Raw genomic sequence first — 50,082 nt, 5'->3', positions numbered from 1 at the left:
ACCCGCTCGCCCAGCTGGGCACCAGCCCCAACACCCCAGGTCACCGTCGCCGCTCCCACTCTCTCTGATGACCACGACCCCCAAGACCCGAGGCCACCGTCCTCGCCGTCACTCATCACTCATTGCCCGCACCAGACAGCCCCAAACACAAACCGGCACCCAAATTAATCACGCAATAAAATCAGCCATTTGCACAGGTTGCAAATGCGTCGGCCCCTATTGTATTTTTATAGTTATTTATAACCCTTATAATTTTTATAATTACGCTATAAGGAGGCGGCCCAAAAATCGGCTCCCTCCACCATTTATTGCGTGAAAATTCGCCAGTTTATTACCCATTTACTGCTCCTATTACCCGCTTAACACTTTCAGCCACCCGGGATTTGTTATCCTGTATTTATTTACGGTTTTAAGGCCAGCCAGTGGATGAGTGAAAAAGGCAAAAGTTCTAATGCGTTGCGCTCCGTCATGGAAGAGGCCGATGCCCGTAGCAATAAGTTAGCTGAACGCTCAGCACAAACGGGCGGCGCATTGTTTGGGGATCTGGCACCGGTTCGCCGAGGAGTGGATTCCTATCGGTCGCTCGCCAATCTCATGCTTGCATTGGCCGTGGTGACAGGGCTCAGTTCGATCGTCACCACCTGCTCTGTCCTCACTCAACGTGAAGGCGGCGCCTATACCAGCAGCCTCGACGGGGACGTTCAGGTAGCAGAAACATTCGACGAAGAGCAGGCTGCACGACTGGTGCAGCAACGCCGCCGGCAACAAAGCCAAGGTACAGATCAACAACCAACATCGGAATAACGAAGAACTCTAAGATGCCCAATAATAATAAAAAAGCATCACCCAAACCCAGGGTTAGTAAGGCCGCAGCAGACGACAAAGGCATTAAGATGGCGTTGCTTCGTAATCGCTTCTTCAATGACTCGACTAAGAAGCTCTATGTGGCGGCCACCATCACTGTCATTGCGGCAGTGATTTCTGCGGTTTCGGCTTTTTACAACGCGACTAAGAAGGCTGAACCCAGATTCTTCGCTATCGACAACGACGGGTCCATCGTCGAAATGACACCGCTGGAGTACCCCAACCAAAGCGACGCTGTGGTTGCCGGGTGGATCGAGAAGGCACTGATCGACACCTTCGACTTTCACTACTTCAACATCAACCAGCACATCAACGAAGCGACCATGAAGTGGTTTACCGCCAAGGGCGCGACCCAGTTCGTGGCGATGCTCAAAGACAACCGCTTTGATGCCGCGGTGGTGGAAAACAAGTTGCTGGTTGGCCTGACACTGGAGCACACCCCGCTGTTGCTGCAGAAGGTGGAACGGGCCTCCACCGGCACCCCCTATTCCTGGACCTTTGCGGCCACCGGCAAGATCACCTACCGGACGGCTACCGAGAGCTATAGCGACTCCTACAACTTCCGGGTCACCGTAGACCGGCGCTCGCTGTTTGAGAACGCCATGGGGCTGGGGATTGCCCAGCTGATTATGACCGAGCGGAGGCAGCGATGAGCCCGTTGACTAAGAAGACCCTGGCCCTTGCTGTTGCCCCTACCCTGCTGGCCAGCACGTTTGCTATCGCCGAGGGGCTTACCCTTGAGGAAGCCCTAGCTAAGCACAGTGCCGATAAAGAAGCTGCCAGGCAGCGTGAGATGCTCTCTGGCAACCAAAGCAGCTCAAGCCGTGGCAACGGCCAGGCCAACCCGGTTGATGTTGGAGGGCCCAGCATTCACGATGCCGCTCCCCCCTCCGGTGATGAACCCCAAGGCCTTCTCAAAGGCTATGTGCAGATCACGCTGGCGGACGGGCAGACCGTCTACATGACCGAGAAGGAACTGCTTGCCCTCCAGGCTAAGCAGGACAAGGTGCTCAAGCATATCCACCAGCAGAACGAGCTGCGGCCAGTGCTGGACGCCTTGGATCGCCAAACCCAAGAGGCAGCCTTCGACAACGCCCAGAAGGAGAAGTACCCGCTAACCCCCGAGCAGATCATCGAACTGCGCAAACTGGAGCAGCGGAACAACCAAGCTCGCAATGCCCCGGTAAAGGACATCCGACAGGAGATCTCGACCGTGGCCATCGACGTGGACGCTGCCGATCCCATCGATATCCGGGTTAAGAACGGCTACAGCGCCTCCATCGTGTTCTTCGATCAGGCCGGCGCACCCTGGCCCATTGACGGCGATCTCATAGGCAACCAGGAAGCCTTTACCAAGCAGGTCACCGGGCAGAACCTCAACGTGGCCTCCTTCAACATCCGCAACGATTTCGCCGAGTCCAATGTGCTGCTGCACCTGCTGGATTTCGACATGCCCCTGGTACTGCGCTTGGTTGGCAGCGGCGACGTGGTCGACGCTCGAAAGTCTGTCCGTATCCCCAAGCTTGGGCCCCAGAGCAAGGCCAACGAGGGCAACACCATGTCATCCGGCGGCGGTACGGAGCACATCACCGATGACATGCTGGCGGTCCTAAACGGTGACCGCCTCCCCGGCTCCAAGCGCTACCGAGTCAACGGCATTGCCAACACCACCGTGCTGGTCAAGGACGGCTTCATGTACGTCCGCACGACCGCTGACCTGTTGTTGCCCCACCACATCGAAGACGCTCACAGCATCAGCGGTTTTAGTGCCTACAAGACCTATCCCAACACAAGCCTGCTGTTCAGCGTGAACGGTGAGCGGGTACAGGCGACGGTCTCTGAGCAGTTCGAGTCCGAAATCAAATACAAGAAGTCCATTTTTAATTAAGAAGTTGCCCATGAAAGCGATGAAAAACCTCAGCAAGGGGATCTCCACCCGACAACGGGTCATCCTCATAGCGGTCTCAGTAATCCTGGTGGGTGGCGGGGCCTATGTCCTGAAATCGGCTACCAACAGCGCAGACACTAGCCGGACCTTCAGCGAAGGCCTGGCCGTGGGTAACTTGTCCGGTGCCCGTGACGCTAAAGCGGCACTGCCCGGCCAGCAGATCTCCGATCAGAACCAGTCCGACATCCTGCAGCAGACCTTTAAGGAGATTGCTGATCAGAAACTGAGTGACGCCAAGCAATCCGGAGACAGCTACATGGATCCCCTGCAGTTCGCCAAGCAAAGCGATCTGGAGAAGTTCGCCAACTGGGCCGACCAAAGCAACGCCAACGGGCAACCGGTGTCGTTTGAGGATTGCCTGGAGTGGATGGCGCCCACGAACCCTAAGGACTACCACGCCTTCATGGCCTGGATGCTCAAGACCGATCCAGACAAGTTCAAATCGCCGACCTTCGAGCATTACTTCAACTGGCTCAAGACGGAGCGACCCCAGGTCCACACAGGCTACTCAGAATGGCTTCTGGCCAATAAGCTCACCGTTGCCTTCGATAGCTACCTGAAATGGCTTAGCGCCGTGTTTGCGCGCTCTCAGTACGAAGATCTGCAGAGCTTTTTGACCTGGGCCACCCGCGACGGCCGTCAAGCCACGTATGAGGACTACGCTCAGTGGCTAGAAGTGGCCAAGCCTGAGGCGAATCAGGCGTACCAGCAATGGCTGGCGAAAAATGGGCTGGAGGATACCTACCAGAACCACCTGCGGTGGCTGGAGCAAACCCAACCGGAAACTGTTGCTGCCTATCGCAAGTGGCTGGCGGACAACGGTCTGGCTGACAACTTCGACAACTTCCTGGCCTTTCAAAAAGCCATCAATGACCGTGAGCACGGGCGCACGACCGGCGACTATGCCCGCTGGCTGGAACAGAACAACCTTGAACCCAGCCATGAGGCGTATATCCGCTGGATGGAGAAAACCAACCCCTCCGCTGCAGAGGCCTACCAGCAATGGCTAGAAAGCAAAGGGCTGGAAGACAACTTCGATAACTATCTGCAGTACCTGGAGCAAACTGACCCCACCCGGGCGCAGCGCTTTAGGCGCTGGGCCGCGGCCAATGGTCTGGAGCCCTCAGCAGAAGCGTTTCAGGCCTGGCTGTCCAGTGAAGAGGCAGCGATCGACAAGGCGCTGCATGAAACCGGCATTGCCCTGCTGGATCCCGACTACCAAGCCTGGTTAAAACGCAATGGGCTTGAGGACAGCTTCGAGAACCACCTCGAGTACATCAAGGAGACCACGCCGGCGCTCTATGCCGAGTTTGCCCAATGGGCTAAAGACCATGGCCTGCCGATGTCCGAAGAAGCGTTCGAGGCCTGGAAGGCGACCCTATCACCGGAAAAGCTGGCCGCTCTGCCTACCCGGTTCTTTGACCCGGGCGTGCTGGGGGCCCGCCGGTACCTGTCCGACATGCACAACCAAGGGCTGGCGGTCACGGCAAAGACGTTCACCCACTGGCTGAACCTCAACAACAGCCCAATCCTGGCGGAAATCGAGCGACACGCGTTCAACACCAACCAGATCATCTCTGCGGACTCCATTGTTGAGTGGATTGAGTCCAGTCACCCGCAGACCCACAAGCGATTCGCAGACTGGGCCGACCTCCAGTGCGCGGCTGGGTCCTTCCCGGTATTCCTGGGGTGGGAAAGTGGATTGCCTAGCCACCCGACCATCAGCTCACCGGTGTTTGCCTACCTTGATGACGCCTTCGCCAGCGGCGCCAAGATCTCTCAAGTGCATTACACCAATTGGCTGAACATTCACGACTACCCAAGCTATGAGGCGCTGAAGCGTTCATCAGGCCAAACCGACATCGATCTCGAAGCCATCAAAGAAGGCTTGGGTATCGCCGATGAAAATGGGTACACGGCGTTCATCATCGGTCGTAACTTCCCTGATGACATCAACGGTGTACTGGCGTGGGCGGCCTACAATACACCGACCGGAGCCTGCCACCCTGCCCTGCTCGGTGAGCGGACCAAACGCGCCGATCTCTACCAAGCGATCAGCAATGGTGAAGTTGATGCCAGCTACGAAGCCATCCGTGAATGGATCAGGCGATTTGACCCGGCGACCGAGTCTGCTTACCAGCAGTGGCTAACCGACAACAACCTCGCGGATACTCCAGAAAACCTGGCCAAGTTCCTTGCCAGCCAGGACGATGACCTGTCTGCTTACGAGCAGTGGCTGAAGCAACGTGGCCTCGTAGACTCGCCCCAAGCCCGTTTGCTTTGGGAAGGCCAAAAGATGGGTATCGATCCCTCCTCGGCCGGCATGAGGGAGTTGGCGAAAGAGGCCTACCGGATCACCGATGAGGCAAGGCGGCAATCCGCTGGTACCGAACATGCCCCGTTGCCTGATGAACTTCAGGCCGCACTGGATGCCCTCCCTCCTGAGGCCAGGGCCGCCTATGAGCGCTACCTGGTGGAGAATGGCCTCGCCCCCTCTATGGCGACCCTGCAGGCCTGGAAGGACTCCCTGAGCCCGTTCAGCCGAAGCCTGCTGGAATCCGGTGGCAGCATTCACCACGAGGGCGTCGACTACAAGCGCCTGAACCGCGAGCTGGAATACAAGCGGATGATCGGCCCGGCGGTAATGATTGATGACATCCTGGCTGCCTCTACTGCCCGGTCTGTCCGAGTCATGGAAGCTGCCATGGCGGTACAGGACAAGCCAGTGAGCGGATCCGGATACGCTGCGACTGGCCTGAGCCTGCAGGACGTAGATGGCGCTAGTCGCTATGAAGTGTTCGAACGCGACCGCTCGATTGACCGAGGATCCATTCCGGCCATCCAACGAGCCAGACAACAGTCTGCCAGTCCGAACGAGCCAGCATCAGGCGGTGGCACACCAAGGACCTACCCCTCCGATCGGCCACTGGATGATGGCAGCGGTGCAGCGTTCACCATCCTCCCAGGCCAAGAGTTCTTCGCCTCGCTGAGCATCGGCGTCAATACCGATGAAATCAGCCCAACCAAAGCCGTGGTCCACGAGGGCCCACTAAAAGGCGCTGAGTTGCTGGGTGTCCCGATGCCGATTGATGGCCATGCAAAATCAGTGGTGATCAGCTTCAGCAAGATGAGCTTTAACGGTAAGTCCTACACCATCGATGCCATCGCGACAGACCCCAACACCAGGCGGTCAAGGCTGGCGGACCGGGTCGACCGTCACGTCTTTGAGCGTTACTTCAGCCTGGGTGTATCTGCCTTTGCCGGCGCTTATGCCGAGAGCATGATCGGCATGCGTGAGAGTTCCACCGGTGGTGATAACAAGGAGTGGATCACGGATCCCCTCAGCACTGCAGGTGACCGTTCGGTCTACGCCGGGGGCAAGATGCTTGAGAAGTTTGTTCCGTTCTTTGAGCAAAACTTCAATCGCAAGGCCACGGTCGAGGTCTACAACAACCGGCCCATCGGCGTGATGTTCATGTCCGAACTGGCCATCGAAGAGCAGTAATTCCAGGGTCTGCGCACTGCGCATTGCCAACAATAACAATAAGAAGAGCTAGCCCGGTATGAGCGACAAATCCAAAGATCACAGAAGCTTCGATGACGATGTGTCCATCGACAAGTTGCTGAACGACACAGAGACAGAACTGGACGACCTGCCCATGGATGAAGGGCTCGAGGCGCTTCTTGGTGATGACGCTGATGATTTCGAACATCACGATCATGAGCCCCCCGCCGAGAGTCACGATCCAGATGAAAGCCAGGCCGAGCCGGACCAAGTAGAGGCAGCCAGCAACGGAGATTACGACGAAGAGGATCTCGAACTCCATATGGACGACGCAGAGCCCGTTAACAAAGGCGGGAAGCTAACCCTTGTCGCTCTGGCTGTCGGTGCCATCCTAGCCGGTGCCGTAGTGGTTAAACTGTTCTTGCCTGACAGCAGCCCTGCTCCCATGGCGATGCAGCCTCAACTCCCTGCACCAGCCCCGCAGTCCATCGCCCAGGTAGCGCCCGAGCCGATACTGCCCACTGAGCAGCAATCTCTGTCCCAGCCGGTACCGGAGCCTCAACTGTCTGCACCGCAGCCACCCGCACCCACTGTTCAGGAACAGGTGGTCGTGGCCCAACATGTGCCCCCCTCTGCCCAAGTTACAGCCGAGACCCACCCCCAACCTGATGCTGCCTCGACTCAGCACTACAAGCTGGCAGAGAGGGTGGGCGCGCCTGAGCCTTCGGTTGAACCAGAACCGACTCAACAAGAGGGGGCGTCGCAACTTCGAAACGCTATTGAGGTTTTAACGGCCGGCGCTAAGGGCTACCAGGATATTCAAGCAACCCTCGATGGCATGTCTAAGCAGATCAGGGCGCTGGGGTTGCAGTACCAACAGACAGTGCCAGTCGCAACGCCTGCGACCGAGGAAGCTCTAAAGGACCTCACGGCACAGGTAGAAGCTGTAGTGGACGCGGTGGAAGCCCTCCCAGACAGCCTGGACAACAGCAGGGAGTTGCTGCTGCTGGAGAGCCTGGTAACCGAGTCGAAGTCGCTCTCAGGTCTGCTGGGCGAACATAATGGCGCATTGAAGGCCATGCGTGCTGAGAACACGGAACTGCGACGTGAAATCGACAGCCTTAAAAAACGGCTCGGACAACGTCGGGACATTCAGGACATGAAGGCCGGACGCCATCGCTTACCTGGCCATCGAGTCTCTACGGTGTCGGCTGACCTGGAGCACGCCTTTGTGCGTGACACTTCCGGAGGCAAAGCGACGTTGTCGATCGGCGATCAGATCCGATACGACAAACAGACCTTCACCGTCAGCAGCATTCTCTCCGACGGCGAAGGCCATTTCGTTGAGCTGGGCAAGTATTTCTACCTCGACAACCAGTTCGAGCCGGATCTTACTCGTATCCAGGGGTTCGCTGAGCGGCAGCAACCCCAGCAAGCTAAACAGCCTGAATACACCCTGGCAAAAGGGTGGACTCTCACCTCAGTGTTCAACGACGGATTCCTCATTAGCAGTCCCACCGGCACTATGTACCGTGTACAGCGAGGTGAACGCTTCACTGCAGAAGGGGTATCAGGAACTGTGGCCGGCTTAACCGAGAGCAATCACCTCAGGATCGGATCTCAGTTAATCGCCATGAGGCACGACTAATCAAACAAAAAAGGCACCCCTGGAGGGTGCCTTTTCTTTATACCGATTCTTATCGGTCAATCTGGTAGCTAAAGTCCTGCAGGATCAGCTTGTCTTCCGGATGCGCATTCCATCGGGCGCGATGCATTTTGTCCAGCATCAAAATGAACGGACGCATCACGGCTATATGCAGCGCCAAGGTTATCGGAAAACCCACCACCGATACCCACGCGGCGGTGTACTTCACGAACTGCAGGGTGTCGTGACCGGAGCCAAAAGCTTTACCTGCATCGGGACGGATACCCCACTCAGGCAAAATGTAAGCCTCAAACAGGTAAGGCAACCCGAACAGCATCATGAACAACAGGACCAAGGACTGTTTGCTCATGGAGCCCGCAGCAGCTGATAACGCAACAAACATGCTGCGAAGGGTGGTCGGCTTGTGTAGTAAGTAGAACTTCATCCTGCGATCCTTTGCAAGTAGAGTTACTGCCAGTATACAGAGATATATAATTAATGCAACTGGTTAAAATAATGGGAAAAGTAGCGACCGGGTAGCCAGGCGCTCTGGGCATCGGCCCAGTTGCCACTCAAACTTGTGTGCTCTGCGCTCTACCTTACCCGCGGCATCCAACAGGAAAGGCTTACTCTTGTACGTGCCGTTGCGGTATCCACCCCAACCATCGTGGTAATTCAGGTAGAGGTTGTAGGCATCGGTCAGGGGAACGCCGTTAATGCGGTAACTCCGGTCAGAGTACCAACCAATAAAATCGGTCGCGCTGGCAAACTTGTCTCGTTTGGCACGCCACCGGCCGGTCTCTTCTACGTACTCCTTCCAGGTGCCATCCAAAACCTGCGCATAGCCATAGGCGCTACTCACACGCCCTACCGGAACCCCCAGCAACGAGGCCTTTGCTGGCGGCCTGGCATTATGCACAAAGCTCGACTCTTGGTAGATGATGGAAGCCGTTACATGCGGCGGGATCCCCCAACGCCGTTCCGCAGACACCAAGGCGCGCGCCCAGTCGGTCTTTTCATTAAGCATTCGGCAGATTTCATCAGGGTATTCGGGTTTTGAATTAGCAGCGCAACCGGCTAATAACGAGGCCAATGCAATAACGGCAAGTTGAGTTTTCAAGGGAGTCTACTCGGTGTTTTTAGTTGAGTTTATCACGCCGTTTTGAGCACCCCTTAAATGGTAATTCGCATAGGCATTATCAGGGTTTGATATTATGACCTCATGTTGTCAGTTGTGTATCGCTATTATGTCGATTGATGTCCTTCAAAAAAGATATGGCCTGTCTATTCCTGAAATCGAAGGGATCACAAGCAGGCTCCTATCTTGCAAGTCACTTAAGGTGCTCCAGGAGATTGCTCCCCACCTATCCCTTGAGCAGCTTTATGTAGTGGCGTCGCACATTGCGGTGAGCCAATTTGGCGAGCGCATTGAGTTTATCGCACCTCTTCTTACTGTAGAGCGGGCCGAGATGGCTGAACCTCTTAAAGAGGGCTGGGTACAGCAACGCCAGCAACGAATAGAACAACGGCAAGCCGAGGAATAGGCTTGCCGTTATATTGTGCTTAGACCGGGCTTCTACGCCCGGTCTAATGCATTTTTACGATAATCCAATGGCGCCTTTACGTCCCTTTTGTGTTGCTGCTGCCGCATCTCTGTCGCAAGTTGCTCCAGTGAGTCGCTCTGAGCCATTAGCTTAATGGCACCCACCACCGCTGACGTGTCCTCCAGGGCATTTACAGAAAGCTCTCGAGTTCCGTCTTTCTTAAACTTCAGGCTCTGGTGCCACAAAACCCTGATCCCGGACGCCAACAATTCCCTGGCCAAATCTTTATTGCCGGCACCGCTGGCCAGCGCCAGCAACCTCCGAATGCAAGCAATAGGACACTGTGCGTGCATGGTAAGCACGATCAGGCGACCGTCAGCTGCAGAGCTCAGTGCGAGCAGTGCCGTCTCCGGATCCCTGACCTCCCCGATCAACATCGTGGTCGTGGTACCGGCCGGGTATGCACGCAGCGAGTCCCGGATTGCATCGGCAAAACACCGATCCCCAGACAAATCACGCTGCACAATTCGCCCAGGCCCTGTCTCCAGGTCAATATCCACCTCCGCAGGGTCTTCCAAGGTGATTGTCTGCCCCCCAAATAGATTGGCCCGGTCGACCAACATGCTTGTGGCGGTTGTGGTCTTCCCTTCTCCAGGCTGGCCACATATCACCACCAAGCCCCCGTTATTCAAACGAGGGTGCATCAGAATCGACTTGAGAGCCCCTGTAATGCCAATCTCGGCCAAACCCTGCCCACTGGTACCGATAATACGAAGAATGCAAAGGGGGCCGTGAGAAGTAGGCATACGATGGCCCCGGAAGCGGGACTCACCCATAGTGACCACGAAGTCATCCTCTTTCTGCTCCCGACACGCCTCGATACCCGCACTCAGCACCGGTATCTCTGCTTCGTCAAAGGCACTTACGGCGCTCGCGCCCTTGCGGTAATAGTACGAACGTTTCAGATCGTTTTCATACAGGTACAACGTACCCACTTGCCCCAGGAAATCCTGCATCCCAACCCCCTAGATCAAACAAAGGGGCATTGCTGCCCCTTACCATGTTCGCCATTAACAATTAGCGCGCGTCAAACTCCAGAGTGTTGAACGCGGCGTTACACGCGGTACTGGCCAAAGGCACAGAAGTCACCGGGGTAGAGTTCACACGGGTCGCCAGGAAGAAGGGGTACACGGTTTTCGCGAGGTCCACGCATTCTTTCTGCGGCACGTCTTTATATTGGATCATGAATGCCTGATCAGCTTGACCCTGATAGGTGATGGGGGTCAGATCTACACCATCCGGGCTCCAGGAGTGACGGATCTTGGTGGTGTCACTCGGATTCAGCATGTCCTCAGGGAACAGGTTACTGGTTCGGGTGATCTGGTTGGTCAGGCCGTTGTAGCTGCCCTGGGAGTTGAACAGGCCACGGACTGCAGACTGCAGGCTGTTCAGGTTTTTAGTTTCAGTCGCAATACGACTGGCGGCGTTGGTCTGGTTATAACCAACAAACACAGCCGCAGTGAAGATGCCAATGATCACAAAGGACATCATCAGTTCGACCAGAGAGAAACCACGTTGATAGTTTTTACGCATGGGTCACCTATAATTATTATTGTTTGGCGAACAAGCCATTTTCTTTAATATACCCGATCTGAAACATGGCCATCGTTTCTGGCCCATTAATTATCGCGGTTACATTCCAACGCCTGAGCTGGCAGCGCTTGCAGCGGCATTCTTAATTTCAAAAAAGCTCTGCATCACCCAGCCAAACACAACCACTACACCAATGAGCACGACATTTCGGAGCATTGAGCAAATCTTACCGATAGACTCCACCCCATCGAGAAGATCGCGCTCACCGATGGTGGAAACTTTATCCTGCAACACGTTAAGGTCGCCGTAGACCTCCAGCGCCACGCCGGTCTCCTTACTCAATAGATCGCTCTTCATCGCACTACCCAACGAATCACCGGCCGCCAATTTATCGAGCATCCCCGACAAGTTTGCACTGACATAAGGGTTGCCGTGATTCTTGATCTCAGTAACCGCGCTCTCAATATCCTCACCGGCCTTCAGCAGCGAACCCAGAGAGACCAGGAAACTACTGGACTGCAGGATCCGGTAGAACGAGAACGGGGGCATTTTATCCAAGTATGGCCTGGCCACCCCGTTGTACCTGGGCAACAAGGCCGAGATCAGGGCTGACAGGCACAGCACCCCAACGCCGATAAGCAAAAGGTTGGTCTGAACCCAGTAGGAGATGTTCTTGAGTAGCAGCGCGCCAGAGGGCCACTGCTCAAGTGGCAGCAACTTCTCCATACTCGGCATCATCTCCATCGACACACCTACAATCAGACCCACCAAAGCCAGGGTAAGAAAGGCCGGGTACGCTAATTGGCTGGTAATGGTGGAGGTCATCTTTGAGGCCGCTTCGGTAACGACGATAGCGTTAAGCATGGCCTCCCCAAGGTTCCCTCGCTTCTCACCCGCGCGGATGATGATCACCTCATTCTCTGGCGCCCATTCGGCCAACATTTCAGCGAAGCTGCTACCGGCGCCCATTCCGTCCGCCCAGTGCTTAATGGCAATAGCCCGAACGTCAGATTTGTTCAGGTTTGCGTACTTCTCTGCCAAAAGTGTCAGACAGTCATGCACTGGCACACCCTGGCTTACAAACGCCGCAATGGTCTCGTAAAGCTTGAGCCGGATCTGCCTGCTGAACTGGATTTTGTACCACGCTAGTTCAATTTTATTCATCGACTACGACCTGATCATTTCTGGACTGAGCCTGCCTTCACGTACCAACGTAACCAATCGCGTTAATGCGCTTTGCCGACAGGCAATAATCTTCACTTCACCACTCACCCGCTGCACTATTGCCTCATCCACCAACCAGGCGAACCCGGCATAGCCACCAGCACAGCAATTGCACCCTCGCCCCGCTCGCCACAGCGGACCGTTACCCATTGCACCAGGGAAAGCCTGCGCTACAGGGACAGATTCGCCAGATGGGATTTCCCTCCGGCACTTGGGGCACAATTCGGGCACTGCGCTAGCCAACAACACCGGAGTGGGCTCATCCACCTGTCCGCCAGAAGCACCGACCTCTGAGATACAGGAGCAATGGCATATCATCAGGCCCCGAGGGCGCTCAATCCCCTGCGATGATGCCCATATCAGCGCACCAGGGTTCCAGAGTGCGGCAGCATTGAGGGCCCGGCTAGTCCTTCCCATCCGAGTCATCCTCCACCCTCAGATCTACAACACCTGGCTCTTCGGTGAACAGTGTCGACTCGTATTCCCCGTCATCCTCGGCCAGGAAGTCGGCGACATCATCGCCATCGGCCTCTAGGCTCTGGGGGGCATGGAGCACATGAACCTTAGGGTCAACCGCAGCCTCATCTTCTGCAGGCACCGATTCAATGGGTGATTCACTCTCTGGGCTTGGCGCTACCCGTTCAATATGAGACAAGGGAACCCGCTCCTGCTCACCAATCCGGTCCAAGCGCTCCTCAAACTCGAAGGGACAGCACTCACCATTTTCAACCAGGTCCAGGCCAAACTGGTGGACCAGTCGGCCACCGCAGTTCTGGTTATAGTGCTCTTCGGCCTCGTAGTCCTTACCCTCAGCTATCAACTGCCTGAACCGGTCGTCCGGTACGATGATTTCCGCGACGACCTTACGGCCGGTAACCCCCTTGTTACAGTGCTCACAGCCATCGCGGCTACGGAACCGTACATCAGCGCGCTCCTCCGGTGTGAAATAGGCTTTAACCCGGGCCAGCGTCTCTCGCTCATGCTTGCTCTCCGCTACACCTTCAAACTTCTCAACCGTGTGGGAGCAATGCTTACAGGTGATAGGCACCAGGGTCTGGTAAATCATCCCGGCCAAGAACTCTTTGCTACCCAGCACATCGTTAGGCACACCGATCACCCTCAGCCGTGTCGCGATACCAGTGGCAGAAGGGGCATGCAGTGTTGTTAGCACCTTATGGCCTGATTGCGCGGCCTTAACCGACAGTGCAGCGGACTCCTCATCTCGGATCTCACCAATCATGATGACGTCAGGGTCGTTCCGAAGCGCCGCCCGCATGGCATCAGCAAAAGGGTTTTCATCGTCTTTGCCACGGCGAACAATTGGCCGTTGGGTTGCCCCGGGGATCACGTTCTCAGGCGGGTCTTCCACGGTGATCACTTTGATTGTGCCGCGCTTCTCTTTAATTTCTGCAGTTAGTAGGGCACTGAGCGACGTAGACTTACCACTACCCGTGGTACCGGCAAAGACCAAAACGCCCTTGGGCCTGGCGCTTGCTCGCTCGATGTCATCCACCTGCTTGGGGTGATACCCCAGATCTTCGATCTTGAGGCTAAACCCGGCCTCGGCCATCGGCAGGATCCTCATCACAACATCAAAACCATCTGGGTAGGCTGGGTTGGTTGCCAGGCGCACCCGGATGCGCTTCCCTTCAACTACCCGGTCTACCACGGCATCCTGGCTCACACTTTCGTTGAAGCTCACCTCTTTTGAGTCAGATTCCGCGACCACCATGTAGATTACAGCCGCAAACCGCCGGGCTTTGCTAACTGCCATGTCGTCGTACTGTGAGAGCTGGCCATCACGCCTGAATCGGATGTATGCCTTGTCACGGCGCACTTCGATATGGATATCCGACACGCCTAGCGAGGAGGCCGTCAGCAGCAGTTCATCGTATTCTTTTTGGAGCTTTGATGTGACCTTGGGATCGGCCAACAGCCCCTTAGAGCGTTCGTTGTCATAGATGATTTCGATAACTGATGGGTTGGCATAGACCCTGGAAACTGAGTACCCCTTCCCCCGGGCTCGCTGCACCAGCGCCATGCCCTTCCTGGTCATTAAGCTGGTTTCACCCATCAGGTTGGAGTCGATGAGCAGCAACAGCTTTTGCTCTTTCTCCTTAGGCTGGAGCAGTACAAAGTGTGACTGCTCCTCCTTGGACAGGGGCAACTCTGCCTCTTGCACGGTCAAACATGCATAGTATTCCGGCATCTCCGCCTGCGAGCGGATGACTTTAATGCTCTCCTCTGGAACACCAATCTTCTTCCTGCGCTCTAACGGAGTCATCTGCTCCTGGCCAGGCTTGACCTCTGCCTTCTTTGACACTACGGACCTGGAGGGCGATGTGCCTTTCTTATCCCCCCCTTTGACCTCTGCCGCTTTGCGCCCCTTGGACTGCTTCCGTGCTGGCGCCTTCATAGGCTGGCCTAACAGCGCACTCAGCGCGGGAGAGGTCCGAATGTCGTCAACGACAGCCGATATAAAGTTGGACCAGAGAGAGCTCAAGCCCTTTGGCGCATTCACGTCTGTGATGCGCTTCTTTTCGGTAGCAGCAGGCTTGTCAGAATGCTCGTTCTTACCCATGTCATCTCGGTCTTTTTATTATTGTTTGGCATGGAGCTATTTATGCGCCTCTATGTCGGGCACATTAATATTATCACTTTCGATAAGGGGGCCTTGAAATTGGAAAAGGGCCACGAGGGCCCTCTGGATAGCGAACTCAATAAGCCGGCGGAGCAATACCACCGGTTGTGGGAGCGCTGGAGGTTAGCGGCGGATTGAGGAAATCATCCCCTTCATCCTTGCCTTCTTCCTCGGTATTTGGGTACAGCACACGGTTCGTCTCAGCGATGGCGAAGTCCAGAGGTACACGAGGCGCTACTCGGCTGAGCCCACTTTCAGTATGCTCGACCAAAGCCTCACGTTTGGACGTGACAGTAACCCGAAGACCATCTGGGAGAGTCCCAGAGCCCGGGAACTCGAACTTCATACCGCGATAGAAAAACTCGGCCTTGGCTTCACCGTTCACCGTCATGTACTTGGTAAAGAAAACCAGTTTGAGCGCTTCGTGGGTCGGCGCCTGGGCTTTAATCTGCTCCTCCAGCAACGCAATTTGGTCTGACAGACCGGCTTTTTCTTTCCGCAACATCTCGATTTGGAAGTTCAGGCCAGCCACCTGCTCCTGCAGGTTGATAGCCCAATTGTTGCGCACCTCTTGCAACTGAGTTTCATAGTCGCCAATCAGTTCGTTCATGGCCGTTTCATGCGCCACAACGAGCCCATCTACGTGGTCTTCGTAGAACTGCTCCATCTTGCTCAACTGCTCAGTGTAGAAGCTGGTCTTAGCCGCCTCCTCGAGCTTCTTCAGCTCTGCACGTTCTTTTTCCAGAAGCACCTGGAGCTTGAGATTAGACAGCTCACCCTTCATATCGGATTGGCTCTTGGCGCGCTGCGCTGCCTCGTCCATGTCGGCAACGGTCTCCGGCATGATCTCCACCTTAGGCCGAGACACCAGCGTCGCCATTTCGGTGGCCATCTCCGTCACCTGGCTCGGGGCGTCACCTTCATGGCCGGCCAGGGCCGCAATACCCTCTTCCGCCGCAATGGTGCCCCCAGAAAAGCCCGCCAGTGCAACCGCGAGTACAACCCCAGAACGCTTATTCAACTTCTTCATAAATAATACCTTTGAACTCCCAGTCCATCACAGGACCCGCGCCGACTTTCACGGACTCGATAAGCGTTGTCGGGCTAGCCGCCAACATGGTTTTCAGGTTGATCAGCATCATTTCGTCTGACCCATTCACTTTTAGGCTTTTGGCGCTCACCTTCAGCTGGGGCTTTACCGCCACCTGAGGGTCCAGCACACCTTCGATAGGCACCCGACGCACCTCGTTGTGCAACTCGACCATCGACCACTCGTACCCAAAGACATCCAGATCATGCATCCACTCTTCATGGCGATAAGTGGAAGAGTTAATGAATGACTCCAGGTCATCGTCTTCGATTACCCGGGTAACATCCGCAATCCAGTGCTGACTGACAGCCTTCTTCCCGCCTAGGTTGAAGTTGATCGGCGATGACAACCGAGTGCCGGCCAGTTCCTGCCTGAGGGTCAGTGATGTCCCAAGACCGTCTTTAGCCCAAATGACGCCGATACGTCCCGGGTACTCCCGCAGATAAGAAAACGCCTCAACATCCCATCCGCCCCGCGACATCGGGAAACTGGTGATAAAGCTGTAAATTGACATCAGCTCCAGAGGCGAGTTGGAACGCTCCAACTCGAACCGTAGCCAGGTCATCTCCTCATCTCGCGCAGCGGCCAAGATCTGTTCCCGCGAAGGGCCCGTGCGCTTTCTAACCTCATCAATCTTGCCTGATACCGGGCCCAGACCCTGTGACGGGGAACCCCAATCAAGCGCTGGGCCAGCCTCTTCACCACCCGAACCGCTGGCGAGATACGCGATGGCAGAGCCCGCAATAGCTGCGGCGATGGCCATGTTCTTGCGTGACAGCAAGTTGAGGTTTCGGATCTTTACTTGCGGGTCAGGGAACTGACCGTGATGTTCACACAGGCCATCGAAACCAAACTCTAAGGCCTCGGCAAACCCCAGATCTAATTCGTCCCTCAGGCTGCCCGGTAGGCAGACAGGAACCTCGCCCTCGGCAGAGTCACTGATCGCTGAGTACAACTCGAAGATCCGGTCTTTCGCCTCCCCATCGGAAACGATGTCATCGCCCCCGGGCAGGATCTGGCCGTCCAGAACCGCCACCAACCAGATCTTGTTAGGGCCAAGCCGCTCGATCAGCAGAAGGTTTACTTCCAAGCCTGACAGATGCAGCGCAGCTGAGGCCTTCCCCTTCAGCTCTTTGCTCTTGGTCAGACCCAGCAGGAACAGCTCTTCACCTTCGGAGCTGGCCTTAGCCTGCACTACCCCAAAGGTCATGCCGAGCTCTTGCATCCGGCGCTTCTTGCCCTGGGCAAACTCCTCCTTGCGGAAGGTTTCCCAGTGCAGTCCTACGGCGTACTCCTGGCCCTGGCTTTGGATGGTAGCCATTACGATTATTCCTTCGAGATGATGTGCGGAGTGAGCAGAACCACGGTCATGATGCGTTTCGCACTGCTGTCCATCTTGCCGCCCAATACCCAGGCGTCTTTATCAGGCAGACCCTGTTTGTTGCTGATGTGCGTGGTGCGCTCAAATCCGCTCAACATCACCGTCTCCCCAGACCTCATCGGGATCCGGGACAGGTAGTTTTTGGTACTCCGGTCAGCCAACTGGACTTTAGACCCATCACCGAACTCCTCGGTCTTCAGGTCCAGCAATTTACCGATATCCGCGGCAAAGGTGACATTCATCGACTGACGCCCGGTCATCCGCGGTAAAACAGTCATGGAAACACCAGAGTTCACTACGTCCTGCTCAATCTCAAAACGGGTAGTGCTGGTCGTGTCATCCAGTACGGCGGTTACCTTTTTCAGGTACGGGATCTCATCCACAACCTGGATTGGCACGGCCGCGCCATTGACCGTGTTGAAGGTGTGAGAGGTCTCGGTGTATGACAAGGTGCTGCGATCCAGCATCTCTACGAACAACTTGCTATTGGCGAAGCGGCCAGTAAGCAGGGTTGAGGTAATGGTTGCCAAGGCCTCTGAGGCCCCATTGGAGCCAATGATGCTTGCGCGTTCAGAGCCGGCATACTGCATATCCCAGCCGGAACCGAACTCTTGACCATCTTCAATCTCGATGTCGTAGATCTTCACACCGATAGAGATGCGCTCAGAGGCGTACTCGTTAATCCGCTTGATGTAGTCCTGCATTAGGCGAACACGGTCAGGCGTGTCGGTAATGGTCACGAACCCCAGTGTTTGGTTGAAGGCCGACCGACCCTCTTCGCTGGCCATACTGTAGATGGCCTCCTGTACCGCCGCCCAGCCGTCACCAGCTGCTGACTCGAAGGACGTTTTATGCTGACTACCGGTAGTTTGCCCGTCGCCGCCTGCGCTGGAGCTCGAATCTACGCTGCTGCTGAAATTGGTGTATCCGCTGTCCAGGGCCAGATATTCCGTCACGGTCTCGTAGCGGAAAAACACGATCTGACCCTTGCTGTATTTCCAGTAGAGGCCGGTTTTGGAAGAAATCAGATCCAGTAGTTCGGACAAGGTGCCTTCGTGGTCGATGTTCAGGAAAGCACCTGCGCCCGGCAACTTCTGTGATGACGCAGCGATCGCCAGAGTGTCAACCGGCCCCTTCATTGATTCGTCGATGTTGTTGACGTTTGAGGCCCCATCCTCACCGGACTTGTTGTCCAGGTAGGCTACTGCGTCATCGGTCAAAATCACCCGCCGCTTCGTCTCCCGAGCGATCATGCCGATGACTTCCTGAATCGATACCGCCCGATGCTGGCCAATGTACACGTCGTGCTCAAAGAACTCCGGCAGCAGTTCCCGCTCGGAAAGCTTAAAGCCGGCATCGGCAATGTAGTAGTCATCCACCATCACTACGTTGCTGGCCTGCCGAGAAAGCTTCGTGCCCATAGCGGTAACCCGCTCGGCATGGTCAACGCCATTGTTGATCACACCCTCCCGGTCGTACATGGTGCTCACGGCACAGCCGGACAGGGTCAACGGCAAGGCAACTGCGAGGCTAAGGAGTTTCATTTTCATTCTTCGTGTCCCTAGTACTGAACCGACTGACGGTGACCACCCTGGTGGATGTAGATCACGTCGTTACCCAAGTGCATACGAGCGGAGAGCGGGTCGTTATTCCGACTGACACTGGCCAGCAGACGCGCCAGCACACCATCCTCCCCCTCGAAGTCCCCATAGAACCGGGTATCAAAGGCAATGGTGAACTCCATCTCATAGCTTGCATCCCAAGCGACACGCCAACCCGCCCTATCGGCCCAGTTTGCGATCACCTTCCGCAGCTCAGTGCCGCCGGTGATGTCCCATACTTTCGGCTCTCGGTGGGCAAAGTGCTTCGCGTCTTTCGCCTTCTCAGCTACGCCAATGGCCCGCTCCAGTGGATTGACGTGAATGAAGATCCCTTCTCGATGCTCGATTTCATCGATGACCTCTTGCCAGGTGTTGCCACCTTTCCAACTGACACGCTTGGAGGCCAACTCTCCATCGAAGTGAACAGTCCACTGATCCCGGTTCGGAACAATGGAGCCCAGCGCCAACTCAAGCGGGACATCACGGCCGAACGTCTTAACTGCCTGGAACGCGCGTTCCTGGCTGACCATCAGGTAATCGCTACCAACAACGGCGCCCGGTACTTCCGGGGACACGATTTCGCTGTGGGGCTTTGGAGCATAACGCAGAGGCTCATCAGCGGGATTCTGGTGAGGTTTTACGGGGTACAGCACCCGACCATGGTTTGGAGGCACTGCGGGCCCCTGCGGGCGCTCTGGTTGGATTTGCGGGTCAGGGTGCTTGATGTTTACCGTGATCCGGTTGGAAGGAACACCAGGTGCCTTTTGCTCGGCCCCTTGCCGTGCTTCATCTAGGGCACTGTCCATCTCCTCCTGACTCGGAGGCTGGGACACCCGGACGATGGGATTAATGTACAACTGAGCCTGGCCAGGGACTGCAGCCAGACCCAACAGCACTGCCCCAACGGCGCTTGCAATGCGCTTCTTATGGTTCACCATGGTAGATACACTTCCACTATTATTATTGTTGTGTGGCTCCACATATAATTACACGTTTTAAAGAGCCCCGTGGCTGCTATTGGCCTGACCCCTCTCTACGCCACCCTGGTCGCGGCTATTGAGCAAAACCTCCGCACCGACGCTACCGTATACGATGCCGCGACGACGGCCTTATGTGCTTCACCGGGCCTGTCATCATTATCTTGAACCGTCGGAGTATCGCCCCGAGCCCGAAACCATGCCGCCTGGCGATCGTCATGACACTGGCAAGCCCCACCGTAAACGCCAACATGCCCATTGAGGGCATCAGCAGCAGCAATAGGAACAACGGCGCAAAGTGGCCGTCCAGGAACCAGACCTTGACCGGCTTACTCAGATCCCTACGCGGCATACTGCATCCCCTGCCGGCGGCGGTCGTAGTTGAACTTGGCCCCCTGGTAGACAGAATCAGAGATCAAACCAGCCTGATGCACGCGCTCGATGTCCGCAATCATAGGCTGACCCTGGGACTCCGTTGCCAACAGCGCTTCCTGAGCAATATTGGCCGCCCCAATGAGGCGCTCACGCAACGGATCATCGAATGGAAGAACCTCCCTTACCGCGACCCGCTTGCCATCCACCGTAGGCAACAACGCTTGAGCCACCAGCAATACCGATTGCTGGCAGAAGTCTGTCCTGATCTGCCCATGCATCTCATGCGGGAACAAATTGATCAGACGCGTCACTGCCTCCGCGACACCAGGGGCGTGCAGAGTGGTATAGGCCATGTGCCCCGACAGGCAGGCCGATATGGTCGCCAGTGCAGTCTCCGGGTCGCGCGTCTCCCCCACCAGGATCGACGTCGGAGCCATACGCATGGCGTTCTCTACTCCAGCGGCGAACGACTGCACCCCCTTACCCACCTCCAGCGGCGTGTAAAGGGAATTAATACGCACTATGTCGTCATAGACGTACTCGATAGGCTGCTCAATGGTCACCAGATGCTCGTGGCGCTCGGGATCCTCCAGCTGATTGGCCAAAATGGCCGCCAGTGAACTGGATTTACCGGTACCTGTCGCTCCAATGAAGCCCACTAGCCCCTTGGTTGATTCACTGCAGATCTTAACGATGCTGGGATCTAGACCGATCTCCTCCACCGAGGGCGGCACGTGATTAATGGTCCTGAGCGTGACACGGGTAGTCCCACGTCCTCTCACACGCGTACTCACAGCGTTTGCGCGATATCGATGCCTATGCCCCGTCGTACTACGATATTCGTAGCTGGGGTTCAGCGGCACACCGCTTTTGAGCAACGTCTCAGCCTCATTGCTATGGATGGCCGACAAGACTGCCGTCACGTCCATATCCTTCAGCCGTCGGGTGCTGATAGGCACAAATCGCCCATACACCCTCACCATGAGCTGATCACCGGCAATGAAAAACAGATCCGATGCACCCAGGTTCGTTGCGTGTTCCAGTACCAAATTCAGTTCGTGCTCGCTTGTGATCTTGTCAGGAAAGCCTGGCATCACCAGCGAGGTGTCTGTCACCGATAGTCCTCCTAGTAAGCCTCCCTCAACTCGAACTCACTCTGTAGCCGGTAGCTTTCCCGGTTATCCAGAGGCACAGCCTTCCAGTCGGATGCATCCAACTGTAGTCCACCGCCATCGTGCAGCTTGTATACCCTCTGCTCGATGGCCATACGGTTGCTGTCTCCGTGTACATCAACGCTCTGAGACACAACAGTGGCCTTGTAGGCTTTGTTCTCCGATACCAGTCGCAGATACTTGGCCATACCGATAAAGTCCGAACCGAGTCGACGTAGTCGGTATTTCATCTCGATGTCAGCCTGCTCGACTCCTGCAGACCATCCTTCTAACACCCAAGCAGCCCACGCTTGTTTCTCTTTGTCACTTTCCGGAAGAAGCACTGACGGTGGATCTGATATGTCTACGGCTTGGTCGTAGAACACGTACTCCCTCCAGTCCGGTGGCGTGGTCACCAATCTTGCTGGCTTATCTACGGCGAGCAAAGTGCCAGTGGTCGTCAGCTCCGTGTGCTCACCATTTACACGGGTGACGTCTTTCACCTCGCGAACTACGGGCGGTAACAAATACAGCTCAACTTGCCCATTGTCCTCGAGTCGCATTAGGTCCCGAAACGGAAAGAGCGCATCCAGGTCCGCAGAGATCGTCTCCAGCTCGCCCTTTAGATAGCCCATATACTCGTTGTACCCATGCTGAGCTCCTACCGAGATTGCCGCTTCGCGCATCGCCCTTAGCCGCATCTGGTCATCGCCCTCGCCGGCCAAGGCCGACACTTCCACAACACGAGTGTTCTCTTTGTCCAACCCCTGCAAGCGCTGCAGCACACCGTCTCGATCAGAACTGGCGTTGGCCAGCGCTGGAAGACACAGCATCAACAGCATCAACAGTGGTCGTAAGGACATCATGATCACTCGCCCCGGTAGATGTAGTGCAGGACTCGATTTGCCTGGTCTACCTCGATTAGCACCACGCCCCCTGTCTGTAACCCTAATTCGCGCAAGGCCTTGTTCAATGGCTCATTGGCCAGGCGAATATTGACGAAGGGATCGGACTGGTACTTGGTCTCGGTAGCCTGGAAACGGTATCCCGCGGTCAAGGCAATTGCCTCGGCCGCCTTGCTGCCATCACCGGCGAAGCTGAAGGTAACCCGCTTTTCAAAACCTGGGGGTACCACCATGCTCTGGTACATGCGCTCGGCTTTTTGCTGTTCAGTCAGTTCCGTCATGGCCAGGGCATCCCGCGTCTTAGCGAGCAGGCGAAGCTCATCCCTGGCCTCCACGGCAATGGAGCGCAACTCATACAAAGCATCAGAGCGCGGCATCACCAGGTCACCCTGGGGATGGCTTTGCTCGGACGCCGTTGAGAAGGCGCATCCGCTAACCATAAAGACTGAAACTAAAGGCAAAAAAATCGTACGCATCATATGCACTGCATTAATTATTGTTGTCACCAATTTAGTCTGAGACTAACTCGGCGTGCTTCTCCGCCAGTTCCCTGGCGGCGAGCGCATAAATATTGTCTTCATCAGTATACACAGCCTGTTCTTTGAAATGTTGCAAGTATTGACCGGCTGATACCGTGGGGAACTCTTTGGCCATGATTTTAAGGGCGTTTCCTAGGCCAAGAAGCTTCGAAAGTTCGTTGCGCAGCTCCCGCTCACCCTTTGTGGTGCAGTAGGCCCAGGCCTCCATCGGACCCAAGGTCAACATCAACACCTGCTGGACGAAGTCGTTCACGTTCTTCACCCGATACAGCGCCAGGAAGTCGCTGCCCTCTTTGGTGATACCCCGCATCAAGCGGCGCATGGAGGACTGGGTGCTCCCTGATAAGCCGAACTTACGGATGATGTCCCGTAGGTCTTCCTCGTTGGCATAACCAAGGCAGTAGACGTTATTGGCCAGCTTCACCATACGGTCATCGAAGTCCACCAGGAACTGCGAGGCCAGGGTCACCATCACCTCATGCTTCCGGCCTTCCCGGGCGTCGATGATGGCCTGCTCGATCGCCTGCGGGGCGTTACGCATCTTGTGTAACTCATCCATGCTGAAGACCTTAGGCACCTGGTTATCCAAGGTGATGATCTTTTCATGGTGTCGTCGGTACTTCTCCGGGATCTCCACCAGTGTCTCTAAGTTGCGGTAGAAGTCTTTGGCGCCAATTTGCCGGGCCATCATGAACATGACGGCGGTGGTCTTATCGGCCTTTGCACTACCCGTGATGGCCACGTTCTGCAGATCGATGGATACGATCCTGGCATCGCCCAAATCAAACTTCGTGCGGGTGCTCAGCACCGGGTAATCCCGTGTAGCGGAGACAATCATGGCCTTGAGCAACTTAGCCCGCTCATCATCACCGTAAGAGTCCCTGAAGGTCTGGTTCTCCGTCATAGCGGTCAGTGCGTCATCAAGTGTGGGCACCGCGTATCGCTGGGCCCTCAACGCATTGACGCTGTCGCCGGCATCAAACAACAGGTCCCGGATCGCGTACCAAGAAGTGTCGTCTTCGACGTAGTGCAGCGAGTGCAGATCAACGGCGGCATCTACCACCTCATCCAGACCCCGCTCGTACAGCTCTGGCTGGTTCTCCGGCAGCCGCAACTCATACATGGCATCGATGAGCAGCGTCACCATCTCAGCCAACATGTCAATGGAACCCTCACCATGTACCGGCGTTAGCAAGGTCACCATGAGGTTACTCAGAAACACCTTGTCCACCGCCAACGGCTTTACGCAGCCCAGCGGAAGATCAAACGGGTTCACCGCATCTTCGCGGCGGTTATTCAGCTGGAATGCCGTCGCCAGGTGCTTCTGATCATCAGGCAATGCCGCCCTGATCATGTCCACCCAGCCGGCTGAAGAGAAGCCAATGTCTACGGTGGTGATCCGCGGCAACCTGGTGTTACCAGGCTTCAGCAACATCGCCGAGTTATAGGCTGCCAACATCACAGACTTACCCTTGCCAGGCGGGCCATAGATCAGCGTCACCCAGTTTTCCTGCTGGCTATTGGTCGGCATGTACTGGTAGAGCTTTCGCGTCTTTGTCCGCAGATGCAGTGACCCCTCAGTCCAGGGACTGCAGGGTCGCATAAGGGGAGACATGTACAGCGCCTCTTCCAACAGCATCGGCATAGGGTTGCCTATCTGCTTTTGCGACACACCAGGCAGGGAGTTCATCCATGCCTCAATGGCGTCGCCTCGTTCTTCGATCACCTCGGTTTGACCCCAGCCTTGCAGCGCCGCCATCAAGTGGGCCTTTCGCTTCAATACCTGCTCATGGGTTTTACCCCAAGTACAGACAGCGATCTGAACCGGTACGACCGTCTCCCCTTGCCTCTCCCCGAAATGGAGGAACTCATCGGCGGCGTCACGAATGGCTTTGTTGTCCGAGTTGGTTACGGCCAACCAGGTTGCATAACCCTTTTTCCGCTTGAGTACCGACATGACCCGGTCGTGACCGGTGTCCATGCTGAGCGAAATCCGCCAAGGCAGACCTTCTGGCACCCGGGCAAACAACGAGTTGAAGCTGGCAGTTCGTTGAGGCGGAATGTCGATCAGCACTGGCGCGTAGATCAGCCCCTCGTGTTTCACCATGGTTGGGTCCAGATCATGGACCTCAGGGGCTGACGGGAACAGCTGCTGAGCCAACGAGGGGTGCATGACATGGGATTGGTCGTCTAGGCGGTTGGACTCGACAAGCAGCCGCTTGGGTACCCTGTCACCTAGCAACGTAGCCTCCCAGTCCTCACCGGTGAAGTTACGTGACGCCTGCATCCTGACGGCCTTAATGGCCTCTCTGGCCCCAAGCGTGTGGTAACGGCACCATACGCCTACCTCGCGGCTCACCTGCTCCACAAAGCCCTGATGGATATCCATCAGACCGCCCACCTCAAAGTAAGGCGCCTGGGCGAATTCCCCCGGGCGAAGAGGGCTACCTTCGTGATAGGCCTTATCTACCCGATCCCCCAAAACCCGCTTTTGCTCTGAGACCGGAAGACACTGGACCGATGTAGAGAGCACCAAATAGACCTTCTCGCGAATGGTCCGTCGTGATAGGACACGCTCACGCTCATCAATCATTGGCGCCAGATCCAAATGGACCCTTGCGGCCGTCTCCTTCATCTTACGGACAGACGAAGAGATCTCTTGATAAGAGAGGTCAGGATCACCCTCATAAACCACCTGCACCCGGTGTCCGGGCTTAGCCAGTTGAGGTGCTGCGCCTTGACTGATCCCACGAGCGATCTGCAACGCACCATCATCATCATTGATACTCAGCAGGCCGTCGATTTCAATGACGGACAACAACCCACCATCGGAGGTCACCAACGAGAACTGGTCTATCGCGGAGTTCGCTTCGAGATTGATGTAGTCCGCGATCGCCGGCTTGAAAAACCGCCGCATTGCGTGTGCCATATCGGCGAAGACTTCACCACCCAACTTCCCAAACAAACGGCGCTCCTATTGCTGCAAAGAGGCCAACACGGCCGTTAACGACTTAGCGCGCTCAGCACGCGGCTCCAACACGACCCGGTCCATCTTCACCAGGGCATCCACCAATTTGTCAGGGCGGCTAGCAAGCCCCCGATAGAGTCGGCAGATGTAGTCCTGATCTATGCGCTGCCTCAGCACCGGCGGGATCTTGTATTTGGCGTTATCCACCTCAACCCCTTCGGCAACCATCAGCAGGTCCATCGGCGGTAGCAGTCCCAAGCTCAACGCTAGGTTGACTACCTGGGTTACCTCCTGCGGCCTGACATAGACCATGATCTTCCCCGTTGAGTAGCTCCCTACCGAGAAATTGAACTCCTGGAATGCCTCTGCGAAGTAACTGCAGGCAATCCGGTCGTAAGCCCTCAGGTAGGCAGTGATTGACGGAAAGTACGTGTCGGACAGAGATGACGAGCCATAGGCTGCAAACACGTTCTCGAACAGTAGGCCACGGCTAAACGAGAACTCGTTGGCCGCCATGTCAAACCGCTCCGGGAACTCCAGCTTGCCGCAGTCTGCTTTCCAACCATCACCAATGGCGATCTTAGAGTATTGGGACAATCTCAAGATCTCCGGCAACGAGGCATAACCGCGCATCACATTGGAACCCGAGCCATAGGCACTGAACTTCTGGTAATGCGGATCCATGCTCTGAACACTCAGCCGGAAAAAACCAGCCTTAGTCTTCATCAGATCCTTCAGAGCAGCCATTGCCTCCGTGGTCCCGGGCAGCTTCACACCGTCCTGAACGCCGATGACAATCTGATCAGCACCAAAGCTATGCTTCTCCCAGTGCGTCGCTGACGGAAAGTTCTGCGACAGAATCCACCGGAAGTAGGCCCCCCTGGGTAGCGTAAACGCATAGGCGTTTGCCCCCCTAGGCACCATGGCGTTCTGCATGGCCTGGTTCTGCTGTGTGCTCTGAGACCACACCTCCTTCAGCATCTTGCCAAAAGCTCCCCTGGGCCGCTTTCTGAGCAAACTGGTGGCCAGTTCAAGCCCAAGCGACTTCAGGTACCGGTAGTCCGGACTCTGCACTGAAATCCCGTTACTCTCCGCCACGGCAATCATCCGCGAGAAGAAACCAGACAGCACAGACGCCAAACGATCCGGCGTTTCACCTAACCCCAGCTCATCCGTCAACAGCTTGATGGACGACCTGAAGTATTGCGCATCGACAATGTTGGGCGAGCGGTGCAGGTTCAGCTTTCGAAAGTCATAGTACGGAAGGTTGGTCACCCACATGGTGTCGGTGGCTAACTCCGATATGCTGTCGATCCGCTCCGCTTCAGATCCCTCACTGGAACGCCACCCGGAGGTTGCCGTGTCAGTGTGATCGAAGATGCACACGCCAACTTTCATCGAGCACCCTTGAGAAGACCGTAGATCTCGGAATTCGTACCTTTACCGCCATTCGCCTTTGCCCAAGACTGCAACTTGGAACCGGCATGCTGCTCCCAGCGGTTTATCGGCATCGATCTCTTACTTTCTTCAATCCAGTGCTGTAGTTGACGCTCAAAGCCAGATTTCTCCGGCAGTAAAAACAAGCCCCGCAGTACCTTGGCCCGATCTCGGTACTCCTCTTCGCTCATCTCCATCAGGAAGTCGGCTAAAACACCCGGATCAGCACTGCCCATCAACTCCATGACCGGATCTCGCTGGTCATAGAGCTGATTGAGTAAGCTTTTGGCAGTGACTGATACTTCGCCGCATTCCTGCTCTGAAGCGATCCAAAGATAACGTACGAGCTGATTGAGATCGGCTTGACCAAACCCCTCCATCTCCGGTAACACGATGAGAATGGCTTTCTTAGCCACCCCTGCGAAACCGACATGGTGTGCCAAGTGGCACAGTGGGCAGGCCAACACCAGGTTGGACTCGTTGTTGTTACTGTGGTCGTCGTCGATGTGATGCACCTCGTGCCACTTCGAACTTTGAAAACCACAGAATTGGCAGGTATTGGCATCGCGCCGCCTCACTGAGGCGGCCACTTTGCCAAACTGCGCATCGGCAAGATGCGCGTCCTTGTCATCGACACGGAACGCGCTGCGCTTAACCGATAAAGTGATAGGTCTCATTTATTACTCACCTTGGGCAGACCCGCCCGGGGACTAAACCCCAGCGGACCCGGCCAATTAGCTACCGCCCTGAGTCCCTTTCTTGATGGTGAAGTCAGTGTCATTGCCGGTCAAAGTGCCCGCGAACAGGTTGGCCAGGCTTGGAGCTGCTAGCAGACCCGCACCCACCAGCAAGGCCACGAAGCCGGTCTTGCCGTGGCCGCGGCCTTCTTCCTTCTGGTCCTTGTACAGAAACCAACAACCCATGCCAAAAATAACAATACCCGCCAGATAGATAGCAGATACAGCAAGATCCTGGAACGCAAGTGCCGCAGTATTGCCGCGCTCTGCAATCTTTTCGAGACCATCAGCGGCGTTCACCGAAAAGGACACCATCAGGCTCAACGCCAGGGTTGAAAGAAAAAACTTAATTTTGCCAAACATAACAAGACCTTTCGTCGTTATTCTTATTGGCCGCAGTTACGGCACTTTTCTTAATCCTACCAGATGGCAAATGCCCAAGTGGCAATAATATTCCAGAAAATAAAACGGCGCGCCAAAGGCACGCCGCCATTAACTCTAAGTTCTCTAGTTGGAAAAGTCGAAGTTGGCATCTCCACCAACAACCGTGCCTGCGAAGATGTCGACCAACGAAGGCATCGCCAGCAGTGCCGCGCCAACAAGCAAGGCCACAAACCCTGTCTTGCCGTGGCCCCGGCCCTCTTCCTTCTGGTCTTTGTACAGATAGAAACAGCCCAAACCAAACACCACGATGCCAGCCAAGTAAACAACACTTACGGCGAGGTTTTGGAATTCATCCGCCGCCTTTTTACCATTTTCAGCAATGGACTCGAGCCCTGCTGCATTAGCCGCCGGCATGACCATGGCAACGAATAACCAAGTGCAGAACAGATTAAATTTGTTCTTCATCGCAGATGTGTCCTTATTATTTTTGTTCTTTACTGGATTTTACCATCTGTTAATAATTGTCATCGAAATTGGCCTTAGGTCACACACAGTGCGGAGATGTCGAAGGTGTAGTGGAGCATACAACCAAACTTGGACAAATTAATAAGTAACACGCCACCGATGATATGAGAGAACACCTTCATTGGCCCTGCCGCCTGCCCTGATTGACCCGAAAGGCCAAGGTCTTTAATTAAGAACGTACCGCGAACAAAGGCGATCACGCCGAGTAGTTGCAAGTAAGCGAACAGGTCCTGCAGAGCGCTGGGCGACATGAACTGAGTCAGGAAGGAGTCCTGTGTATTCGCCAGATTACGCAAGGCCGGGTCCAGCGTGGTCAGTGAGTTACTGCTCACCTGTTCACCCCACATTGTTGCAGCCCAGATTGAGAAGAACGTGCCTACCGACAACAATGCCGTACCAGCGATTACCGTCGCAAAGGCCGACTTATTCGTACTGCCGTCGCCGTGCCCCTTGCTGGCCCGATAAAAACCGTAGATCCCCGAACCGAACAAGATAAGACCTGCCAGGTACGCAATCTGGAGCACAAACGGAGCATAAGCATTGTACAGCTCTTCACCGACCGAACTGGCTTGCGCCGGCGCGATAAATACAAGGGCTAGAACACCCCACCAACTTCGCCTCATCGCAATGGTTCCGCCTGAATTGCCACCAGGGTAGCCATCAACGCCTCAATCCTCGACAGTTGCTGGTTCTGGGTATGCAGATAGGACGCGCTCATTCCTTGCACATCGGTGATTTGCCTGATCAGCTCCGGGGTGTAGGCAATGTCACCTTCCTGGGTACGCGAGTTGGCATGCCCGCCGCGGTGGGCGATGTTGTCCAGATCCCGGATGGTTTTCTCGATCAGCGTCTTGTCCACATCCATCTGGCTCAGCCCAGTAGTTGGAGAGACAGCGTACATGGTACGGACTTCTGTCAGCGAGTTGTGGGCCAGGGCCTTCACAGCGTTCTTCCGGAAGGCACGCAAGCGGCGCTCTTTCGCAGCTGGAGAGTCAATGTCGCCGGACTCAACGTTGTTGTCTGGCACAGACCAAACCAGCAGATCGATTACTGCCTTGGCCTTCTCGTTCGAATCAGCATCCAGCCTCTGCTGGCCTGCACCACCCACTACCAGGTCGCCAGCGGTACACAGTGATGACGAAGAAGCCGAGTTTGCGTCATCAGTGGCAGATGCACCCTGGAACTCAGAGGTACCGAGACAGGCCTCTACCAGGTCATTGATAACTTCTGTCTTGTGCTCCCTGAACTCAGCAACAGTGCCATGGAATTGCGATACCGAATCCTGAAAGTCCTCTCGCGAGTCCTCCCGCTCGATATCGTTGTCACAGGCAATGTCGTTGGACAACTGCGTTGCGGTGAGTTGCTGACATGTATCTCGGTTCGGAACTGACATCTGCTCCTGCTCCAGATTTTGCAACTCCTGGGCCCGGGCACCGTCACGAGCAATCTGGTTGGCTGCGATCTGGTAATCCTGATCGACCTTCATCTGGCTTTGCAGCGTGCTGATGTCAGTCTGGGTCTGCATCATTACCTGCTGCTCTGCCCACTGAACCCCGCCCTGAATGTTGCCCCAAATCTGCTCAGCAAGTGCCGGGAAATCCGAGCACAGGAAAGTTGCGTTCGCCTGTCCAGACACCAACACAAGTGAGGTCGCCAGGACCAATTTTTTTAGTGGCTTAGCGTTTCTCATTATCGACCCCCCTGGGGCTGATTCCCCTGTCCTGGCCGGTTGCCTTATCCCGGTCCTGCCCTGAATCAGTGATCCCAGCAATGGCCTTTACTGTCTGCTCAAGTTCCGATGCCTTGGCTGGGTCTTTCAGCACACGGCTGGGCTTAAGACCGTTAGTCACCTGCTGGTCTGTAAATTGCTCGCCAACGCTACTCATTACTACAAACTCCAAACAACAATTAATATTGTGCTCCATACACAATGTTATCCTACCTGTAGTAGGCAATTGCCATTTTCAGGAGCCATAGGTGTTCGATAGCCGGTCAAGAAAGGAGTTCTGGAGTAACGTCTCTCCCAGTCACAACGAACTTATCCAGCGACTTGAGGATTCGGAGAACTGGACGATCACTCCAGAGGATAATTATGCCCTCTACCAAAAGGTTGATGAGGCACTCAGCAGTCTGGACGCAACCGATCCGGACACCGTGCAGAAGAGCCTTCAGTCGCTGGTACCGGTTGTTGCCACCCTGCCCCTGAAAGACTCGATCATGGCACTGGCCAAACTCAACCACGTCGACAGCGGGAAATACCCCTGGGGCACTGCGCTCATCGACTTCACCCGTGAGGCCGCCCAGGCGGACGACGGCGGGGAATACCAGGAACACGCCAAAGCCCTCCATGACCGGGTTTGCCTGTTCACTCGGCACCTGCTTGTGCTCCAACTGTTCAACACGCGCATCCAATTCGATCCCAAGGAGCAACGACCATGAAGCTCACACTCGCCCTTTCCGTACTGCTGGCTTTTTCGGTTCTGGCCGCTCAACCGGCAAATGCGTCCACCTGCCCAGACCGCGGCGGCAGTACCCAAGTTGAAGAAGCCTGGGAGAGAGCCAAAGAGGACGCCTGCGCCGATTTGAAAGACCCCGAGGAAGCGATGGCGATGAACCCCTTTGTCTACAAAGATCCCAACGCAATGCTGGCAAACTGCGGCCTTGGGTTGGAACTGCCCGGCCTGCCGAGCTTTGGCATCGATTTCGACTACAACTTCGATGTCTGCGATGCCGTTGAGTCTCTCTCCGGTGATCTGGTCCGTGACATCAACTCGAAGATGCAGGATTGGATGAGCGACGCGACCGATAAGGTCACCGACGTGAACGGCATCAAAGAGAACTAATCACACATGAAGCAACGACTCTTTGTCATCGAGGCGCCCGGGAAGCAAGGCGCCTTTGCCAACCTTGCTGACAAAGCCTTCCCTGATTCCAGGAACAAAGTCGTTGCTACCCGCGGACGCCTGGTCGACCTAGATACCTCGGCCAGTACCGACAGCCTTAGTGAGATCGTTTCATACGACGATGTCCCCCTGTTACCGCTCAACCCTTCCCACTCCAACTACCTGAGAGAACGCATCTCCATTGCTGACGAGGTCCTGATCTGCACTGACCCTGACACGGAAGGGGAATGGATTGCCGCCACGGTGCAGCAATTGGCACCAGGGTCCAGCCTGATGCGGATGAGGGTTGCGACTCTAACCACCGGCGGCCTTCTTGCCGCCTATGGTGAGCGGTGTGCAGTTAACCCTGCACTACAAGGGCCAGCGCTGAATCGCCGACTGTTTGACCGGATCAGTGCCGACCTTACCCATGTTAAAGACAGGCCTTACTCTGGAGGGCGGATATCAAGCCCCCTTGCCGCTTTGTCCCTGGCGCGGCGAGAGGTTGGATGCATTCGAAAACCCATTAATAACGATGGATGGCTTGTTGAAGTGCCACTGTACGCTGATGACAGTGACGTCAATCATGAGTTGGCTCTACAGGCGCTAGGGCCGCAACTCAGTATCGACGTGGATGAGCATGCCGCTACACTCGTTGCCACACCAATATTGCCCTACACCTACCAGGAACTTCTGCTCACGGCCTCCCGCATCCTGAAGAAACCGGTACAGCAGGTGGCTGAAGACATTCAAGAGCTGTATGAAGAGGGCAAGGTTAGCTATCCCCGCTCAGACTCAAGGACCTTCTCTCCTCAATCCATAGCCACCCTTTCAAAGCTAGCCGTCAGCACAGGCAGAACCGTTATCAATCCTGCCCACGGCGATAATGCGCTACAACAAGCACACGAACCAATCCACCCGTTATCCCTACCGGAAAACTACGCGGTACAAACGGACAAGGACAAGATCCTGTCGCTGCTCAGCGAGAGAGCCTTTGATGCCCTAACCGGCGCGACGCTTTGCACCTACACTCTGTCGCCTGAAGATAAAGGCCCAATGGCACTGCAAGCACGAATCGCGGAAGAACTCAGGCGGCCGGCTAAGATCATAAAAAGAACGATACGAAGCCGCCCCAACAGCACATTTGAACGACCAGCAACAAGGTCACATACCGTGGCACTGTCCCAGAGGGGAGTGAGTCACGATGGAACCGTCAGCACTCATGCTGACAACGCAGAACAGCACTGCCTAGCGCTGATGATTGAAAACGACATCGGACGTCCGTCCACAGCCCCAAAGCACGCTGTGCGTTACGGAAAACTGCTCTTCCAACCAAAGTCCCTAGGTCCTTCTGCATACGCCAGGGAGATTCATGAAGTCACCCTTGAACGATTCCCCGGGCTGTTAATTCCCGAGGTTTGCAAGCAGATCACCTCAGAACTAACCAACATCACCTCATTGGCCCCCAGCCAACTGGTTAATCAGCAGTTGCGTCGCTGTGAGCAGGATTCTTTCTCTCCAAGCTCGTTCAATTAATTATTCTTCTTCAATGCCTTCCAACCCCTTTTGCTAAGTTGTGTCGGCTGCGCTTTTTGATTATAGTTGCCTTAAATTTACTCTCTCCGGAGCCTAGGTATGACTGCGGTACAGCTGAACAACCAAGCGCGCGCCGTGCTCGAGGCCGTCGTGCAATCCCCCTCAATAAGTCCTGACCAAGTATGTGAGGCGACTAAGCTTTCCTCTGCCATCGTCAAGACCAACTTCTTGGCGCTGCGAACCAAGAAGCTCATCAAGGTTGTCGGTGGGGATGCCACTGCGACAGAACTTGGCGTACAACAGATTAGCGAGAAAGCTACTCCCGCCAAGAAGCCTGCAGCCAAGAAAGCGACAGCGAAGAAAGCAGCAAAGCCCGCTGCGCCCAAGGCTCCCACCAAGAAGGCAACCGCCAAGGCGCCGGCCAAAGCCGCCGTCGTTGTTGAAGCCAAAGAGGCACTGGCCCTACCGGCCAAGTTGCCAACACCGGCTGTGGCAAACAAAGTGCTGATTGCACTCGCTGCCATTGGTGAGACAAAGGACAAGTTCTTTACTTCCATGGTTTCTAAGGCTGCCGACGTCGCTGTTGACAAAGCAGGCGCTGTACTGCACGCCATCGCAGAAGCGGGGATCCTCGTAGAAGAAGAAGTTCAGCAGATGGGCTTCAATGAAGCCAAGTTCCGCTTCGCTGAGGGTGGCCTGGCTGTTATTCAGGCGCGGGCAGAAGTGCTGAAGAAGGCTGCCGCGGAAAGTGCCGCTAAGCCAGAGCCCAAACCTGCGGCCGCTAAGCAGACTGCAAAAGCAGCCAAACCCGCTCCCGCTCCAGAGGCCAAGCAAACTGAGAAGCCAAAGGCTACTGCAGCCCCTGCAAAAGTTGCCAAGGAAGCCGTAGCCGCTGCTCCTGCAAAACGCGCAACCCCTGCAAAACCTGCAGCCCAACCAGCGCCCACACTGGCGGCTAACATGCCGTCTCAAAGCGAACTGGATCGTGCACTTGCAGAAATCGCCTCGCTAACGGAGCGCCTGGCCGCTTCTGAGGCGCAACGCGATCAGAATGCACAGCAGGTGAACGACTTAACCAAGCAGAATGCTCAACTCAATGGTGAACTCCAGGCCAGTCGCGCCCTTCTGAGTTCAATCAAAGGGTTTGTAAACGCCATTCCCGAGTAGCGTTTCACCTCAATGAACCGCGGCCCACGATTGTCCAAGCTTGTCGTCGACTAACAAGGGGACAATCAACTGGGCCGCGTTTTCCATGCACGACTTTAACCCCAGCCTGGCCACCTCCGCAGACTTGCTGTCCACCTCGAACAGCAGTTCGTCATGCACCTGGAGTAGCATGTGAGCGTCTAACCCTTGCTCGCGAATGTATCGGTCGGACAGCACCATCGCCCGCTTAATGATATCGCTGGCCGACCCCTGCATCGGAGCATTCTGCGCCATCCTCTCTCTTCGCGCCCTGCTTACCGTATTTACGGGTATGGCTATCCGCCGTCCGTACAGTGTGCTGACGTATCCTTTCGCGCTCTGTTGCCGTAATGCAGATAGGTACTCCCCCACCCTGGGAAGGCGCTGCAGGTATGTTTGGATATAGCCCTCTGCCTCATCCGTAGAGACGCCCAGATCTGGTGCGAGGCCATGCGCAGTAAGTCCATAAATAATGCCAAAATTGACCGCCTTCGCTCGGCGCCGTCGCTCTGAACCACTCAATCCAAGCCCACCGAAGATCTCATCCCCTGTGCGTTGATGGATATCCTCGCCAGCGCGGAAGGCCTCGATCAGTACCTCCTCCCCCGACAAATGGGCCAACACCCTCAATTCAATCTGGGAGTAATCCATCCCCAGTAGCTTGTAACCGTCACTGGGCATAAATGCTTGCCGGATTAACGCGCCATCGACACTTTTTGAGGGAGTGCCCTGCAGGTTAGGCTCAGCACAGGACAGGCGCCCTGTCGCAGTCGTGGTTTGACGAAATTGCGCATGAACCCTGCCTGTCTCGCCGTTAATGTGCCCTGGTAACTTCCTCACGGTCGACGAGAGCAGTGTTTGCAACTGCCGTCCCCGCAGTAACGCGTCAACTGCCGGATCCCCCTGCAGTTGAGCCAGAGCACTGGCCGAGGTGGACCTGCCTTTGGCCGACAACTCCATTTTGAGCTCATCAAACAGCGCCGCCGCGACGTCAGCAGGCTTACTCAGTACCACCTCGCGGCCTACTGCCCCGCTGAATGCAGTTGTTACCTCGGCAAGCTCTTTCTGCAATACCAGCTCGGACTTCTTGAGGCTACCTCGGTCCACCAATACTCCATGACTGGTCATGCCGGCCAGAATCGATGTCATGGGCTTTTCGACATTGAGATAGAAGCCCAGCGTCCCCTGCTCCCGAAGTGTGGCGTAGACCTGCCTCACGGCACCCAGGGCCATGATCAGTGCCCCGCGACGGTGAGACATCGGCAAGCACGCCTCTTCCAATGCCCTTGCACTGCCACCCACCACAGCCTCAACAAGCTCAGCATCGGACTGGTCCCCCCGAACGCTTGAATCGGCAACATAGACCATTGTCCTGAGCTCGTAATCAAACAGGCGGGCACAATCCCTTCCCAGAGGGCCAGACAGAGTCTCTGAGCTAATGCAGAGCGTTACGGCACCATCTGCCCTCACCTGCTCAATCACGGCCCTCAGAGCGGCTCCCCTTAACTGTTCAGCGACCAGGAACCAGGTAGACGTGTCCGTGTGCAATGCAACGTGTCCAGACATGCTTTGCACCAGCAGATACCGCGCCCCCCTCAACGCACCCACCCACTCAGAATCACCCCTGGCTTCATGGCAGCGAATCGACGAGCCGATCAGTGACGCCTCCCCCCCGATCTTCCCAATCACTGAACCGGGCGCAGGACTGGTAGACACGTCTGGTGATCCGCTGAGGCTCAGTGCCTCGCCTGCAGCCTGCTCTAGAAAGGGCCTGAGTTTCGCCACCCCCCTACCCAGCGCGCCACCGGGCGGCGAAGCCAACAGAGATTCTAGGCTTGAGTACCGACCAACCAAGCGCTTGATGGTCTGCGGACCGATAGGCGGCTCTTCTCCTTCGCTGTGACGATATGCAGAAACTGCGAGCTCAAGTTGCAGAGCAACCTTTTCACCACTCAACCTGGGGATCTCCCGGACATCAGCGCCGTCCATGTACCACACGTCGACAGTCACGTTCGCCGCTACCTCTGGCACCGCGGTGACCAACAGATCGAAAACCGGCTCCTGCTCCCCGGCAGCGGCAGGACCTGATCGAACCAGCTCAAACGACTCGGCCCCCACCAACGCAGAGACCGCCTGGCACAGATGGAGCTCACCATCAGCGCCGCCACCAGATAATCCCAGGCCAGGGCACAGACCAGCATGTGGACTTATCCGCATTAATATCACCACCTTTGATACGATAATTGCACCGACGGATACAGGCGCAGACCATTGAAACCACTCAGCGAGAAACTGCTGGCAAGAGCGTTTACAACCATCCCGCCGAGTTGGCGGCACTTCTCAAGCTCGTTACGGGCTGAACGCCAAGAGCCCTCTGGGATCAAGGTTACCAACCTCCGAACCCAAAGATCGGCTTTAGCCGGCAAAGCAGTGATTGTTTCGAGCGTGGCAGCAGCTTTACCTGGGATCACCAAACTGGTTCCACTTGGCCCCAACGTTACGAGTGATGTCGTCGCGGTTCCCTCTCGCTCCAAGCAAGGCGAATACCGCCTATCCGCTAGAGAACCGCACTTACACGGATTACAGGTCTCCCCGGGCGCCAGGGTTGGCGATCACACGGTAACCACAATCAATGGCGATGGTGACCTGTCTCTGGACAATGGATCTGTCATCAAATGCGTCCCGCCACTGTTTTCGCATAACCTGAGTGTCTTCAACGATCCTGACGACCAGGGCGTCTATCCAGCTGTTCTGCGTGTTGACTCCATTGCCGAACCATCACTTGGTGAGGAGCATCGCATGAGCTTCAAGCCCGCGGTAAAGCCAAACCACCCAGGTGTCTTGACGCAAAAAATTTCAGGCGCGGGATCCCGTGAACATACACAGGAAGTGATGGTAGGCAAGCTCTGGCCAGGCACCAATGACACCAGCATTCTTGCTCAGTTCAGAAGCCCTGCCATCGCAGCCCGGGAAGCCAACCTGGTCGCTTTATTGCGCGCCAGCGATCTGATTAAGCAAGCGGCATTGGGTACCAAAGTTCCTGATGAGCTGATTTATCATTGTCTGTATCAAGCACAAGCATCGGGGCAGGAAGCGCACCCACAGGTCTATGACCTCGAGGCAGTCCTTCGCTCCGTTGTCGGTGCTCTCGGGCCCTTCTTTGGCCGTAAAGAGCAGACCCTGAGCCATCTGCACATAGCGCAGGCCATAACAGGCGCCCGCGGCTTAAGCACACGGTTGGCGACAGAATCCGACGTCAAACTAGCTCTGCAGAACATTCGGAAGAGCTGGCCTTCGAAAGTGCGCTACCAAGTCGCCCCAGGCAGTGTCTTTTTTAAATTGAGGTAACACATGCAGGTTAACCAACTCATCCTCGCAGCAAGTCTGGCGCTGCCTAGCCCCAGTCAATCCCCGGAACTGACCGCGGTCTCAGAAGCCGTAACGGATCAGTTGGCCACCGACGCAGCAGTCACACTGCTCAACAGCCTAACGAAGAGTGACCCTGCGTACTGGGCACATCGCCTCAACAGCCATGCACAGTGGCGAGAGATCCTGGTGTTTCGATCCACTGGCAGCTTGGACCTGACGCTCTCGCACTGGCCTGAGCCAAACCCGCGCTCAAGATCCCTCTTCCTGGGCGATCTTGAGTATGTCTTCGAATCCATCGACACCAGCGAGCATAGTGAGCCAGTAGGCTCTGAAGCCAGGATGGTGATGGGGCTTCCGCCCATTGGTCAGGATGGTGTCCCAATGAGGGTTTGCAGACTTTCCGATTCAAGCAACGCCCCCTACCTTGAGATCACCGAAGCGGAGCACGTAAAGCTCCATCAGCGGCACGGCGTGCCCTTCGATCCTAAGCTGTGCCTGCAGGGCAGTTTCGCTCGCGACTACTGGAAAGACCGGATCAGGCAAGCAGTGGATGTCAGTGGGTACATATCTGACGCTCATAATTAAGTGGTCAAATTCCCCACAGCGCACCGCATCGCTTTGGTAACATCAATCAAAAAGAACCTATCGCTATGGCTGCCAATATTGCACTTGTGACAGACAATACCCCCACACGGGAATCTCTCCGCGAGGCTGCACAGTCCGCGGATTGGAAGACCCTACCTGACATCGTGTCTGAGGCCACCCGGGTTCCACCTGGCGCCGCCCTTCACCGTCATACGACCCACATCACCCACAAGAAGGCTGATGCAAGGCGCCTTGGTTACAGCACCCTGAAGGGCTTTGTTGAGCACTGCCTTGGGATTGACTGGAAAGAATTCAGCCGGCTGGCTGAGGCGCGCAGTATCCAACTACGCTTCCACGTTGCCGCTACCGAGGCAAAACAAGTGATGGCCCTGTACCGCGACGTGTGTCGCACTTTAAAAAGGCCCCCGCTAGATGCACAGGAGTTTCACTCTGTTGTGCAAGGGCACCTACGCCAGCAGCGAGACAATTTTGCAAAGGAAAATGGGCTTCTAAGAATCAAACTTGCTGAGAAGCCCACTGCGACTGCCCGTGAAGCCGAAGCTCTGGACCTGGCCAAGCACTTTGAGACTGAACTGAAGGATGCTAACAACACCATCAATGAGCTCGAGGGCGTCTATGCCCGTGATCAACTGCGGATCGGCCGCCTGAAAGAGGTTGGTCGGAACTACCGCGACAAAGCACAATCCCTAAGCAAAGAGCGCAAGCAACTGCTTTACGCTCTTGGTGGCATGTTCGTCCTGGTTGGTGCCCTGCTCGCCTTCAGCTGAACCCTGCGCCAGCCTACGTTAGGCTGGCGTGAGCCCTGCCTGCCCCACCCCAAAGCTCAAGCCGTCTGTGAGATTGGACTTCTCTGAAATCAACCGCTCAATGACATTCTGAGAGCCGATCACCCTTAGGCTTTTTCTCGCCCCGGATACTACTGAACACAGCACTCCTCGGTTGAAGGAATCAGAGTGCTGAGCGTGAACGGCAAGCATCACGTTATCGACCTGATTTCCGGCGAAGCGGTGTGGTGTGGTTGCGTAACCAAGCTGGAATGCCGAGGCCAGCACTTTACCCGGGATCTCAATCCGCCTGTTACCATCGCCCAGCAAGTATGTATCCCCATCCCCGGTAGCCCGAAGCAGTTCCCACTTCTCGCCAAAAGTGATGCCGGTTTCTTTGTTGCTTCGAATGCAGTAGACCGGGTCCCCAGCCTTGGCCATGACCCTCTTACCGTCAATAAGCAACAAGTCTTCGCCGTTGGGATTGATGACCTTCTGCGCCTCACGGTTAAGTGATGCCTGGCCGACACTCCCCATATTCTGGGGAACAATGATGTGAGAGCCCAGAACATTGCCATCCGCTGCAACCTGCTCCTTTAAAGCCTTGATCACACCATCTCGGATTTTGGTGTCTTGATACTCGTTGTTCCACGTGCAACCTGGAAGATCAGCACCTGGCAACCCACCACCGGCTCTTAGATCTTGCTCAACCCGGGTAAGCCCAGATGATGCCTCTGGCCTGGCCGGTTCTTCGAGTTTAGAGGAGGGCAAGCCTGAGCGCTGCACCATTGCCTTGAATGGCCGGCCAGGAGATACCGGCCCGAGCCCGTGCTCATCACCTGCTAGGACCACCCTACAACTAGGCCCTACAGTTTCAAGCAAAGCTGTCAACTGAGGTGTTGTCAGGGCATTGCTGTCCGTGACGATAAGGACCCCGGATTCTTGAACCTTAGCGTCCTTCCGGTACCTGTGGCCGTGCCCCATGCCTGGTCGCCACAACAACCTGGAATGCGGGCTAGTAACGTGCAAGCCATCAACATCTCTAGCAAGTTTTCCGACGGTTGGCTTCAAAGGTGACACCACCTCTACCGGGCCAGCCCCAACGTCCTCAGCAATTTGCTTCAAAGCGACGATAGCTCTGGGTAATGCACCCGGACCAGACACATTCCATAGCGAGATCCCCTGCCCAACGGCGCAACCCAGTGCCTCTCGCAAAGAGGGGTCTTCACCGGCACTCCTGCTGATTGACGCCCTTGCCCTGTCAGAGAGGCCAAGCTTTTTGTTGCGCTCTGTAACCGCGGAAACCAATTGCTGCTCTTGCTCCTGAACCATTATCCGGCTAACGACTGACTTCCCTGATTCACCCCTTACAGTCCGGAAGCCTGCGACGCCGCCCCTGCTCTGCAGCATGCTGCGAATCTCATCTTTATCCAAGCTTGGGCACTGCTTTGTTACTGCGTTTAGGACACGCCGCTCGCTTACGGCGGTAGAACCATCCGCCTGCAGAACACTGACGCACTCGGCTATAGAAAGCCGAGCAATTCTTGGATCGTCAGGCCTCATGTCCATGCCGTCTCGCACTAGAGCAGGCAGATAATCTTCCAATGTCGCGTCTTTTAGCGGGGCAAGCAACAGCGGGTTTTCAACGGCATCCAAGATGTCCTCTTTGGACCAGCTATTGATCAGCTTACCGGCCAACTTAGTTGAGATCCCTGCCTGCCTCATGTGGGCATAGAGTTCTGCCTGCTCTGCGTTGTCGCTAACCGCTTTCGCCACCTCACGGATATGCTTCACCGGCAAACCACTGATTTTCTGCAGCCCATCAAAGTCTTCTGCATCGAGATAGGCATTGAAGTTGCCTGGCATGAAACCGAAGAAGCCCTTGCCGATTCGGTTTAGTTTTCGGTTGCGGCGGAAGACTATACCCTCGAGGTATTCAATTTTGTAACCGAGCCCCGCCCCAAAGGTTAGCTGCGCAGATTCCGGCGTCGCGGTGTACCCTCCGTCTCCCTCAGCCAGAGCACCAGCAAACTCGATATAGTGGTACTTTTGCCACCCCTTCCCCTTGTCGATGAACATAGTGATGTCACCAGAGAGGTCCTTTACGTTGCCATCCAAAGCGTTTGGGTTGGCCACCCTTAGCGTTAGCACCTTTCGAGTAGGATCTTTTTTAGATGAGCGTTCGCGGATGATCTGAAATCTTGCTCTAGCAGTAATCATTGTTCAATCTCATGGGGTCGACCCTTTAATTATACACCTTGGCCATGTTCTCAAACCCAACGCCAACACACCGGCACCATATCCGCCTCAAGCTGGGGTAGACTGAGGTATGTTGATGTCCTTAATTTTGTTTTCCAGGAGCTGTAATGAAAGTTCTGCACGCCCTGATTTTTGGTGCGCTGGTAGTAACCACGCCATTATCAGCCGAACCCGCCACCTCTGAGTCCCACTTCCAGACGGCGGTATCAACCTACATGGGAGTGGCCAACCTGCAACGAGCTGCAGACGAAGGTGACATGGATGCGCTGTATGCGATCTACCTCATGCACCGGGATGACCTAAGCCCCCTCGCGACACCCCACAAGGCCAACGGCATCAAAGCCAAGCTCATCAGGGCGAACCACAAACCCACAGTGGAGCGTGAATCGCTTGAGCTATTAGGCATGAAGTCATTTACCGATGAGCTCGACTGGCACGGATCCCGGAAACAACGCGATGGACTAAAGCTCGCTAAACGCCTTGCTGATCACGGGTACACCCCAGCGCGATTCTTTACCGCCCTGAACCATACCGAAGAGAGGGTCCCCGGTGCCTACCGTGTACAAGGAATCGTGGAAATGCGCCGACTGGCTGGTGAACAGTACCCGCCGGCTCGCAAGTACGTTTCTGAAAAAACCCGGATCCCATACGGGCTCACCCTGGATCAAATCACTGAAGACGTCCGGTCAGGAAAGCCCTCAGCCATGGTGATCCTAGGCGACCTGCTTCACGAGGGCTGGGTCCTCCCTGAGAACCGCCCAGAAGCACAACGGCTTTATGCCTACGCCAGCCAACTTGGCTACAAGGAAGCAGAGAGCCGCGTCCGGAAGGAGACCGGCTTCTTCGCCCGACAATGGAAGAAGCTAAAACACCTCTCATTCTTCTAAAGCATCAATCAAAAACGGCGCCCAAGGGCGCCGTTTCTTAGCTCTCGACCAACTGACCTTTCCGCCGACCCTTCGAGACCAAGTATTGCCAAGCCTGGCTGCTAATAAGGGCACCCCCGTCGACCTGCCCCAACACTCCGAGTATCGCCTGCTCAAAGTCACCGGCCAGCAGCGGTTCGTTATGCCAGCCAAATTCGCTTTGTACCATTAGGTCTAAGCACCCTGCCCCACCATCAACCGCAAGCTTAATAAGCCAAGCCCAGCGGCGGCTAAGTGGGGACCTATCAGGCAATACGCTTTGACCCTCTCCTGCAGCGCCATAAGGATACTCCTGCCCCGCCCTCCCGGTTGCCGTGGCCGTTTTCATTAGATCAACTAATTCCGAGGTCAGCTTTTTGCGCTCTGCAGCACTGAGATTGGCCCCAAACTTCCGATACGCACTGGTGACCATGCCAGGCAATTCCTTGGGCGTGTCCCCCAGCCATAGTGGCCTACCCGAGTGCACCTGCGCCATGTCGTAAAGGAAACTCACAACCGACTGCCAATCAACGTCCTTACCGAATCGGTCTACCTCAGCGCCAGTCACACCCAACGCAAACGCATGACGATGACCAGACTCGGCCATCGCCTCAATCCTGCTTGCGTGACGTCTCTGCATTGATTCTTTGTCCCAACCAGCCTCAGAAGCCCTGTAAAGCCGTCTGGGGACAATCGTCATAGATGGGTGCATTATGACGCCGGAATCTCTCCTGACCTTTCTGGGGCGTCCAGAGGGGGTCTTTATGCGCTTGAAACTGGACAAGGCATCTGGAGACAGCACCTCACCGTCAAATACCTCGAAAACCGGCGGTATCGAACTGGCCTCCTGGTGGCTCGGCAAGAAGTACGAGCGAGACAGGTTGCCGCAACTGGTATCTGAGCCGATTTCTGCAGCGACCCCTGCATAGAGTGTCTGCCACCTGCCCGCCTCAACCGGGGCAGACAACGGCAGGACCAAACGGTACTTGTCCGGACTTTCGGTCGTTCTGGAGAAGGTTGAGTACAGCAGGCGTTGATACCGGCCCAGAACCTTGTTGGCTCTTTCCAACGCGCCAGGCTCATCGAGATCCAATACCAACATCGTCATCGCCGACACATTGCCCTCGTGCCGGTAGGTCACCCCATCGCCTGAGGGCCTATCCTGCGGGACCAGAACATCGACCAAGGCGATGGGGAGAAACACAGAGCCGGCTTTCTTTTCCTTCAGAGGCACACTTGATGAAAAACGCTCGATCAAACCCTCCCACGTCAACTCCACGGCGCCGTCCTGCAAATCAGTCAGGCTATCCGCGAACAACGAAGGCAACTCCACTAGCTGATAAAACATCAAACCTACCCAGCCCAGGCAATATAATTATTGGATGAAGCAGTCTCCTGGCATCCCGTCAGGTGGCCGCAGTTCCCGCTTCGTTACAGGACAATTATGACAAAGAAAGATCTTATTTGGCTGTCGTGCTTTGCAGCCGGCGTGGCAGCTGGACACTTCGGTACGAAATCGAGTGATCCTGAACCGCTCTCTGCAGTGCTTGAACCAGCACCGGTAGAAATCAAAGAAGCCCTAGAGGCTTACCCAGTGGTCATCATTGGTGTTCGCAATACCCCCTTTGGGCTGACGGAGGTGGCAACTGACAAAGGGGTTGTCTACCTCGACCAAAGCAACACCATCGGGATCTGGGGCCATGCCCAAGCTCTTTCCACTGGGCGAAACCTATCGGCCCCAGCGCTAGGTGAAATGGCAAGGTTTAATGCCATGGCAAAGTACCGCTCCCCAGGCGAAGCCGTGAAACTGCCGATACGCGAAGCAGGCATTAATCAGATTCCAGCAAACCAGGCGCCGAACCAACGAGTTGCTGAGCAGATTGCCTCCATTCGAACGGCTCCCCAGATCGACCCCAAATCAGCCGTGGAAAAGCTGAAACCAGCTCCAAAGGAAAACCTCACTGCTATCCCCAAGATTGGGTTCGCACCCGATGGCAGTGTTCTTTCCAAATCCGAGACTGAAGTCCAAGTACAGTCCCTCTTCTCCAAGCTGGATGACAGCTGGGTTGTCACCTACCCAGCAGTCGGTGAGGAGAAAGCTCAGGTTGCCGTTTTCCATAGCCACACTTGCGGCTACTGCAGGAGGCTCCACGCTGACTTGGACAAGATCACGGCTGCGGGTGTAACTGTCAAAATGCTGTTCTACCCCCGCAGCGGACATGCAGACGAAAATCAGCAAATGCTCAGCGCCTGGTGTGCACCAGATCAAACAGCTGGCCTGAATGCCCTGTACCGTAACACCCGGTTGAACCATGCCTGTGAGAGCCTTCCTGAGGACGTCAGGCAACAACGTCATCCCAACCCTATCCATCAACACCAATGGCTAGGCCAGGTGTTTGGTGTACCCAGGTATGGGACGCCAACAGTATTCACCTCAGAGGGCCAGGTGTTCTCAGGCTATCGAAACCTGAGGGACTTCCTAGCCAAGGTGCTATAGCCGAAAAAAAGGGGCCCCATGGGCCCCTTTCCTATGCGTGTCGATGTATTCGCTGGAACTTCTCTTGTGCCTGCTTACAGTCGACACAAAGCGTGGTCGTGGGCGCGATCTTAAGCCGCTTAAACGGGATGTCGACATCGCACTCCGAACAATAGCCCAGCTCCCCCAACTCATCGATACGGCCTAGCGCTCGCTGAGCCGCCCGGATTGCCTGCTTTTCTCGATCAATGTCTGCCAGGGTCTCTGTGCGCTGATTGTTTGCATCAGCCGCATCCACCGCATCCGAGAAAGAACCGTCGATCTGCGTAAAAATGCCTTCTAGCACCTTCACCCGGTTCTGGCCGGAGGTGATGATGTTTTGCAAATCGCTATAAATAATACGCACCTGATCAGCGCTCAGGTGCGATTCAATGTCTGTCGGATTCATCCTAACTACCGTTATTATTGTTCTTTTAAATCTGGGGCCCTCTGGGCCCCATCTTGCTGGATTCTCTGCACCTCTACGGGCGCTGACTCTTCAGGAATGACGGGCCTGGTATATCAGGCATCACAGAGGGCTTTTCAACGCCCTGGCCCTGACGTGTTGCTGTCATGGCCCCTCTGCTCTCCAGCGATACATCCGGATGCTCTTCCATCGTCAACGACTTGCGATACGGAGATTCGAGCCCGGTTGCCACCACGGTTACCTTCAGCCCGTCTTCATCTTCGAGGTCGTCACTAACAACAGAGCCAATTTTGATAGTAGCATTCCTGTCAGCCTTCTCTCGGATCATCTGGCCGATCTCATCGAACTCCATCAGCCCCAAGTCACGACATGTGATATTGACCAGAACCCCCTTCGCCCCGCTGAGATCAACGTCTTCCAGCAGAGGGCTGCTAATTGCTGCCTGGCACGCGAGTCGGGCCCGATCCTCGCCGCTTGCGTATCCGGTCCCCATCATGCTCATCCCATACTTGGTCATGACGGTTTTTACGTCGGAAAAGTCGACGTTCATGAAACCGGTCCGGGTAACCAGGTCGGAAATGCCGGTGACCGCACCACAAAGAACGCTGTTAGCCTCTTTGAATGCGTCCACCAGGGTGCACTTCTTATCCATCACTTTCATGATCTTGTCGTTAGGCAGCACGATAAGAGAGTCGACCACCTCGCCCAGCTTACGCAGGCCTTCTTCAGCCAACTGGCGCTTTTCATCGCCTTCAAAGCTGAACGGTTTGGTAACAACAGCCACAGTCAGAATGTTCTTTTCACGAGCCAGCTTGGCCACAACCGGAGCAGCGCCTGTACCGGTACCACCACCCATGCCAGCCGCAATGAAGACCATCGACGCGCCCTCTAGTTGACGCTCGATCTCATCGCGGTTCTCTTCAGCGGCGATCTTACCCACATCCGGGTTGCACCCTGCCCCGCGGCCACGGGTAGTCTGCTGGCCAATCAGCACACGATTGTCCACCTGGCATTTGGTAAGCACCTGGTTGTCTGTGTTGATAGCACTGAAGGTCACACCATGGATTTTCTCTGCCACCATATGGCCGAGCGCGTTGTTACCCGCACCGCCAACGCCAACGACCTTAATCCTGGAGTCGTGTACTGTTTCGTCGTTTTGAATCTCGAACATTGCATACCACCTGAGAACGTTGTCTTGCCAACTCAGATATGGCTATGGCGAACCCACGACCATGGTTTGGCTTATCAGTTTGAACTCATAGTAAGTGGCGATAATAACAACTTCAAGCAACACTGGGCGCCTTCTAATACCGCCATGGGCCGCAAATATATATAATAATACTTACGTAACACCCTGCGGACTTATATACAAAAAAGGCGCCTCATGGGCGCCTTTTGCTATTTTCCTTTCTTACTCAACGTCATCCGACTGTGCGGCGTTGAGGAATGCTTTGATCTTCGAAGCCAAGGCACCGTTCCCCTCCGGGATGTGCAAGATTACAGACTCATCGGATTGCTCGAGCATGCGGATGGGCTCATCACCGGTATGCAAACTCTCCGAAGTCCAAACTTCCTTGCCCTTCAGTTTCTTTCGCTTTGGAGCACCAGGTGACTTGGGCGTCTCTACACCTGAGCCCTTCAGCTTCTCGATACCAGCCTGGCCCTTCACAGCTGTCTCAAGAATCTTCATAGCATCGCCAGAATCATGAGGGTCAAGGCCGGGTTTGAGTTTACAAACCTCGCTGATGAAGGAACTCAGCGCCTCTGGACCACCCACATCCTCAATTTTTTTGACGAGCCCGCGAAAGCGGTACCGCTTGACGGTTTGAAGACCAGGCAGATCCTGCTCGAACAGTCCTTTGTGATCTTGAACAAGCGGCATGTAGGTCCGGATGTCCGCATCACCGGTCTTATGATCCTTCAAGTAATCAGCAATCACGCCATTGTAGTCGTTATCAATCATCGCCCTTTGCTGAACCCCGCGGTCCCATTCGGACAATCCTTCTTGACTGTTCTCGACCTCTCGCTTCTTTCGGAACTCTTTTGCGTTATTTACCCGCTCAATCAAGGCCCGAATATGTTTCCAATTTAGGTCTTTGGCAATCTCAAATCGGTTTTCACCGGCAATCAACTGTAGCTCACTAATCCCGTTTTCATCAGGATCCGTTACGTTTAGATCAATGGGCTTGTCATTACGATTACTTTGCTCCATTGAACGTTTGTTAATGTTAAACGTACTGTGCTCATCTGCTCTAGCCTTAACCCAGTATGCCTCCGACCGGTTTGGGCAATCAGGAGTAACAACCTTCGAGATGAGTTCAAGCGGCACGTCAGTAACAACGCCCTCAAAATACTCAAACTCTACCCCATCTTTCAATCGCACTTTGATAGGCTTAGCGTGCCTTTCATTCTCCCTCTGCAACTCATCGACTTGCTGTTGGAGGTTTTGTATTTTGTCGAGGTTTTCCTGTTGGGCTTGCCCTGCTAAGACAGTTACCCCACCGCCTCCACTGCCACGGCGGGCCGGCCTCCGGGCGTTACGGCCTTCAAAATCTTTGCTTCTGCTGTTTTGTCCTTGTTCACTCATAACACCCCCCATTAACCCGGATACTTACCGTTTTTGCCTGTTTTCTTACCGTCATGACCTAATCTGCTAAATGATGGCCAAAGCTCCTCAATTCCCTCTTTAAAAATGCCCATGAAAAGATCTTCACAATTCTCAATGGCGCGAGAAACAGATGCCTTAGTTCCAAACACCTCACTATGCTTAACTGGAAGCTCAAAGATGTTTAGCCGATTTTCATGCGCAGCCTTCACACACTGTGAACGCAGCATGTAAGGCTTATGGTACTCATTCTTCTTAAAGAGCTTTTCCATGTCGCCTACTACCGTCTTGTCGTTGTGACCACTATCAAAATTCGTGATTACCAGTTTCGTGCTAATCACGTCAGCCCCCTCTTCCAAGACATTTTGTTTCATGAATGCCTCAACCTGCTGGCGATTGATCAGGCAAAACTCTGCGATCGATGAGAAGTTCCAGCCGTCAGGGTTTGCTGCAATAGTAATGGTGTCAGCTGACATCACTGAGAGGCCTGGGATGTTTGTAAAAGATGGTGGAGTATCCATCACGATATAATCGTAGCCCAGGTCATCCTTCAGCTTTCTGGCGATCATGTTGATTCGGCGGATTAGGTCTGTCGAGTAGACAACAGGGTAACCGGGACGAGGAACCATTAAGGACTCCATTCCTCTTGATGCTGCGATTACTCGAAGATTCGGCCAGGAGGTTAGTCTTAGGAAGTATTGCTCTAACTCGCTATCTAGGAAGTCAGAATACTCTTTATCAGACATCTTCTTCTCGCCTTCCTGTTCAGGCCATAGAAGCGTCCCAATGTTTTCTTTTCCACTTTGGACTATGTCGTACAGCAGTTCTTCGCCTTCACCAAATGTTTGCTCAGTTGTGGATCCCTGAGGATCGAAGTCCACAAGCACGACCTTGAAACCCATTTTTGCTGCGTAAACACCGGAAGTTGTTGTGAGTGTAGTTTTCCCCGCCCCGCCCTTGGGTCCAAGGACGGCCATCACTCGGCCAACTTCACCAGCCACCCGATCCAATTTGGGGTACGCAGAAAAGTGTTGTCGCGCCTGCCAAATTTGCCAAGAGTTAAACAAACGGTCCGTTCGCGCGCCGGCTTGCTTGGAACTAGCATCAATATCACCAGCTTTAAGTGCATTTTTGATATCAACTTCTGACACTGAGATTAATGCACTGACTTCCTTCAGGGTAAGCCTGACAAGGTTGTCTTTTATGCAAAACTTCCCACCAATCTCAAATATCGGGTCACCTTCCCAACGAGTCTTGTCATAAGTACATTCTTGGAAATCACCCGTCTTTTCTTCAATACCCAGTAAGCTGGTAAGCAAGTTCTTCATCAAAATCCCTTATCATTACGTGATTCTGATGAGCAAGATACCAGTGTCTCCGAGAGTCATCAAGCGAAGATGCTGATCTTTCTCACATTAGTTGCAACTATGCCTTCCTAATATCCAGATCCGGTCGGGGTACCACTCCCCCACCCCCACTCCTAATCACCACTATTTTCTTGCCCGCCCCAGCCCGTAGCAAATCAAATAAGACTCTTCTCAAAAGCAACGCAGAAGATTTCAAGCTCTAAGATTTATCGACCCTCACAAGCTACGAATTCCCTGCGCTCATTGCCATTCACCTACAGGGCTTCACACGTTTCGATGTAATGCTGGCTTGTTGCAGGGCCAGGCCCAAACACACGATGGCTGTATCGATTCGATACACCGTCCTACTAACTACGCCGAGCCGTTCTTTTCGGCTCCAGCCCCGAAGGCCAGAAGTATCGAATCGATAAAGAGGACCACTGTGCCTTACTGATATAGCCAGGCCCTTCTCATCGCTCGTATCGGATCGATACACCAGCCCCACTCCTCAGCCTGTATCGAACCGATACACTAGCCCTACTCCTCAGCCCGTAACGAACCGACACACTAGCCCAACTCCTCACCCTGTATCGAACCGATACTGCTGCCCTGCCCCAACCTGTATCGAACCGATACACCTGCCCCGCTC

At 55.2% G+C, this 50,082-nt stretch carries 43 protein-coding genes; 15 read left to right on the top strand and 28 right to left on the bottom strand.

Annotation, left to right across the window (positions count from 1 at the left end; all coding sequences use genetic code 11):
- The first annotated feature begins 426 nt into the window (after window positions 1–426).
- The 5 genes from BUC04_RS23595 to BUC04_RS07775 all read left to right on the top strand — a co-directional run bounded on the left by BUC04_RS23595 (window position 427) and on the right by BUC04_RS07775 (window position 7,965).
- Entirely contained in the window at window positions 427–804 is a 378-nt protein-coding gene (locus tag BUC04_RS23595) for a hypothetical protein (protein WP_143165593.1), read from the top strand.
- A gap of 89 nt (window positions 805–893) precedes the next feature.
- A complete protein-coding gene (locus tag BUC04_RS07790; protein WP_067665693.1) occupies window positions 894–1,517 on the top strand; it encodes a DotI/IcmL/TraM family protein in 624 nt (207 codons plus the stop codon).
- Window positions 1,514–2,752 (top strand): DotH/IcmK family type IV secretion protein, encoded by a 1,239-nt coding sequence (locus BUC04_RS07785; RefSeq protein WP_067665690.1) that lies wholly within the window; start codon window positions 1,514–1,516, stop codon window positions 2,750–2,752. Before BUC04_RS07790 ends, BUC04_RS07785 begins: the two co-directional genes overlap by 4 nt.
- Before the next feature lie 10 nt (window positions 2,753–2,762).
- Entirely contained in the window at window positions 2,763–6,317 is a 3,555-nt protein-coding gene (locus BUC04_RS07780) for a DotG/IcmE/VirB10 family protein (RefSeq protein WP_067665687.1), read from the top strand.
- Window positions 6,318–6,375: 58 nt separating this feature from the next.
- Entirely contained in the window at window positions 6,376–7,965 is a 1,590-nt protein-coding gene (locus BUC04_RS07775) for a hypothetical protein (protein WP_067665684.1), read from the top strand.
- Window positions 7,966–8,014: 49 nt separating this feature from the next.
- On the opposite strand, the gene BUC04_RS07770 is transcribed toward BUC04_RS07775, so the two are convergent.
- Entirely contained in the window at window positions 8,015–8,407 is a 393-nt protein-coding gene (locus BUC04_RS07770; protein WP_067665681.1) for a hypothetical protein, read from the bottom strand.
- Between the two features lie 63 nt (window positions 8,408–8,470).
- Window positions 8,471–9,082 carry a transglycosylase SLT domain-containing protein gene (locus BUC04_RS07765; protein WP_067665678.1) on the bottom strand — a complete coding sequence of 204 codons (612 nt, stop codon included), beginning with the start codon at window positions 9,080–9,082 and terminating at the stop codon, window positions 8,471–8,473.
- A 127-nt stretch (window positions 9,083–9,209) separates the two neighbouring features.
- Between BUC04_RS07765 and BUC04_RS07760 the strand changes: the two genes are divergently transcribed.
- Window positions 9,210–9,506, top strand: coding sequence for a hypothetical protein (locus BUC04_RS07760; protein ID WP_067665675.1), 297 nt, complete (start codon window positions 9,210–9,212; stop codon window positions 9,504–9,506).
- Window positions 9,507–9,538: 32 nt separating this feature from the next.
- On the opposite strand, the gene BUC04_RS07755 is transcribed toward BUC04_RS07760, so the two are convergent.
- The 19 genes from BUC04_RS07755 to BUC04_RS07660 form a co-directional block, all read right to left on the bottom strand.
- The gene (locus BUC04_RS07755) at window positions 9,539–10,522 is read right to left on the bottom strand and encodes an ATPase, T2SS/T4P/T4SS family (RefSeq protein ID WP_067665671.1); all 984 of its coding nucleotides are present in this window, start codon (window positions 10,520–10,522) and stop codon (window positions 9,539–9,541) included.
- A gap of 61 nt (window positions 10,523–10,583) precedes the next feature.
- On the bottom strand, window positions 10,584–11,099 hold the full coding sequence (locus tag BUC04_RS07750) for a type 4 pilus major pilin (protein WP_067665668.1): 516 nt from the start codon (window positions 11,097–11,099) through the stop codon (window positions 10,584–10,586).
- Between the two features lie 99 nt (window positions 11,100–11,198).
- Window positions 11,199–12,263 carry a type II secretion system F family protein gene (locus tag BUC04_RS07745; protein ID WP_067665665.1) on the bottom strand — a complete coding sequence of 355 codons (1,065 nt, stop codon included), beginning with the start codon at window positions 12,261–12,263 and terminating at the stop codon, window positions 11,199–11,201.
- 463 nt (window positions 12,264–12,726) lie between these two features.
- The gene (locus BUC04_RS07740; protein WP_067665662.1) at window positions 12,727–14,904 is read right to left on the bottom strand and encodes a GspE/PulE family protein; all 2,178 of its coding nucleotides are present in this window, start codon (window positions 14,902–14,904) and stop codon (window positions 12,727–12,729) included.
- 136 nt (window positions 14,905–15,040) lie between these two features.
- The gene (locus BUC04_RS07735; protein WP_067665659.1) at window positions 15,041–15,994 is read right to left on the bottom strand and encodes a hypothetical protein; all 954 of its coding nucleotides are present in this window, start codon (window positions 15,992–15,994) and stop codon (window positions 15,041–15,043) included.
- Window positions 15,978–17,375, bottom strand: coding sequence for a hypothetical protein (locus BUC04_RS07730; protein ID WP_067665656.1), 1,398 nt, complete (start codon window positions 17,373–17,375; stop codon window positions 15,978–15,980). The genes BUC04_RS07735 and BUC04_RS07730 overlap by 17 nt, the downstream gene beginning before the upstream one ends.
- Window positions 17,376–17,380: 5 nt before the next feature.
- The gene (locus tag BUC04_RS07725; protein WP_143165592.1) at window positions 17,381–18,985 is read right to left on the bottom strand and encodes a hypothetical protein; all 1,605 of its coding nucleotides are present in this window, start codon (window positions 18,983–18,985) and stop codon (window positions 17,381–17,383) included.
- Window positions 18,986–18,996: 11 nt separating this feature from the next.
- Window positions 18,997–19,611, bottom strand: a complete 615-nt coding sequence (locus tag BUC04_RS23895) for a TcpQ domain-containing protein (RefSeq protein ID WP_159437672.1) — start codon at window positions 19,609–19,611, stop codon at window positions 18,997–18,999.
- 743 nt (window positions 19,612–20,354) lie between these two features.
- Window positions 20,355–21,503 carry a type IV pilus twitching motility protein PilT gene (locus BUC04_RS07710; protein ID WP_143165591.1) on the bottom strand — a complete coding sequence of 383 codons (1,149 nt, stop codon included), beginning with the start codon at window positions 21,501–21,503 and terminating at the stop codon, window positions 20,355–20,357.
- Window positions 21,504–21,514: 11 nt separating this feature from the next.
- Complete coding sequence (locus tag BUC04_RS07705) at window positions 21,515–22,381, bottom strand: type IV secretory system conjugative DNA transfer family protein (RefSeq protein WP_159437671.1); 867 nt, start codon at window positions 22,379–22,381, stop codon at window positions 21,515–21,517.
- A gap of 26 nt (window positions 22,382–22,407) precedes the next feature.
- Entirely contained in the window at window positions 22,408–22,884 is a 477-nt protein-coding gene (locus BUC04_RS07700; protein ID WP_159437670.1) for a DotD/TraH family lipoprotein, read from the bottom strand.
- A gap of 70 nt (window positions 22,885–22,954) precedes the next feature.
- Window positions 22,955–25,948, bottom strand: coding sequence for an ATP-binding protein (locus tag BUC04_RS07695; RefSeq protein WP_067665637.1), 2,994 nt, complete (start codon window positions 25,946–25,948; stop codon window positions 22,955–22,957).
- A 9-nt stretch (window positions 25,949–25,957) separates the two neighbouring features.
- Complete coding sequence (locus BUC04_RS07690) at window positions 25,958–27,349, bottom strand: hypothetical protein (RefSeq protein WP_067665634.1); 1,392 nt, start codon at window positions 27,347–27,349, stop codon at window positions 25,958–25,960.
- Window positions 27,346–28,065, bottom strand: coding sequence for a type IVB secretion system protein IcmJDotN (gene icmJ / locus BUC04_RS07685; protein ID WP_067665631.1), 720 nt, complete (start codon window positions 28,063–28,065; stop codon window positions 27,346–27,348). The genes BUC04_RS07690 and icmJ overlap by 4 nt, the downstream gene beginning before the upstream one ends.
- Before the next feature lie 57 nt (window positions 28,066–28,122).
- Window positions 28,123–28,488: a hypothetical protein gene (locus BUC04_RS07680; protein ID WP_067665627.1), complete on the bottom strand. Its 366-nt coding sequence runs from the start codon at window positions 28,486–28,488 to the stop codon at window positions 28,123–28,125.
- A gap of 144 nt (window positions 28,489–28,632) precedes the next feature.
- Complete coding sequence (locus tag BUC04_RS07675) at window positions 28,633–28,974, bottom strand: hypothetical protein (protein WP_067665624.1); 342 nt, start codon at window positions 28,972–28,974, stop codon at window positions 28,633–28,635.
- Between the two features lie 74 nt (window positions 28,975–29,048).
- Complete coding sequence (locus tag BUC04_RS07670; RefSeq protein ID WP_067665621.1) at window positions 29,049–29,657, bottom strand: hypothetical protein; 609 nt, start codon at window positions 29,655–29,657, stop codon at window positions 29,049–29,051.
- The gene (locus tag BUC04_RS07665; RefSeq protein ID WP_143165590.1) at window positions 29,654–30,724 is read right to left on the bottom strand and encodes a hypothetical protein; all 1,071 of its coding nucleotides are present in this window, start codon (window positions 30,722–30,724) and stop codon (window positions 29,654–29,656) included. Before BUC04_RS07665 ends, BUC04_RS07670 begins: the two co-directional genes overlap by 4 nt.
- Window positions 30,711–30,959 carry a hypothetical protein gene (locus tag BUC04_RS07660; protein ID WP_143165589.1) on the bottom strand — a complete coding sequence of 83 codons (249 nt, stop codon included), beginning with the start codon at window positions 30,957–30,959 and terminating at the stop codon, window positions 30,711–30,713. The genes BUC04_RS07665 and BUC04_RS07660 overlap by 14 nt, the downstream gene beginning before the upstream one ends.
- Window positions 30,960–31,011: 52 nt before the next feature.
- Here BUC04_RS07660 and BUC04_RS07655 point away from each other — a divergent pair, with 52 nt between their 5' ends.
- The 4 genes from BUC04_RS07655 (at window position 31,012) to BUC04_RS23890 (ending at window position 34,619) form a co-directional block, all read left to right on the top strand.
- Entirely contained in the window at window positions 31,012–31,473 is a 462-nt protein-coding gene (locus BUC04_RS07655) for a type IVB secretion system protein IcmW (protein WP_067665612.1), read from the top strand.
- Window positions 31,470–31,877, top strand: coding sequence for a hypothetical protein (locus BUC04_RS07650; protein ID WP_067665609.1), 408 nt, complete (start codon window positions 31,470–31,472; stop codon window positions 31,875–31,877). The genes BUC04_RS07655 and BUC04_RS07650 overlap by 4 nt, the downstream gene beginning before the upstream one ends.
- A 6-nt stretch (window positions 31,878–31,883) precedes the next feature.
- Window positions 31,884–33,452, top strand: coding sequence for a DNA topoisomerase (locus BUC04_RS07645; protein ID WP_067665606.1), 1,569 nt, complete (start codon window positions 31,884–31,886; stop codon window positions 33,450–33,452).
- A 99-nt stretch (window positions 33,453–33,551) separates the two neighbouring features.
- Entirely contained in the window at window positions 33,552–34,619 is a 1,068-nt protein-coding gene (locus tag BUC04_RS23890; protein WP_067665603.1) for a hypothetical protein, read from the top strand.
- A 9-nt stretch (window positions 34,620–34,628) separates the two neighbouring features.
- Here the strand turns inward: BUC04_RS23890 and BUC04_RS23885 are convergent, their stop codons facing one another.
- Window positions 34,629–36,005, bottom strand: coding sequence for a DNA polymerase A family protein (locus tag BUC04_RS23885; protein WP_159437669.1), 1,377 nt, complete (start codon window positions 36,003–36,005; stop codon window positions 34,629–34,631).
- Window positions 36,006–36,908: 903 nt separating this feature from the next.
- Between BUC04_RS23885 and BUC04_RS23580 the strand changes: the two genes are divergently transcribed.
- The 3 genes from BUC04_RS23580 (at window position 36,909) to BUC04_RS07620 (ending at window position 39,379) form a co-directional block, all read left to right on the top strand.
- Window positions 36,909–37,985 (top strand): hypothetical protein, encoded by a 1,077-nt coding sequence (locus BUC04_RS23580; RefSeq protein WP_143165586.1) that lies wholly within the window; start codon window positions 36,909–36,911, stop codon window positions 37,983–37,985.
- 3 nt (window positions 37,986–37,988) lie between these two features.
- Window positions 37,989–38,591, top strand: a complete 603-nt coding sequence (locus BUC04_RS07625) for a hypothetical protein (protein ID WP_067665594.1) — start codon at window positions 37,989–37,991, stop codon at window positions 38,589–38,591.
- 65 nt (window positions 38,592–38,656) lie between these two features.
- The gene (locus BUC04_RS07620; RefSeq protein ID WP_067665591.1) at window positions 38,657–39,379 is read left to right on the top strand and encodes a hypothetical protein; all 723 of its coding nucleotides are present in this window, start codon (window positions 38,657–38,659) and stop codon (window positions 39,377–39,379) included.
- Between the two features lie 18 nt (window positions 39,380–39,397).
- On the opposite strand, the gene BUC04_RS07615 is transcribed toward BUC04_RS07620, so the two are convergent.
- Window positions 39,398–41,455: an ATP-dependent DNA helicase gene (locus tag BUC04_RS07615; RefSeq protein WP_159437668.1), complete on the bottom strand. Its 2,058-nt coding sequence runs from the start codon at window positions 41,453–41,455 to the stop codon at window positions 39,398–39,400.
- A 287-nt stretch (window positions 41,456–41,742) separates the two neighbouring features.
- Between BUC04_RS07615 and BUC04_RS07610 the strand changes: the two genes are divergently transcribed.
- Entirely contained in the window at window positions 41,743–42,522 is a 780-nt protein-coding gene (locus BUC04_RS07610; RefSeq protein ID WP_067665586.1) for a hypothetical protein, read from the top strand.
- Between the two features lie 37 nt (window positions 42,523–42,559).
- Here the strand turns inward: BUC04_RS07610 and BUC04_RS07605 are convergent, their stop codons facing one another.
- Window positions 42,560–43,888: a hypothetical protein gene (locus tag BUC04_RS07605; RefSeq protein WP_067665583.1), complete on the bottom strand. Its 1,329-nt coding sequence runs from the start codon at window positions 43,886–43,888 to the stop codon at window positions 42,560–42,562.
- Between the two features lie 96 nt (window positions 43,889–43,984).
- On the opposite strand from BUC04_RS07605, the gene BUC04_RS07600 reads away from it, so the two are divergent.
- Window positions 43,985–45,037 (top strand): thioredoxin fold domain-containing protein, encoded by a 1,053-nt coding sequence (locus tag BUC04_RS07600; RefSeq protein WP_067665581.1) that lies wholly within the window; start codon window positions 43,985–43,987, stop codon window positions 45,035–45,037.
- A gap of 31 nt (window positions 45,038–45,068) precedes the next feature.
- Here BUC04_RS07600 and BUC04_RS07595 read toward each other — a convergent pair whose 3' ends face one another.
- The 4 genes from BUC04_RS07595 to BUC04_RS07580 form a co-directional block, all read right to left on the bottom strand.
- On the bottom strand, window positions 45,069–45,464 hold the full coding sequence (locus BUC04_RS07595) for a TraR/DksA family transcriptional regulator (protein WP_067665578.1): 396 nt from the start codon (window positions 45,462–45,464) through the stop codon (window positions 45,069–45,071).
- A gap of 73 nt (window positions 45,465–45,537) precedes the next feature.
- Window positions 45,538–46,653 carry a cell division protein FtsZ gene (gene ftsZ / locus BUC04_RS07590; protein WP_067665575.1) on the bottom strand — a complete coding sequence of 372 codons (1,116 nt, stop codon included), beginning with the start codon at window positions 46,651–46,653 and terminating at the stop codon, window positions 45,538–45,540.
- Window positions 46,654–46,893: 240 nt separating this feature from the next.
- Entirely contained in the window at window positions 46,894–48,069 is a 1,176-nt protein-coding gene (locus tag BUC04_RS07585) for a ParB N-terminal domain-containing protein (protein WP_143165585.1), read from the bottom strand.
- A gap of 11 nt (window positions 48,070–48,080) precedes the next feature.
- Window positions 48,081–49,415 carry a ParA family protein gene (locus tag BUC04_RS07580; RefSeq protein ID WP_067665570.1) on the bottom strand — a complete coding sequence of 445 codons (1,335 nt, stop codon included), beginning with the start codon at window positions 49,413–49,415 and terminating at the stop codon, window positions 48,081–48,083.
- Window positions 49,416–50,082: the final 667 nt, after the last annotated feature.

It is taken from the genome of Ferrimonas marina (assembly GCF_900129905.1).
Taxonomy (GTDB): Bacteria; Pseudomonadota; Gammaproteobacteria; order Enterobacterales; family Shewanellaceae; genus Ferrimonas; species Ferrimonas marina.
This window is presented reverse-complemented; position numbering and strand designations above follow the sequence as displayed.

Bases quoted from the DNA above. Each gene is read 5' to 3' on its own strand.
- BUC04_RS07595 (WP_067665578.1), bottom strand. From the start codon at position 45,464: ATGAATCCGACAGACATTGAATCGCACCTGAGCGCTGATCAGGTGCGT.
- BUC04_RS07615 (WP_159437668.1), bottom strand. From the start codon at position 41,455: ATGTTCATCGACAAGGGGAAGGGGTGGCAAAAGTACCACTATATCGAG.
- BUC04_RS23595 (WP_143165593.1), top strand. From the start codon at position 427: ATGAGTGAAAAAGGCAAAAGTTCTAATGCGTTGCGCTCCGTCATGGAA.
- BUC04_RS07680 (WP_067665627.1), bottom strand. From the start codon at position 28,488: ATGTTTGGCAAAATTAAGTTTTTTCTTTCAACCCTGGCGTTGAGCCTG.
- BUC04_RS07750 (WP_067665668.1), bottom strand. From the start codon at position 11,099: ATGCGTAAAAACTATCAACGTGGTTTCTCTCTGGTCGAACTGATGATG.
- BUC04_RS07740 (WP_067665662.1), bottom strand. From the start codon at position 14,904: ATGGGTAAGAACGAGCATTCTGACAAGCCTGCTGCTACCGAAAAGAAG.
- BUC04_RS07675 (WP_067665624.1), bottom strand. From the start codon at position 28,974: ATGAAGAACAAATTTAATCTGTTCTGCACTTGGTTATTCGTTGCCATG.
- BUC04_RS07650 (WP_067665609.1), top strand. From the start codon at position 31,470: ATGAAGCTCACACTCGCCCTTTCCGTACTGCTGGCTTTTTCGGTTCTG.
- BUC04_RS07760 (WP_067665675.1), top strand. From the start codon at position 9,210: ATGTCGATTGATGTCCTTCAAAAAAGATATGGCCTGTCTATTCCTGAA.
- BUC04_RS07755 (WP_067665671.1), bottom strand. From the start codon at position 10,522: ATGCAGGATTTCCTGGGGCAAGTGGGTACGTTGTACCTGTATGAAAAC.
- BUC04_RS07625 (WP_067665594.1), top strand. From the start codon at position 37,989: ATGCAGGTTAACCAACTCATCCTCGCAGCAAGTCTGGCGCTGCCTAGC.
- BUC04_RS07745 (WP_067665665.1), bottom strand. From the start codon at position 12,263: ATGAATAAAATTGAACTAGCGTGGTACAAAATCCAGTTCAGCAGGCAG.
- icmJ (WP_067665631.1), bottom strand. From the start codon at position 28,065: ATGAGACCTATCACTTTATCGGTTAAGCGCAGCGCGTTCCGTGTCGAT.
- BUC04_RS07665 (WP_143165590.1), bottom strand. From the start codon at position 30,724: ATGAGAAACGCTAAGCCACTAAAAAAATTGGTCCTGGCGACCTCACTT.
- BUC04_RS07785 (WP_067665690.1), top strand. From the start codon at position 1,514: ATGAGCCCGTTGACTAAGAAGACCCTGGCCCTTGCTGTTGCCCCTACC.
- BUC04_RS07620 (WP_067665591.1), top strand. From the start codon at position 38,657: ATGGCTGCCAATATTGCACTTGTGACAGACAATACCCCCACACGGGAA.
- BUC04_RS07725 (WP_143165592.1), bottom strand. From the start codon at position 18,985: ATGAAAATGAAACTCCTTAGCCTCGCAGTTGCCTTGCCGTTGACCCTG.
- BUC04_RS07600 (WP_067665581.1), top strand. From the start codon at position 43,985: ATGACAAAGAAAGATCTTATTTGGCTGTCGTGCTTTGCAGCCGGCGTG.
- BUC04_RS07770 (WP_067665681.1), bottom strand. From the start codon at position 8,407: ATGAAGTTCTACTTACTACACAAGCCGACCACCCTTCGCAGCATGTTT.
- ftsZ (WP_067665575.1), bottom strand. From the start codon at position 46,653: ATGTTCGAGATTCAAAACGACGAAACAGTACACGACTCCAGGATTAAG.
- BUC04_RS07730 (WP_067665656.1), bottom strand. From the start codon at position 17,375: ATGGCTACCATCCAAAGCCAGGGCCAGGAGTACGCCGTAGGACTGCAC.
- BUC04_RS23890 (WP_067665603.1), top strand. From the start codon at position 33,552: ATGACTGCGGTACAGCTGAACAACCAAGCGCGCGCCGTGCTCGAGGCC.
- BUC04_RS07605 (WP_067665583.1), bottom strand. From the start codon at position 43,888: ATGTTTTATCAGCTAGTGGAGTTGCCTTCGTTGTTCGCGGATAGCCTG.
- BUC04_RS23885 (WP_159437669.1), bottom strand. From the start codon at position 36,005: ATGGTCTATGTTGCCGATTCAAGCGTTCGGGGGGACCAGTCCGATGCT.
- BUC04_RS07735 (WP_067665659.1), bottom strand. From the start codon at position 15,994: ATGAAGAAGTTGAATAAGCGTTCTGGGGTTGTACTCGCGGTTGCACTG.
- BUC04_RS07775 (WP_067665684.1), top strand. From the start codon at position 6,376: ATGAGCGACAAATCCAAAGATCACAGAAGCTTCGATGACGATGTGTCC.
- BUC04_RS07780 (WP_067665687.1), top strand. From the start codon at position 2,763: ATGAAAGCGATGAAAAACCTCAGCAAGGGGATCTCCACCCGACAACGG.
- BUC04_RS07660 (WP_143165589.1), bottom strand. From the start codon at position 30,959: ATGGAGCACAATATTAATTGTTGTTTGGAGTTTGTAGTAATGAGTAGC.
- BUC04_RS07585 (WP_143165585.1), bottom strand. From the start codon at position 48,069: ATGAGTGAACAAGGACAAAACAGCAGAAGCAAAGATTTTGAAGGCCGT.
- BUC04_RS07610 (WP_067665586.1), top strand. From the start codon at position 41,743: ATGAAAGTTCTGCACGCCCTGATTTTTGGTGCGCTGGTAGTAACCACG.
- BUC04_RS07705 (WP_159437671.1), bottom strand. From the start codon at position 22,381: ATGCTGTTGATGCTGTGTCTTCCAGCGCTGGCCAACGCCAGTTCTGAT.
- BUC04_RS07690 (WP_067665634.1), bottom strand. From the start codon at position 27,349: ATGAAAGTTGGCGTGTGCATCTTCGATCACACTGACACGGCAACCTCC.
- BUC04_RS07670 (WP_067665621.1), bottom strand. From the start codon at position 29,657: ATGAGGCGAAGTTGGTGGGGTGTTCTAGCCCTTGTATTTATCGCGCCG.
- BUC04_RS07700 (WP_159437670.1), bottom strand. From the start codon at position 22,884: ATGGTTAGCGGATGCGCCTTCTCAACGGCGTCCGAGCAAAGCCATCCC.
- BUC04_RS07790 (WP_067665693.1), top strand. From the start codon at position 894: ATGGCGTTGCTTCGTAATCGCTTCTTCAATGACTCGACTAAGAAGCTC.
- BUC04_RS07645 (WP_067665606.1), top strand. From the start codon at position 31,884: ATGAAGCAACGACTCTTTGTCATCGAGGCGCCCGGGAAGCAAGGCGCC.
- BUC04_RS07580 (WP_067665570.1), bottom strand. From the start codon at position 49,415: ATGAAGAACTTGCTTACCAGCTTACTGGGTATTGAAGAAAAGACGGGT.